This window comes from Streptomyces sp. NBC_00250 (genome assembly GCF_036192275.1).
Classification (GTDB): Bacteria; Actinomycetota; Actinomycetes; order Streptomycetales; family Streptomycetaceae; genus Streptomyces.
In genome coordinates, this window is sequence record NZ_CP108089.1 from 55,915 (window position 1) to 111,822 (window position 55,908).

At 72.0% G+C, this 55,908-nt stretch carries 33 protein-coding genes and 3 pseudogenes (1 of these 36 only partly in view); 14 read left to right on the forward strand and 22 right to left on the reverse strand.

From position 1 onward, the window contains the following. Positions 1-658: the 5' portion of a sensor histidine kinase gene (locus tag OG259_RS41500; RefSeq protein WP_328947385.1), read on the reverse strand. 506 nt of this gene lie to the left of the window's left edge; only the first 658 of its 1,164 coding nucleotides appear in the window; the start codon lies at positions 656-658; its stop codon lies off the left edge, out of view. Next, the gene (locus OG259_RS41505; protein ID WP_328947386.1) at positions 655-1,191 is read right to left on the reverse strand and encodes a flavin reductase family protein; all 537 of its coding nucleotides are present in this window, start codon (positions 1,189-1,191) and stop codon (positions 655-657) included. Before OG259_RS41505 ends, OG259_RS41500 begins: the two co-directional genes overlap by 4 nt. A 199-nt stretch (positions 1,192-1,390) precedes the next feature. Here OG259_RS41505 and OG259_RS41510 point away from each other — a divergent pair, with 199 nt between their 5' ends. Further along, positions 1,391-2,980: an aspartate aminotransferase family protein gene (locus tag OG259_RS41510; RefSeq protein ID WP_328947387.1), complete on the forward strand. Its 1,590-nt coding sequence runs from the start codon at positions 1,391-1,393 to the stop codon at positions 2,978-2,980. 170 nt (positions 2,981-3,150) lie between these two features. Here the strand turns inward: OG259_RS41510 and OG259_RS41515 are convergent, their stop codons facing one another. From OG259_RS41515 to OG259_RS41545, 7 genes and pseudogenes are all read right to left on the reverse strand, one after another. After that, a complete protein-coding gene (locus OG259_RS41515) occupies positions 3,151-3,291 on the reverse strand; it encodes a hypothetical protein (RefSeq protein ID WP_328947388.1) in 141 nt (46 codons plus the stop codon). Beyond that, positions 3,291-4,028 (reverse strand): 4'-phosphopantetheinyl transferase family protein, encoded by a 738-nt coding sequence (locus OG259_RS41520; RefSeq protein WP_328947389.1) that lies wholly within the window; start codon positions 4,026-4,028, stop codon positions 3,291-3,293. Before OG259_RS41520 ends, OG259_RS41515 begins: the two co-directional genes overlap by 1 nt. Before the next feature lie 227 nt (positions 4,029-4,255). Further along, positions 4,256-5,062, reverse strand: a pseudogene (locus tag OG259_RS41525) (metallophosphoesterase family protein); the annotation flags it as partial. A 108-nt stretch (positions 5,063-5,170) separates the two neighbouring features. Continuing rightward, positions 5,171-5,920, reverse strand: a complete 750-nt coding sequence (locus tag OG259_RS41530) for a thioesterase II family protein (RefSeq protein WP_328947390.1) — start codon at positions 5,918-5,920, stop codon at positions 5,171-5,173. Further along, complete coding sequence (locus tag OG259_RS41535; RefSeq protein ID WP_443052168.1) at positions 5,920-6,507, reverse strand: TetR family transcriptional regulator; 588 nt, start codon at positions 6,505-6,507, stop codon at positions 5,920-5,922. Before OG259_RS41535 ends, OG259_RS41530 begins: the two co-directional genes overlap by 1 nt. A 233-nt stretch (positions 6,508-6,740) precedes the next feature. Next, positions 6,741-7,166 (reverse strand): YybH family protein, encoded by a 426-nt coding sequence (locus OG259_RS41540; RefSeq protein ID WP_266903185.1) that lies wholly within the window; start codon positions 7,164-7,166, stop codon positions 6,741-6,743. An 86-nt stretch (positions 7,167-7,252) separates the two neighbouring features. Next, positions 7,253-7,633, reverse strand: coding sequence for a YybH family protein (locus tag OG259_RS41545; protein WP_266903183.1), 381 nt, complete (start codon positions 7,631-7,633; stop codon positions 7,253-7,255). A gap of 271 nt (positions 7,634-7,904) precedes the next feature. Here OG259_RS41545 and OG259_RS41550 point away from each other — a divergent pair, with 271 nt between their 5' ends. The 4 genes and pseudogenes from OG259_RS41550 (at position 7,905) to OG259_RS41565 (ending at position 35,043) form a co-directional block, all read left to right on the forward strand. Then, positions 7,905-21,842, forward strand: a complete 13,938-nt coding sequence (locus OG259_RS41550) for a type I polyketide synthase (RefSeq protein WP_328947391.1) — start codon at positions 7,905-7,907, stop codon at positions 21,840-21,842. Positions 21,843-21,932: 90 nt separating this feature from the next. After that, positions 21,933-27,407, forward strand: a pseudogene (locus OG259_RS41555) (SDR family NAD(P)-dependent oxidoreductase); the annotation flags it as partial. Positions 27,408-27,681: 274 nt separating this feature from the next. Next, the gene (locus tag OG259_RS41560) at positions 27,682-34,104 is read left to right on the forward strand and encodes a thioester reductase domain-containing protein (protein ID WP_443052169.1); all 6,423 of its coding nucleotides are present in this window, start codon (positions 27,682-27,684) and stop codon (positions 34,102-34,104) included. A gap of 168 nt (positions 34,105-34,272) precedes the next feature. After that, positions 34,273-35,043 carry an SDR family NAD(P)-dependent oxidoreductase gene (locus OG259_RS41565; RefSeq protein WP_328947394.1) on the forward strand — a complete coding sequence of 257 codons (771 nt, stop codon included), beginning with the start codon at positions 34,273-34,275 and terminating at the stop codon, positions 35,041-35,043. A 71-nt stretch (positions 35,044-35,114) separates the two neighbouring features. Here the strand turns inward: OG259_RS41565 and OG259_RS41570 are convergent, their stop codons facing one another. Next, the gene (locus OG259_RS41570) at positions 35,115-36,023 is read right to left on the reverse strand and encodes a ScbA/BarX family gamma-butyrolactone biosynthesis protein (protein WP_328947395.1); all 909 of its coding nucleotides are present in this window, start codon (positions 36,021-36,023) and stop codon (positions 35,115-35,117) included. Between the two features lie 117 nt (positions 36,024-36,140). Here OG259_RS41570 and OG259_RS41575 point away from each other — a divergent pair, with 117 nt between their 5' ends. Next, complete coding sequence (locus tag OG259_RS41575; RefSeq protein WP_328947396.1) at positions 36,141-36,806, forward strand: ScbR family autoregulator-binding transcription factor; 666 nt, start codon at positions 36,141-36,143, stop codon at positions 36,804-36,806. 23 nt (positions 36,807-36,829) lie between these two features. On the opposite strand, the gene OG259_RS41580 is transcribed toward OG259_RS41575, so the two are convergent. Continuing rightward, entirely contained in the window at positions 36,830-37,657 is an 828-nt protein-coding gene (locus tag OG259_RS41580; protein WP_328947397.1) for an AfsR/SARP family transcriptional regulator, read from the reverse strand. Positions 37,658-37,731: 74 nt separating this feature from the next. Next, positions 37,732-38,901, reverse strand: coding sequence for an IS701 family transposase (locus OG259_RS41585; protein WP_328947398.1), 1,170 nt, complete (start codon positions 38,899-38,901; stop codon positions 37,732-37,734). Between the two features lie 283 nt (positions 38,902-39,184). Between OG259_RS41585 and tap the strand changes: the two genes are divergently transcribed. Together tap and tpg are read left to right on the forward strand one after the other, a co-directional pair. After that, a complete protein-coding gene (gene tap / locus OG259_RS41590; protein ID WP_328947399.1) occupies positions 39,185-41,437 on the forward strand; it encodes a telomere-associated protein Tap in 2,253 nt (750 codons plus the stop codon). Positions 41,438-41,443: 6 nt separating this feature from the next. Further along, complete coding sequence (gene tpg, locus OG259_RS41595) at positions 41,444-42,001, forward strand: telomere-protecting terminal protein Tpg (protein WP_266903163.1); 558 nt, start codon at positions 41,444-41,446, stop codon at positions 41,999-42,001. A gap of 110 nt (positions 42,002-42,111) precedes the next feature. On the opposite strand, the gene OG259_RS41600 is transcribed toward tpg, so the two are convergent. Then, a complete protein-coding gene (locus tag OG259_RS41600) occupies positions 42,112-42,798 on the reverse strand; it encodes a DUF998 domain-containing protein (protein WP_328947400.1) in 687 nt (228 codons plus the stop codon). 196 nt (positions 42,799-42,994) lie between these two features. Between OG259_RS41600 and OG259_RS41605 the strand changes: the two genes are divergently transcribed. The 3 genes from OG259_RS41605 to OG259_RS41615 all read left to right on the forward strand — a co-directional run bounded on the left by OG259_RS41605 (position 42,995) and on the right by OG259_RS41615 (position 46,061). Then, positions 42,995-43,318: a YciI family protein gene (locus OG259_RS41605; RefSeq protein WP_266903155.1), complete on the forward strand. Its 324-nt coding sequence runs from the start codon at positions 42,995-42,997 to the stop codon at positions 43,316-43,318. A gap of 197 nt (positions 43,319-43,515) precedes the next feature. Further along, complete coding sequence (locus OG259_RS41610) at positions 43,516-45,495, forward strand: sigma-70 family RNA polymerase sigma factor (RefSeq protein ID WP_328947418.1); 1,980 nt, start codon at positions 43,516-43,518, stop codon at positions 45,493-45,495. A 41-nt stretch (positions 45,496-45,536) separates the two neighbouring features. Further along, positions 45,537-46,061, forward strand: a complete 525-nt coding sequence (locus tag OG259_RS41615) for an AAA family ATPase (protein WP_328947401.1) — start codon at positions 45,537-45,539, stop codon at positions 46,059-46,061. A gap of 124 nt (positions 46,062-46,185) precedes the next feature. Here the strand turns inward: OG259_RS41615 and OG259_RS41620 are convergent, their stop codons facing one another. The 4 genes from OG259_RS41620 to OG259_RS41635 form a co-directional block, all read right to left on the reverse strand. Then, a complete protein-coding gene (locus OG259_RS41620) occupies positions 46,186-46,908 on the reverse strand; it encodes a dienelactone hydrolase family protein (protein ID WP_328947402.1) in 723 nt (240 codons plus the stop codon). A 203-nt stretch (positions 46,909-47,111) separates the two neighbouring features. After that, a complete protein-coding gene (locus OG259_RS41625) occupies positions 47,112-47,762 on the reverse strand; it encodes a hypothetical protein (RefSeq protein ID WP_328947403.1) in 651 nt (216 codons plus the stop codon). A 117-nt stretch (positions 47,763-47,879) separates the two neighbouring features. Further along, complete coding sequence (locus tag OG259_RS41630; protein WP_328947404.1) at positions 47,880-48,257, reverse strand: fic family toxin-antitoxin system, toxin component; 378 nt, start codon at positions 48,255-48,257, stop codon at positions 47,880-47,882. Next, complete coding sequence (locus tag OG259_RS41635; protein WP_328947405.1) at positions 48,257-48,496, reverse strand: hypothetical protein; 240 nt, start codon at positions 48,494-48,496, stop codon at positions 48,257-48,259. Before OG259_RS41635 ends, OG259_RS41630 begins: the two co-directional genes overlap by 1 nt. Positions 48,497-49,007: 511 nt before the next feature. Between OG259_RS41635 and OG259_RS41640 the strand changes: the two genes are divergently transcribed. Further along, positions 49,008-49,475, forward strand: a complete 468-nt coding sequence (locus tag OG259_RS41640) for a lamin tail domain-containing protein (protein WP_328947406.1) — start codon at positions 49,008-49,010, stop codon at positions 49,473-49,475. A gap of 248 nt (positions 49,476-49,723) precedes the next feature. Beyond that, positions 49,724-50,233, forward strand: a complete 510-nt coding sequence (locus tag OG259_RS41645) for a hypothetical protein (protein WP_328947407.1) — start codon at positions 49,724-49,726, stop codon at positions 50,231-50,233. 72 nt (positions 50,234-50,305) lie between these two features. Here OG259_RS41645 and OG259_RS41650 read toward each other — a convergent pair whose 3' ends face one another. Both OG259_RS41650 and OG259_RS41655 read right to left on the reverse strand, forming a co-directional pair. Further along, the gene (locus OG259_RS41650) at positions 50,306-51,154 is read right to left on the reverse strand and encodes an FG-GAP repeat domain-containing protein (RefSeq protein ID WP_328947408.1); all 849 of its coding nucleotides are present in this window, start codon (positions 51,152-51,154) and stop codon (positions 50,306-50,308) included. A gap of 359 nt (positions 51,155-51,513) precedes the next feature. After that, the gene (locus tag OG259_RS41655; RefSeq protein ID WP_328947409.1) at positions 51,514-51,735 is read right to left on the reverse strand and encodes a hypothetical protein; all 222 of its coding nucleotides are present in this window, start codon (positions 51,733-51,735) and stop codon (positions 51,514-51,516) included. 208 nt (positions 51,736-51,943) lie between these two features. Between OG259_RS41655 and OG259_RS41660 the strand changes: the two genes are divergently transcribed. Beyond that, the gene (locus tag OG259_RS41660) at positions 51,944-53,083 is read left to right on the forward strand and encodes a hypothetical protein (protein ID WP_328947410.1); all 1,140 of its coding nucleotides are present in this window, start codon (positions 51,944-51,946) and stop codon (positions 53,081-53,083) included. A gap of 88 nt (positions 53,084-53,171) precedes the next feature. Here the strand turns inward: OG259_RS41660 and OG259_RS41665 are convergent. The 3 genes and pseudogenes from OG259_RS41665 to OG259_RS41675 all read right to left on the reverse strand — a co-directional run. Then, a pseudogene (locus OG259_RS41665) lies at positions 53,172-53,255 on the reverse strand (IS5/IS1182 family transposase); the annotation flags it as partial. A gap of 46 nt (positions 53,256-53,301) precedes the next feature. After that, complete coding sequence (locus OG259_RS41670; RefSeq protein ID WP_328947411.1) at positions 53,302-53,721, reverse strand: helix-turn-helix domain-containing protein; 420 nt, start codon at positions 53,719-53,721, stop codon at positions 53,302-53,304. Next, entirely contained in the window at positions 53,718-54,398 is a 681-nt protein-coding gene (locus tag OG259_RS41675; protein ID WP_328947412.1) for a hypothetical protein, read from the reverse strand. The genes OG259_RS41670 and OG259_RS41675 overlap by 4 nt, the downstream gene beginning before the upstream one ends. Between the last annotated feature and the right edge of the window lie 1,510 nt (positions 54,399-55,908).

The window sequence follows — 55,908 nt, forward strand, 5'->3', positions numbered from 1 at the left end:
CGGCCGCGATCCGGTCGGCGGTGACCGGATCCAGCGGCTCGTCGCAGTCCTCCAGGGCCTCCCGGGCCGCGGTGACGCCGTCGGCGACATCGTCGTGGAGCTCGCGGGAGATCCGGCGCTGCTCATGCCAGCAGCACTCGGACTGGTCCGCCGAGCCGGTGCTTTCGCCCGCCCGCCGGGCCGCCTCGCCGAGGACCCGCACAGATCCCTCGTCGAGGCGGCCGCTCTCCATCATCTGCAGCATGGCGCACTCCATGAGCAGGACGGCCGCCGCCGCGTTGTGGTGGGGTGCCAACGTCACCGGCGGGGTGGGGGGTGGCCCGGGGTCGGCCGCGAGGTCGGTGCCGAACGCGGCGGCCAGGACGGCACGGGCCCGGTCGTTCAGGGCCTGCCGTACGGAACTGTCCCAGCGGACAGCCTTGTTCAGCGTCGCCGGGAGCGCCGACTCGAACCGGCGCAGCACCGCGTCCAGGCATTCGGAACCCGGCCCCTCCGCGGAGCGCGCCGGCTTCCGGGGCACGAACTGCCGCGCGACGTGGGGCCCGGCCGGCCCGGGGGCCGCCTGCTGTGCCACACGGACGAGTCCTTCCTGCAGGGCCTCGGCGAAACCGGGGCCGATGACGGACTCCCAGCCGCCGACCGCGACCTCGGCGGTCATCGGGTCGGGGCGTCCGCGCGGTGGAACGCGCCGCCGAAGAACAGCAGCCCGTCCGCGCCGTCGCCACGGCTCGAACCGACCACGTCGCCGATGAACACGGTGTGGTCGCCTATCTCGTAGGCGGCGGAGACCTCGCACTCCAGCCAGGCCAGCGACCCGTTCAGGAGGGGGGCTCCCGTGGCGGGGCCGGGGACCCAGTCGACGCCGGTGAACTGGCTGGGTCCCAGGGGGCGCTTCTTGTCGGCGAAGAAGCGGGCCAGACCCTCCTGGCCGGCCCCCATGATCGAGACGCCGAAGTGCCCGGCGGAGGTGATCGCCTTGTACATGACCGCGCTGTGCGCGATGGAGCACAGGACGGACGGCGGATCGAGAGAGATCGACGTGAAGGCGTTCGCCGTCATGCCGTGGATGTTCTCACCGCCGACCGACAGCACGGTGACACCGGTCGCGAACAGCGACATGACCTCCCGCAGCGGGGCGGGATGCGTCGCGGGCCCCGGGGAAACGGCGACGCCAGTGGATACGGAATTCATGCCGCGCCTTTCATGTAATCCATGGGGATAAATGTACGAGGGGAATCCGGCGGTCGAGGAACCGTCGAGTAACTGGCCGCTCAGCCGTGTGCGGGGGAGTGTCGGATTACCGTTCCATGAGCGCCCGTTCACGAGGGGATGAGCGCTCCGTGGTTAGGATCTGGGCGTTTCGGTCAGGGCACCGTCAAAAAGGGGTGACATGAATAGCGTCTCTGCTGATCCGCAGCTCGCTGAACCGTATCTGCTCGGTTGGCTGGCCTCGCTCGGTCTCGACGTCGATTACGTACGGGCCGAAGGAAATACTCTGTATTACCTCGGTGCGAACGGCGCGGAGATTCCCGTACTCGATTTCGCGGGCGGGTACGGTTCCCTGATCCTGGGCCACAACCATCCGGAGATCACGGCGTACGCGCAGCGGCTCCTCGCGTCCCAGACGCCGGTGCACGCGCAGTTCTCCCGCCACCCGTACGCGAACGACGTCGCCGTCGCGCTCAACCGGATCCTCCAGCGCGAGCTGGGCACGGAGGAGAACTACTCCGCGATCTTCGCCAACACCGGTGCCGAGGCGGTGGAGGCGGCCGTCAAGCATGCCGAGCTCGACCGCGGGCTCCGGCTCGCCGAGCTCCGCGAGCAGCTCGACGCGAACCTGGCCGCCGCCCGCGCGGCGGTCGCGGACGGGGCGGTCGTCGCGGCGGAGGCGTACCGCCTCGTCGGTGTGGACGCGCAGGCCGGAACGGCCGGATTCGAGGCGCTGGCGGCGGCGGTCGCAGGGCACAACGCCGAGCAGACCGGCCGGCCGCCGGTGCTCCTGACCCTGGAGGGCGGGTTCCACGGCAAGCTGGTCGGCAGTGTCCAGCTCACCCACAACGAGGGCTACCGGGCCCCCTTCGCCGCCCTGGCGACGCCCGCCCGGTTCATCCCCGCGGACAGCCCGCAGGCCCTCAAGGCCGTCCTGGAGAGCGAGCGGGCGACCGTGTTCGACCTGGTCGTCGAGGGCGGCACGGTGTCGGTGGCCGAGCGGAACTCCCCGGTGTTCTGCGCCTTCGTCCTGGAGCCCATCCAGGGCGAAGGCGGGATCCGCGTCCTCTCCGAGGAGTTCGCCCAGGAGATCCAGCGGGCCTGCGCCGAGGTCGACTGCCCGGTCATCGTCGACGAGGTGCAGAGCGGAATGGGCCGGAGCGGCGACTTCCTGGCGAGTTCGGCGCTGGGCCTGCGCGGCGACTACTACGCGCTCGCCAAGAGCCTGGGCGGCGGCATAGCGAAGACGTCCGTCATGCTCACCCGCCAGTCCCGCTACCGCTCCGAGTTCGAGCTCGTGCACAGCTCCACCTTCGCGAAGGACGCACTCTCGTGCTTCATCTCGCAGAAGGTCCTGGAGATCCTGGAAGCCGATGACGGGGCCGCGTACCGCACGGTCCGGGAGCGCGGCGCGAAGCTGCTCGGGATGCTGGAGGGCGTGCGCGCCGACTTCCCCGACGTGGTGAAGGACGTGCGGGGGCGGGGCCTGATGCTCGGCCTGGAGTTCCACGACCAGTCCGGCTCCGGCTCCGAGGCCATCCGCGAGAGCGCCCCGCTGCTGGGGTACACGGTCGCCGGGTATCTGATGCGCGAGCACCGGATCCGTACGTTCCCGACCGCGAGCGCCGTGAACACGCTCCGGTTCGAGCCCTCGCTGTACCTGACCGACGCCGAGATCGACCAGCTGGAGCGGGGCCTGCGGGGCGCCGCCCAGCTCTTCCGCACCCACGACGGGGCCGGTCTCACCGGCACGGCGGCGGACGCGGCCTGACGCGCGACGGTCCCCGGGCCGGCCGGTACGCGATGCACCGGCGACCCGGGGACCGGCATGTCGGCGGGGTCGGCGGGGTCGGCGGGGTCGGCGGGGTCGGTGGGACGCGCCGGGCGCCCGGGTTCTGGGCGCGTCGACGCAACGCGCCGGCCGCCCGGGAGACCCGTACGTCAGTCCATGCCCCGCACGATGTGGGGCTCGCCGGGCTCCTCGTCCGCGCCGGCGAGCTGGAGCGGCGGGTAGCGCAGGACGTGCGCAAGGCCCTTGGGGAAGGCGTGGCCGAGGTCGGCGTCGTACGTGTCGTCGCGCATCATGTCCTCCGGTCGTCGAATGGAACGGCCCCGCCGCTCGCCGGCCCGGTCCGGGCGGACGTCGTGGACCGCACGGGCGGCCGCAGACCGATGGCGGTCACCACCAGCCCGTTGCCCGTACGCCACCGTCCGTCGAAGGCGGTGATCCGTACGCCGTCCACCACCGGTCCGGGGACCAGGAGTTCGGCGCGGAACGTGCCCGCCACGGGATCGGGTGTGATCACGGCCTCGTCGAAGTCCAGAGGCCGCCCGGTGAGCGGGAACCAGGTCTTGTAGACGCTCTCCTTGGCGCTGAACAGCAGCCGGTCCCAGGAGACGGCCGGCCGCCGCGCGGTGAACTCGCGCAGCCAGACCCGCTCCTGGGGGAGCGATATCAGCTCCAGGATGTCCGGCGAGGGCAGTGGCGCGTTCGGCTCGGCGTCGCAGCCGACCGCCAGCAGATCCGTGGCCCGGGCCACGGCCGCCGCGCGGTAGCCCTGACAGTGCGTCATGCTGCCGACGACGCCCTCCGGCCACCGGGGCGCTCCGCGCGCGCCGGGCAGCAGCGGCGCCGGCGGCAGCCCGAGCCGGGCCAAAGCCTGCCGGGCACAGGCCCGGACCGAGGCGAACTCCCTGCGGCGCCCGGCGACGGCTCCCGCCACCACGCGCTCCTCCTCGGGGAACAGGCCGGGCGGCCCGGGAGGGTCGTGGAAGAGCTCGGCGGTGACGACCGGCGCGGGGAGCAGCGCGGCGATCACGGCCGTTCTCCGGTGGGAGCGTCGGTGGGAGCGTCGGTGGGAGCGTCGGTGGGTGCGTCGGTGGGTGCGTCGGTGGGAGCGTCGGTGGGAGCGTCGGTGGGAGCGTCGGTGGGAGCGTCGGCGGGTGCCTCGGCGGCGAGGTCTGTCGGGGCCTCGGCCGGGGCCCCGGCGGGTGCTTCGGCGGGCGCTTCGGGCGGGATCCCTGTCGGGGCCGGGGCCGAGAAGCCCGGCAGGACCCGTGGAGCGTGGCCGGGGTCGGCTCGACGGCGCCATTCGCGCGGGTAGCCGAGGGACACCTCGTAGTGCGGTATCCCCTGCTTCCGTATCAGCCGGGGGATGTGCAGATGCCCGTAGACGACGGCGGCGGCCCGGTACCGGACCGGCCAGTCGGCGGTGGCCTCCGTACCGCACCACAGGGCGAAGTCGGGGAAGCGCAGCACCTCCGTGGGCTCGCGCACCAGGGGGAAGTGGTTGACGAGGACGGTCGGCAGGTCGGCGGGGAGCGCGTCGAGGCGCTCGGCGGTCCGCCGGAGGCGGGCCCGGCACCAGTCGGCGATGCCGGCGTACGGGTCGGGGTGGAGCAGGATCTCGTCGGTCGCGACGACCCCCGCTTCGTCCGCGAGCCGCAGCGCCTCCTCGGCGTTGCGGACGCCGGGGCGCCGGAAGCTGTAGTCGTACAGGAGGAACAGCGGCACGATCACCGCGGGGCCGCCCGCCCCGTGCCACACCGGGTAGGGGTCCTCGGGGGTGGTGACGCCCAGGCTCCGGCAGAGCTGGACCAGGGCGTCGTACCGGGCGGCGCCGCGTGTCTGGACCGGGTCGTCCGGAGGGGTCCACAGTTCGTGGTTGCCCGGCGCCCAGATGACCTTCCGGAACCGGCCGGCCAGCGTGGACAGCGCCCATTCGATGTCGGCCATGTGCTCCCCGACGTCGCCCGCGACGAGCAGCCAGTCCTCGTCCGAGGAGGGCCGCAGCGCCTCGACGACCGCCCGGTTCTCGTCGTAGCGCACATGGAGGTCGCTGAGGGCCAGCAGACTGCCGGGGGAGGAGTGGCCGTGGGGGTGGGCTTCGGCGCGACCCTCGGGGTGGCCCTTGGGATGACCTTCGGGATGGCCCTCAGGAGGTGGCGGTAGCACGCCCGATCACGCCGTGGAGCCCGCGACGAGCAGGCCGTCCGTGATGATGTCGCGGACCTCGTCCGTACGGTCGTCCAGGTAGAAGTGGCCACCGGGCAGGATCCGCAGTTCGAAGTCGCCGCTGGTGTGGTCGTGCCAGGCCGCGGCCTCGTCGACGGCCACCACCGGGTCCGCGTCGCCGATCAGCACGGTGACGGGGGCGGCCAGCGGGACGCCGCCGCTCCAGCGGTACGCGCCGAGGGCGCCGTAGTCCGCGCGCAGCGCCGGCATCACCATGGCGAGCAGCTCGGGGTCGTCGAGCACCGCGTGGCCGGTCCCGCCGAGACCGCGCACCGCCCTGAGGATCTCCGTGTCGCTGCCGAGCCGGTCGTGCGGGCTGGGCAGCGGCGAGGGCGCGCCGCGTCCGGAGAGGAACACCCGGCAGGGGCCCGGCCGCCCGGCGGCGACCAGACGACGGGCCGTCTCGTACGCGAGGACCGCCCCCATGCTGTGGCCGAAGAAGGCGTAGGGCTCGTCCGTCAGCGGAACCATGGCCTCGGCGAGGGCGTCGGCGTGGGCGTCGACGCTGCGGTACGGCTCCTCCCGCCGCCGGTCCTGACGGCCGGGGTACTGCACGGCGAGCACGTCGACGTGCTCGCCGAGCGCCCGCGACAGGGGAATGAACGCGCTGGCCGCGCCGCCCGCGTGCGGGAAGCACACCAACCGCACCGCGCCCTCACGGGCCGCTCCGAAGCGCCTGAACCACGTGCTATCCACTACGTCCCTTTCAGCGGGCCGGTACCCGGTGGCACCAGACGGGGGAGCATGAACTGCCAGAACCGGCCGAGCCGTTGCCGGGAGAGCCAGGTGGGATCCTTGCGGCCGAGGGCCTCGAAGCCGACGGTCGACGCCGCGACGACGGTCACGACGTCCTCCGGCTCGGTCCCGTCGGCGAGCGCGCCGATCTTCGCCGCGTGCCGCAGCGTGCCGTCGATCCAGTCCCGCCACTGGCCGTGCAGGTCGACCGGGCTCGCCCAGGACGGTTCGCAGCCGAGCGTGAACCCGGCGCGCAGGATGACGTCGCTGTTCAGCCCGTCGAAGAGCTGGTGGGAGGTCTCGACGAGGTTCTGGATCAGGTCGACGTCACCATGGGATCCACGGCCCTCGGATCCGTCCGGCGCCGGACCGGTGATACACCACAGCCGCTGGACGGCCGCCTGCTCGATGGCCTCCGCGAGGGCGCTCTTGTTGGCGAAGTGGAAGTGCAGGGCACCGCTGCTCACTCCGGCCCGGTGCGAGATGGCGGAGAGGGAGGCCGATACGAAACCGTCGGTGTCGAAGATCTCCGCCGCGGATCGGAGCACCGTCGCTCGTGTACGGACAGCGCGTTCCTGTTTAGCCATGTGCACTCCGTGGATGCCTGGGGGCGCTGCTGACGGCCCCTCAAGAACGTCCAGCGTAATGAACCGCAACGGCGGTTTTCTATCGGCCCGGATCGAGTTCGTCTTGAAAAGGCCACCCGTCGGACGGCCCGGAATCCGGAGCCTGGCCTGCCCGAGCGGGGGGAAGGATCGGACAGGCCAGGAGAAGGGGGGACCTACTCCGGGAGCAGGGTGCCGGCGACCGGACGGTCGATGGACATGAGCCAGCGGCCGTCCTCGCCACGACGCAGTACGTCGGTGCAGTTGCCTTCGATACGGACGGGCTCGCCCTCGGGCCCCGTGCTGTCGACGCTGAACTTCACGCCGATCAGGGCCACGTCGCCGGCCACGTACGCGTGCGTGATCTCGGCCTTGAGGAACGGCTTCGGCGCGAGGAACTCCTTGAAGAACTCCAGGCGCTCCTTCCCGGTGAGCGGGGAGCCGGAGAAGTTCGATATCGCGTCCTCGCGGTAGAGGAGGTCGAACAGGGCTCCGTCACCGGAATTGAAGAGCTGGATGAAGATCTCGTTCTGAGTATCCGCGTCCGCGGTCAGATCGGGGTTGTCGACGTCGAAGTCGACCGTGATACCGGGAATGCTCATGGTCTGCGACACCACTTTCTTGGGTCTGGGGGTGCCTCCGCGCCGGGCACGGAGACGCGCGGGTTACTGCTGCTCGCCGTACGGGGTTACTTCTTCTCGCCGTACGGCTCGTCGATGGCGTAGCGCCAGTTGCCGTCCGCACCCTTGCGCAGCACGTCGACCCCGACGCCCGTCAGCAGCTCGGGGATGCCCGCGTCGTCCACGGTGGCGATGGACCAGTCCACGATCAGGAGCGCGGTGTCTCCGGTCTCGAAGACCTGGCGCGGCTTGGCGCTCATCTTCGGCGAGCGGGCCAGGAACTCCTTGACGGCGTCCTTGCGGGCCTGGCCCGTGAGCGGCTTGCCCGGTTCCCAGACCGCGACGGCCTCGTCGGTGTACATCTCGTTCACGGCGTCGGCGTCGCCCGCGTTGAAGGCCGCCTCGTACAGCGCGGTGTGCTGGGCGACATCGCTGGTCAGATTACTCATGGTGAGACCGTTCCTGCTTTCTTCCGGCATGACACCCGGGAATTCGAGGAGTTTCACGCAGATCTGTCCAGAACGTAACCGGCCAACCTCACCGGCCGCCCACCGACAAGTAACGGACCGTCCACCCCGTTGCCGAATCGGGCGGTTACCCGTGCATGACCGGGTGTTGAGAAGAAACAGGTCGGCCGGTCTTAGGGTCGAAAATGCGGGGTTCCATATCCGGGATACTCAGGCCGCTTCGATATCAGTCAGGAAAGGGCAGTCGAGCGCCATGACGACTAATCGCATTTCTGTGGAGAGCCGCGCGCCGCGAGGCGACGAGGGGGCCATCGCCGTCATCGGCATGGCCTGCCGGCTCCCCATGGCCCTCGGCCCGGCCGACTTCTGGCAGATGCTGCGCAGCGGCACCGACGCGATCACCGACGCACCGCCCGGACGCTGGAACACCGCGGAACCACAGGCCGGGGCAGGAGTCCGCCGTGGCGGATTCCTCGACGGCATCGCCGACTTCGACGCGGGCTTCTTCGCGATCTCGCCCCGCGAGGCCGCCGCCATGGACCCGCAGCAGCGACTCGTCCTCGAACTGGCCTGGGAGGCCCTGGAGGACGCCGGGACCGTCCCCGCCCACCTGCGGGACTCCCGTACCGCCGTCTTCGTCGGCACCCTCCGCGACGACTACACCAGCCTCGCCAACCAGTACGGCGAGCAGGTCATCACCCAGCACTCCATGACGGGCCTCAACCGAGGCGTCATCGCCAACCGCGTCTCCTACTACCTGGGCCTGCGCGGACCGAGCCTCACCGTCGACGCCGCCCAGTCCTCCTCCCTGGTCGCCGTGCACCTTGCGTGCGAGTCGCTGCGTTCGGGGGAGTCCACCACGGCGATAGCCGCGGGCATCAACCTCAACATCCTCGGCGAGAGCGCCGTGACCGAGGAGCGGTTCGGCGGTCTCTCGCCGGACGGCACCGCCTACACCTTCGACGCCCGCGCCAACGGATTCGTGCGGGGCGAGGGAGGCGGGGCGGTCATCCTCAAGCCGCTGGCCCAGGCGGAGGCGGACGGCGACCGGATCTACGGTGTCATCCGCGGCAGCGCCGTCAACAACGACGGTGCCACGCCCGGACTGACCGTGCCCAGCCGCGAGGCTCAGCGCCAGGTTCTCCGCGAGGCCTACGAAAAGGCCGGAATCAGCCCCTCCGATGTTCAGTATGTCGAGCTGCACGGCACCGGGACCCCCGTCGGCGACCCCATCGAGGCCGCCGCGCTCGGAGACGTCTTCAGCTCCCACCGCGCACCCGGCGACCCCCTGATCGTCGGCTCGGCCAAGACCAACGTCGGGCACCTGGAGGGGGCCGCCGGCATGGTCGGCCTGCTCAAGGCCCTGCTGAGCCTGACGCACCGCGAGATCCCCGCGAGCCTCAACTTCGAGACCCCGAACCCGGCCATCGACCTCGCCGGCCTCGGCCTCTCCGTACCGCGCGCACTCACTCCCTGGCCGCACCCCGACCGCCCCCTGGTCGCGGGTGTGTCCTCCTTCGGCATGGGCGGCACCAACTGCCACGTCGTACTGACCGAGGCGCCGGTCTCCGGGCAGGTCCCGGCCGCCGAGACTTCGGCTGCGGAATCCTCTGCCGTGGAGTCTTCGGCTGCGGACGCTCCGGTTGCGGACGCTTCCGCCGTGGACGCTCCCGCCGTACTGCCCTGGGTCCTCTCCGGCCGCGACGCCGACGCTCTGCGTGCCCAGGCCGGGAAGCTGCGCGCCTTCGCCGACGCGAGCGAGGCGGGGACCGCCGACATCGGCTGGTCCCTGCTGACCACCCGCACCACCTTCGACGCCCGCGCGGTCGTCCTCGCGGACAGTGAGGAAACGTTCCTCGCCGGACTCGACTCCCTCGTCGAGGGCGCACCCGGCACCGGCGTCGTGACCGGCCACGTCCAGGACGGCCGTACGGGCTTCCTGTTCACCGGCCAGGGGGCTCAGCGTGCCGGAATGGCGCAGGAGCTGTACGCCTCCTTCCCGGTGTTCGCGGCGGCGTTCGACGAGGTCTGCGGCCTTTTCGATGCGGCGCTGGGCGGTTCTCTGCGTGAGGTGATCGTCTCGGGCGAGAGCCTGGACGAGACGGGCTGGACGCAGCCGGCGCTGTTCGCGGTCGAGGTGGCGTTGTTCCGTCTGGTGGAGTCGTGGGGTGTGCGTCCGGACTTCGTCGCGGGGCATTCGATCGGTGAGATCGCGGCCGCGCACGTGGCGGGCGTGTTCTCCCTTGAGGACGCGGTGCGTCTGGTGGTGGCGCGTGCCGGTCTGATGCAGGCGTTGCCGCGTGGTGGTGCGATGGTCGCCGTGGAGGCGACGGAGGCCGAGGTCGTCGGGCTTCTGGAGGGCCGGGTCGCGATCGCGGCGGTCAACGGTCCCCGCTCGGTCGTCGTATCCGGCGAGGAGACGGCCGTTCTCGAAGTCGGCCGCAAGGTCGAGGAGCTGGGCGGGCGCATACGCCGCCTGACGGTGAGCCACGCCTTCCACTCTCCGCTCATGGATCCGATGCTGGCCGAGTTCAAGGCCGTCGCCGCTCAGCTGACGTACGAGGCTCCCCGTATCGCGGTGGTCTCCACGGTCACCGGCAAGGTCGCCACCGGCGACGACCTCCGTAGCGCCGAGTACTGGGCCGACCAGGTCCGTGGCACGGTCCGCTTCGCCGACGCCGTCGAGACGATGGCCGCCGAGGGCGTCACCTCGTACCTGGAGGTGGGTCCCGACGGTGTGCTGTCGGCACTGGCCGAGGGTGCCGTTCCGGCGCTCCGCCGGGGCCGCGACGAGGTCGTGACCCTGCTGTCCGCCGTCGCCACCCTGTTCACCCGGGGCACCGCCGTCGACTGGCAGGCGCTCTACGAGGGAACCGGCGCCCGCCGGGTACCCCTGCCCACGTACGCCTTCCAGCGCAGCCGCCACTGGCTCGAACCCGGCTCCGCCGGCCGGACCGCCCCCGCCCTGCCGGAGCTCTCCGCGAGCACGCCCGGCGAGGCCCCCGTCCCCCGTGGCGAACTCGGCCACCGGCTCGCCGCGATGTCCCCGGCCGAACGCTCCCGCACCGTCACCGACCTGACGGCCACGCACATCGCCACCGTCCTCGGATACGACAAGGGCCGCCGCGCCGATGCCCGGCAGTCCTTCAAGGACCTCGGCTTCGACTCCCTGATGTCCGTCGAGCTCCGCGACCGGCTCGCGACCGCCACCGGTCTGCGCCTCTCCGGCGGCCTCCTCTTCGACCACCCGACCCCCACCGCGCTCGCCGCTTACATCGAGGCCGAACTGACCGGCTCGGCCATCGCCGACGAGCAGCACCTCGCCGTGCCGCTCCAGGACGACGAGCCGATCGCCATCGTCGCCATGGCCTGCCGCTACCCCGGCGGCGTCTCCTCACCCGAGGACCTGTGGCGGCTCGTGGCCGACGGCGCCGACGCCATCTCCGGCTTCCCCGCCGACCGGGGCTGGGACGCCGACCTGTACGACCAGGACGCCGAGCGCTCCGGGAAGAGCTCCGTGCGCGAGGGAGGCTTCCTGCACGACGCCGCCCTCTTCGACGCCGGGTTCTTCGGGATCTCGCCCCGCGAGGCCCTCGCCATGGACCCGCAGCAGCGCCTCCTCCTGGAGACCGCCTGGGAGGTCGTCGAGCGCGCCGGCCTCGACCCCGACACCCTCAAGGGCAGCCGCACCGGCGTCTTCGTCGGAGCCACCGCGCTCGACTACGGCCCGCGTCTGCACGACGCCCCGAAGAGCGTCGAGGGCCACCTGCTCACCGGCTCCACCAGCAGCGTCATGTCCGGCCGCATCGCCTACCAGCTCGGACTCGTCGGCCCCGCCCTCACCGTCGACACCGCCTGCTCCTCCTCGCTCGTCGCCCTGCACATGGCCGTACGGTCGCTGCGCCTCGGCGAGACGACCCTCGCGATCGCGGGCGGCGCGACGATCATGTCCGCCCCCGGCATGTTCGTGGAGTTCTCCCGGCAGCGCGGCCTCGCCGCGAACGGTCGCAGCAAGTCCTTCTCCGCCGACGCGGACGGCACCTCGTGGGCCGAGGGCGTCGGCATGCTCCTCGTCGAGAAGCTCTCCGACGCCCGCCGCAACGGCCACCAGGTCCTCGCCGTCATCCGCGGCACCGCCGTCAACCAGGACGGCGCGTCGAACGGTCTGACCGCTCCCAACGGCCCCTCGCAGGAGCGGGTCATCCGCCAGGCCCTCGCGGACGCCCGCCTCACCACCGCCGACGTCGACGTCGTCGAGGCCCACGGCACCGGGACCCGGCTCGGCGACCCGATCGAGGCCGCCGCGATCCTCGCCACCTACGGCAGCGACCGAAGCGACCGAACCCCGGTGTATCTGGGATCGCTCAAGTCGAACATCGGGCACGCCCAGGCCGCGGCCGGTGTCGGCGGCGTCATCAAGATGGTCCAGGCGATCCGCCACGGCGTCCTGCCGCGCACCCTGCACGTCACCGAGCCCACCCCCCACGTCGACTGGACGGCCGGCGGGCTCGAACTGCTCACCGAGGCCCGCGACTGGCCGGAGACCGAGCGCGCCCGCCGGGCCGCCGTCTCCTCGTTCGGCATCAGCGGCACCAACGCCCACGTCATCGTCGAGCAGGCGGACGACGAGCACCAGGACGCCCGCCCCGAGCCCGGGACCACCCCCGGACTGCCCACCCCCTGGGCCCTCTCCGCCCCCGACCGCGCCGCCCTCACCGCCCAGGCCGAGGCTCTCCACACCCGCCTGGAGAACGACCCCGAACTCGGCGCCGCCGACATCGCCGACATCGGCTTCTCCCTCGCCACCACCCGCGCCACCTGGACCGAGCGGGCCGTCGTCACCGGCACCGGAGCGACCGAGCTCCTCGCCGGTCTCGACGCGCTGCGCCGCAACGCCGACGCACCCCAGCTGGTCACCGGCTCCGCCGCCCGCGCGGGCCGTACCGCGTTCCTGTTCACCGGCCAGGGCGCCCAGTACCCGGGCATGGGCCGTGAACTGTACGAGACGCATCCGGCGTTCGCCGCCGCCCTCGACGAGGTGTGCGCCGCCCTCGACCCGCACCTCGACCTGGGCCGCCCGCTGCGCGACGTGATGTTCGAGGACGCGGACGGCGACACCACCCTGGACGGCGACACGGCCCCGGGCGACGACACCGCCCTGCTGAACGAGACCCGCGCCACCCAGCCCGCCCTCTTCGCCCTCGAAGTCGCCCTCCACCGCACCCTCCAGGCCCACGGGCTCACCCCCGACGCCGTCGCCGGGCACTCCATCGGCGAACTCGCCGCCGCCCATGCCGCCGGGGTCCTCTCCCTGGAGGACGCCGCAGCCCTGGTCGCCGCCCGCGGCCGGCTGATGCAGGCGGCGGTCCCCGGCGGCGCGATGCTCGCCGTCCAGGCCACGGAGGACGAGGTCGCCGAGACCCTCACCCCCTACGCCGACCGCCTCGCCGTCGCCGCCGTCAACGGTCCGGACGCCGTCGTGGTCTCCGGTGACGCCGACGCCGCCGACGCGCTCGCCGCGCTCTGGCGCGAGCGCGGCCGCAAGACCCGCCGCCTCACGGTCAGCCACGCCTTCCACTCGCCGCACATGGACACGATCCTCGACGAGTTCCGTACCGTCGCCGAGGGCCTGACGTACCACGCGCCGCTCCTCCAGGTCGTCTCCACCGTCACGGGCCTGCCCGCCACCGGCGACGACCTCGTCACCCCCGACTACTGGGTGCGGCAGATCCGCGAGGCCGTACGGTTCCTCGACGCCACCCGCAGCCTGGAGGACGAGGGCGTCACCGTCTTCGTCGAGATCGGCCCCGACGCCGTCCTCACCGCGATGGCCGCCGGTTCGTTCCTGGCCGACACCTCCCAGGCCGTCGCCCTCCAGCGGTCCGGCCGCCCCCAGCCCGCCACCCTCGCCGCCGGACTCGCCCGCGCCCACACCCTCGGCGCCCCGCTGGACCTGGCGTCGTTCTTCCCCGGCGCCTCGCGCGTCGAGCTGCCCACGTACGCGTTCCAGCGCAGCCACTACTGGCTCCGGCCCGAGGCCCGCACCGACGCCCGCGGTCTCGGACTCGACCCGGCGGGCCACCCCCTGCTGGCCACCAGCGTCGACCTCGCCGACCGTGAGGGCCTGGTCCTCACCAGCAGGCTGTCGCTGAACGACCACCCGTGGCTCGCCGACCACCGCATCCACGGCACCGTCCTCGTACCCGCCACCGCATTCATCGAACTCGCCACGGCGGCGGGCCGGACCGCCGGCGCCGAGCACCTCGTCGAACTGACCCTGGAAGCCCCGCTCGCCCTTCCCGAGCAGCGGGCCGTCCGCGTCCAGGTCACCGTCTCCGCCCCCGACACCACGGGCAGCCGCACCTTCGCCGTGCACTCCCGGCCCGAGACCGACACCGAACACGACGAGCCGGCCGCCTGGACCCGCCACGTCTCCGGCGTCCTCGCCGGCACACCCCCCACCACCGGCCCGGCCTTCGACGAACTGCTCACCTGGCCGCCGCAGCACGCGGAGACCGTGCCGCTGGACGACACGTACGAACGGCTCACCGCCCTCGGATACGAGTACGGCGCCACCTTCCAGGGACTGCGCGCCCTCTGGCGCGGCGCGCACGGCACCACCTACGCCGAGGTCGCCCTCCCCGCGGACCAGCACGAGGCCGCCGCCGGCTACGGCATCCACCCCGCACTCCTCGACGCCGTCCTCCACCCCGTCGTCCTCGACGCCGCGGACGCCGCCGACCCGGACACCATCCGGCTGCCGTTCGCCTGGAGCGGGATCACCACCCACGCCGTCGGCGCCACCACCCTGCGCGTCCGCATCGAGCGCACCGGCACCGACACCGTCGGCCTGCACCTCGCCGACGCCACCGGCGCCCCCGTGGCCACCGTCGACTCGCTGATGCTGCGCCCCGTCGCCAAGGACAAGCTCGCCCCGGCGGCCACCACGGACGGCCTGTTCACCGTCGCCTGGACCACCCTCACCCCGGCGGGCGGCCCCGCGCCGCGCATCACCGAACTCCCCGCCGGCACGGACACCCTCCCGGACGCGGACGCGGGAGACCACACGGCCGACGTCCTCCTCGTCCGCGTCGACGCCGGCAGTCCCCCCACCCCCGCCGCCGCCCACGAGAACGCCGCCCGCGCCCTCGCCCTGACCCAGCGGTGGCTCGCCGACGAGCGTTTCGACGGCACCCGCCTCGCGTTCGCCACCACCGGCGCCGTCGCCACCACCCCCGGCGAAGCCGTCGACGGCCTCTCCGCGGCCCCCGTATGGGGCCTGCTGCGCGCCGTCCAGAGCGAACACCCCGACCGGATCGTCGTCCTGGACGTCGACGGCACCTCCGAGGCCGAGGAACGACTGCCCGCCGCCCTGGCCACCGGAGAACCGCAGCTCGCCCTGCGCGGCACCCGGTTGCACGCCCCGAGGCTCAGCCGCGACCGCGCCCCGGCACCCGCCGACGCGCCCCGCCTCGACCCCGAGGGCACCGTCCTCATCACCGGCGGCACCGGCGGCCTCGGCGGACTCCTCGCCCGCCACCTCGTGACCGGGCACGGCGTACGCCACCTGCTGCTCACCAGCCGACGCGGACCCGACACCCCCGGAGCCGACCGGCTCACCGCCGAACTCACCGGACTCGGCGCCCGGGTGACCACCGTCGCCGCCGACGCCGCCGACCCGGACGCCGTCGCCACCCTCCTGACGGCCGTCGACCCCGCGCACCCGCTCACCGCGATCGTGCACACCGCCGGCGTCCTCGACGACGCCACCGTCGAATCGCTCACCCCCGAGCAGCTGGCCAAGGTCCTGCGGCCCAAGGTCGACGCCGCCTGGAACCTGCACGAGCAGACCCGCGACCTGGACCTGGCCGCGTTCGTCCTCTTCTCCTCCGTCTCCGGCATCACCGGCACCGCCGGACAGTCCAACTACGCCGCCGCCAACACCTACCTCGACGCGCTCGCGGCCCACCGCCAGGCCCAGGGCCGGGCCGCCACCTCGCTGGCCTGGGGCCTGTGGGACGCCAGCCACGGCATGGGCGCCCAGCTCGGAGAGGCCGACCTCGCCCGCTGGAGCCGGGCGGGCGTCGACCCGCTCGACCCCGACACCGGCCTCGCCCTCTTCGACGCCGCCCTCACCGGCGGCGACGCCCTGGTCGTACCGGCCCTGCTCGACCTGGCCCGGCTGCGCGCCGCCGCGGCCGGCAACCCGCCCGCCCTGCTGCGCGGGCTGATCCGCCCCCGCGCCACCACCCGGGCCGCGCAGGGCGCGACGGCCGCGGGAGCGGACGGCGGCACCGAATGGGCCCGCCGCATCGCCGGCCTCCCCGAGGAGGAGAGCCGGGCCGCCGCGGCCGACCTCGTCCGCGGCATCGTCGCCGGCGTCCTCGGCCACGCGAGCCCGGAGGGCATCGACCCGGAGCGCGCCTTCAAGGACATCGGGTTCGACTCGCTGGCCGCCGTGGAACTGCGCAACCGGCTCAACACCGCCACCGGACTGCGGATGCCCGCCACCGCCGTCTTCGACCACCCCTCGCCCGCCGCCCTCGCCGCCTATCTGCACCAGCAGGCGGCGGGGCGCAAGCCCGCCCCGAGCAGCGCACCCGCCCGCCGGGCCGCCGCGGCGGCCGACGAGCCCATCGCCATCGTCGGCATGGCCTGCCGCTTCCCCGGCGGCGTCTCCTCGCCCGAGGACCTGTGGCGGCTCGTCGCCGAAGGCACCGACGCCATCAGCGAGTTCCCCGACAACCGGGGCTGGGACCTGGACTCCCTCTACCACCCGGACCCGGAGAAGACCGGCACCTCCTACACCCGGCACGGCGGATTCCTCCACGACGCCGACCGGTTCGACCCGGCGTTCTTCGGGATGTCCCCGCGCGAGGCCATCGCCACCGACCCGCAGCAGCGCCTCCTCCTGGAGACCGCCTGGGAGACCTTCGAGAGCGCCGGCATCGACCCGGCCGTCGTACGCGGCACCAGCACCGGCGTCTTCACCGGCGCCATGTACGACGACTACGCCTCGCGGCTCGCCAAGAGCCCCGAGGAGTTCGAGGGCTTCCTGCTCGCCGGAAACCTCTCCAGCGTCGTCTCCGGCCGCCTCTCCTACACGTACGGCCTCGAAGGCCCCGCCGTCACCGTCGACACCGCCTGCTCCTCCTCCCTGGTCGCCCTCCACCTCGCGGCCAACGCCCTGCGCCAGGGCGAATGCGACCTCGCCCTCGCCGGCGGCGTCACCGTGATGTCCGGCCCCAGCACCTTCGTCGAGTTCTCCCGGCAGCGCGGCCTCTCCGAGGACGGCCGCTGCCGCTCCTTCTCCGCCGACGCCTCCGGCACCGGCTGGGCCGAGGGCGTCGGCCTCCTCCTCGTGGAGAAGCTGTCCGACGCCCGCCGCAACGGCCACCGGGTCCTCGCCGTGATGCGCGGCTCGGCCGTCAACCAGGACGGCGCCTCCAACGGCCTGACCGCCCCCAACGGTCCGGCGCAGGAACGCGTCATCCGCCAGGCCCTCGCCGTCGCCGGCCTCACCCCCGCCGACGTCGACGCGGTCGAGGCGCACGGCACCGGCACCAGCCTCGGCGACCCGATCGAGGCCCAGGCACTGCTCGCCACCTACGGCCAGGACCGGCCCGAGGGCCGCCCGCTGTACCTCGGCTCCCTCAAGTCGAACATCGGGCACGCCCAGGCCGCGGCCGGTGTCGGCGGCGTCATCAAGATGATCCAGGCCATGCGGCACGGCACCCTGCCGAAGACCCTGCACGCCGAGAACCCCTCCCCCCACATCGACTGGGACACCGGCGCGGTCCAGCTGCTCACCGAGGCGACCCCGTGGCCCGCCACCGGCCGCCCCGCCCGCGCCGCCGTGTCGTCCTTCGGCATCAGCGGCACCAACGCCCACGTGGTCCTGGAACTGGCCGGCGACACCCCGGCACCGGCCGCTCCGGACACCCCGTCCGGTGGCGACACCGACGCCGTCGTCCTCCCCTGGATCCTGACCGCGAAGGACGAGAACGCCCTGCGCCGCCAAGCCGACCGGCTCCACCGCCACCTCACCGACCACCCCGGGCTCACCGTCGGCGACGTCGGCCTCACCCTGGCCACCACCCGCGCCACCCTGGAGCACCGCGCCGCCGTCCTCGGCACCGACCGCGGCACGCTCCTGACCGGACTGGCCGCCCTCGCCGGCGGCGAGCCGACACCCTCGGTCGTACGGGCCACCACCGGCCGCCGCGGCAAGACGGCGTTCCTCTTCACCGGACAGGGCAGCCAGCGGCTCGGCATGGGACGCGAGCTCTACGAGACGTCCCCCGTCTTCCGTCACGCCCTCGACGAGGTGTGCAGGCACCTCGACACCGAACTGTTCCGGCCCGTCAAGGACGTCCTCTTCGCCCCCGAAGGCTCCGCCGACTCGGCCCTGATCGACCAGACCGCCTTCACCCAGGCCGCCCTCTTCGCCACCGAGGTCGCCCTCTTCCGGCTCGCCGAACACCACGGCATCACACCGGACTACCTCCTCGGCCACTCCATCGGCGAGGTCACCGCCGCCCACCTGTCCGGGGTCCTGGACCTCGCCGACGCGTGCGCCCTCGTCGCCGAGCGCGGCCGGCTCATGCAGGCGGCCCGCGAAGGCGGCGCGATGGCCGCGCTCCAGGCCTCCGAGGAAGAGGTCCGGTCCGTCCTCGCCGACTACGAAGACGTCGCCGTCGCCGGGATCAACGGCCCCCGGGCCACCGTCATCTCCGGCGACCAGGACCTCGTCGAGGAGATCAGCACCCTCTGGCGCACCCGGGGCCGCAAGACCAAGCGACTGCCGGTCAGCCACGCCTTCCACTCACCGCACATGGACGAGGTGCTCGACGAGTTCCGTTCCGTCGCCGAGTGCCTGACGTACCACGAGCCCCGCATCCCCGTCGTCTCCAACGTCACCGGCGTCCTCGCCACCACCGAGCAGCTCACCTCGCCCGACTACTGGGTCACCCACATCCGCGAGGCGGTCCGCTTCCACGACGGCGTCCGCCACCTCGAAGAGCTGGGCGTCACCGAGTACCTGGAGATGGGCCCCGACGGCGTCCTGACCGCCATGGCCCAGGAATGCCTGACCCGCGAGGCAGGCTTCCTCGCCCCGCTGCTCCGCTCGGGCAGGCCCGAGGCCGACACCGTCGCCGCCGCCCTCACCGGCGCCGTACTGCGCGGCGCCCGACCGGACTGGCAGTCGTACTTCCCCGGCGCCCGCCGCGTCGACCTGCCCACCTACTCCTTCGACCACGCCCGCTACTGGCTGGAGGGCGCCGCCACCCCCGGCGACGCCGAGGGCTTCGGCCTCGCCGCCGTCGGCCACCCCCTGCTCAGCGCGGCCGTACGGGTCGCGGACCGGGACGCGTACCTCCTCACCGGCCGTGTCTCCCGCCGCACCCACCCCTGGCTGGAGGGCCACGCCGTGGCCGGAACGGTCCTGCTGCCGGCCACCGCCCTCCTCGACCTGGCCTTCCGCGCCGCCGAGCAGGTCGACTGCGACCTGGTCGACGAACTGACGCTCGCCGCACCGCTGGTCCTGCCCGAGCGCGGAGCCGTCCAGCTCCAGCTCGTCGTCGGCGAACCCGACGGGACCGGAGGCCGCAGCCTCGCCGTCTACGCCCGGCCCGACCAGGACGACGACCCGGACCAGCCGTGGACCCTGCACGCCGAGGGCCGCCTCGGCACCGGCACCGCCACCCCCGAGGGACTCCTCGCCTGGCCCCCCGCCGGGGCCACCGAGGTCGACCTCGACGGCGTGTACGACCGGCTCGCCGACGCCGGATACGGCTACGAGAACGCCTTCCAGGGCCTCAGCCGCCTCTGGAAGACACAGGACGAGCTCTTCGCCGAGGTCGTCCTCGGCGAGGAACACCGCACCGACGCCCCCCGGTTCGGCCTCCACCCCGCCCTCCTCGACGCCGCCCTGCACCCGCTGCTCCCCGGCGTCGCCGAGCCCGAAGGCACCTCCTGGCTGCCGTTCTCCTGGTCCGGAGTGAACCTGTACGCCACCGGGGCGACCGTCCTGCGCGTACGGCTCACCCTCGACCGGCCCGGCGACGACTCGCTGAGGGTCGCGCTCACCGTCGCCGACGGCGCGGGCGCAGCCGTCGCCTCCGCCGCATCGCTCCTGCTGCGCCCACTGTCCGAGGAGGCGCTCCGCGGGGCGGGCACCGCCGCACGCGACGGACTGTTCGGCCTCGGCTGGACGACCCTGCCCGCCACCGGCACCGCACCGGCGCGCACCGGCTGGGCCCTGCTCGCCGACGGCGCCGGCCAGGGAAGCGTGCGGGCCCTCGGCGCCGCACTCGACGCGGGCGCCGCGACGCCCGCCGTACTCCTGCTGCGGACGCCCGGCCACACGGCCGACGCGACCGGCGCCCACGACGCCGACGTGACCGGCGAGCACACCACCGACGCGACCGGCGCCCACCACGCCGACCTGCCCGAGCGGGCCCGCACCGCCGTACGGCGGGTCCTCGACACCGTGCAGGACTGGCTAGCCGACGACCGGCTCGCCGAGACCCGGCTCGTCGTCACCACCCGGGGTGCCGTCGCCGCAGGACCCGAGGACGTCACCGACCTGGCCCACGCCGGAGTCTGGGGCCTCCTCAGGTCCGCACAGACCGAGAACCCCGGCCGGATCGTCCTCGTCGACCTCGACCCCGCCACCACCGGAGACCACACCGCAGGCGACCAGGACCGCACGGCAGGCCACCAGGACCGTACGGCCGCCGAGGACCGGCTCCTCGACCTCGCCGTAGCCACCGGCGAAGCCCAGATCGCCGTCCGCGGCGACACCCTCACCGTCCCCCGGCTGACCCGCGCCACCCCCGTGGCCGAACCCCCCACCACCCCCCACTGGGACCGCGGCACCGTCCTCGTCACCGGCGCGACCGGCGCCCTCGGCGCCGTCCTCGCCCGGCACCTCGTCACCGAACACGGAGCCCGCCGACTGCTGCTCCTCAGCCGCCGCGGCCCCGACGCCCCCGGCGCCGACGAACTCCGCACCGAACTCGAAGCACTCGGCGCCCACGCCGAGACCGTCGCCTGCGACGTGACCGACCGCGACTCCCTCGCCGCCGTCCTCGCCGCCGTCCCCGACGAGCACCCGCTCACCGCCGTCGTCCACACCGCCGGCGTCCTCGACGACGGCGTCGCCGCCCAACTCACCCCCGACCAGCTCGACAAGGTCCTCCGCCCCAAGATCGACGCCGCCTGGCACCTCCACGAACTCACCCGGGACCTCGACCTCACCGCCTTCGTCCTCTACTCCTCCGTCGCCGGCCTCATCGGCACCGCCGGCCAGGCCAACTACGCGGCGGGCAACACCTTCCTCGACGCCCTCGCCGCCCACCGCCGCGCCCACGGCCTGCCCGGCCTGTCCCTCGCCTGGGGCCTCTGGGCCCAGGCCAGCACCATCTCCGGCAGCCTCGACGAGACCGACCTGCGCCGCCTGGCCCGCGTCGGCCTGCGCCCCCTCGCCTCCCAGGAGGCGATGGCCCTCTTCGACGCGGCACCCGCCACCGGCGAGGCCGTCCTCGCCGTCACCCGCCTCGACGCGGCGGCCCTGCGCGGCGGCGGCGAACTGCCGCCCGTCCTGCGCGCCCTCGCCGGACCGGCCAAGCGCCGCGCCACCACCGTCGCGACCGGCGGAACCTCCGAGGAGGCCCCGCTCGCCCAGCGGCTCGCCTCCCTCGGCACCGCCGAACGGGAACGCGCCCTCACCGACCTCGTACGCGCCCAGGTCGCCGGCGTCCTCGGACACGGAGACCCCGGCCGCATCGAGGCCGACCGGGCCTTCCAGGAGCTCGGCTTCGACTCCCTCACCGCCGTCGAACTCCGCAACCAGCTGGGCCGGGCGACCGGACTGCGCCTGCCGACCACCCTCGTCTTCGACCACCCGTCGCCGCAGGCCCTCGCCACCCACCTCCTCGGCGAACTCGCCGTGGAGGAGGCCTCGCCCGCCGAACCGGTCCTCACCCCCCTCGCGGGCCTGGAGACGGCCATCGCCGCCGCACCCGACCAGGAGACGCGCGACCTGATCACCGCACGCCTCAAGGAACTCCTCAAGGCCGCCGAGATCGCCGACGGCCTCGGACGCCCGGCGGACACCGAGGACGAGCAGGACCTCGAAACGGCGAGCGACGAGGAGCTCTTCGCGCTCCTCGACGAACTCGAATGACCCCCAGGGCACGCGCCGCCCACGGCGCGCACACGGCAATCGGACACACCACCACACGGGAGCTGAATTCACGTGGCTGACGAGGTACAACTCCGCGAATACCTCAAGAGGGCCATCGCCGACGCCCGAGACGCACGCAAGCGTCTGCGCGAGGTCGAGGACAAGGAACAGGAGCCGATCGCCATCGTCTCCATGGCCTGCCGGTACCCGGGAGGCGTCGCCTCGCCCGAGGACCTGTGGCAGCTGGTCGCCGACGGCGTCGACGCGGTCTCCTACTTCCCCACCGACCGCGGCTGGGACCTGGAGCGCCTCTACGACCCCGACCCGGAGAAGACCGGCACCTCCTACTCCCGCGAGGGCGGATTCCTCTACGACGCCGACCTCTTCGACCCCGAACTGTTCGGGATGTCCCCGCGCGAGGCGCTGGCGGCCGACCCGCAGCAGCGGCTCCTCCTGGAGACCGCCTGGGAGACCTTCGAGCGCGCCGGCATCGACCCGGTGTCGCTCAAGGGCACCCGGACCGGTGTGTTCGCCGGCGTCATGTACAACGACTACGGCTCGCGCCCCCACCTCCCCCCGGAGGACTTCGAGGGCTACCTCTTCAGCGGCAGCGCGGGCTCGATCGCCTCCGGCCGCGTCGCCTACACGTACGGCCTCGAAGGCCCGGCCGTCACCGTCGACACCGCCTGCTCCTCCTCCCTGGTCGCCCTGCACCTCGCGGCCAACGCCCTGCGCCGCGGCGAGTGCGACCTCGCCCTGGCCGGCGGTGTCACCGTGATGTCGACACCGGTCGCCTTCGTGGAGTTCTCCCGGCTGCGCGGGCTCGCCGCCGACGGCCGCAGCAAGTCCTTCTCCGCGGCCGCGGACGGCACCGGCTGGGCCGAGGGCGTCGGCCTCCTCCTCGTGGAGAAGCTGTCGGATGCCCGTCGCAACGGCCATCGGGTCCTCGCCGTGATGCGCGGTTCGGCCGTCAACCAGGACGGTGCGTCGAACGGTCTGACCGCCCCCAACGGTCCGGCGCAGGAACGCGTCATCCGCCAGGCCCTCGCCGGCGCGGGCCTCACCACCGCCGACGTCGACGTCGTGGAGGCCCACGGCACCGGAACGCGGCTCGGCGACCCGATCGAGGCCCAGGCACTCCTCGCCACCTACGGCCAGGACCGCCCCGAGGGCCGCCCGCTGTACCTCGGCTCCCTCAAGTCGAACATCGCCCACGCCCAGGCCGCGGCAGGAGTCGGCGGCGTCATCAAGATGATCCAGGCCATGGAGCACGGCGTGATGCCTCGCACCCTGCACAGCGATCAGCCGACCACCCACGTCGAATGGGACGAGGGCGCCGTCTCCCTGCTCAACGAGGCCAGGCCCTGGCCCGAGACCGGGGCCCCGCGCCGCGCGGCCGTCTCCTCCTTCGGCTTCGGCGGCACGAACGCCCACGTCATCATCGAGGAACCGCCCGCGGCGGCCGAGGAGACCACGGAGAAGCCCCGGGAGGCGTCGGCGGCGCTCCCCGTCGTGCCGTGGATCATCTCCGGCAAGACGGCCACCGCCCTCCGCGACCAGGCACGACGGCTGAACGCCCGCCTCACGGCGGACCTCGCCGTGTCCCCCCTGGACATCGGTTTCTCCCTGGCGACGGGGCGGGCGTCTTTGGACCATCGTGCGGTGGTGACGGGCCGGGACCGTGGCGAGCTCCTCGCCGGGGTGCGAGCACTGGCCGAGGGTGGGACGGCTCCGGGCCTGGTGCACGGTGAGCGGGCCGGGGGCCGTACGGGCTTCCTGTTCACGGGTCAGGGGGCTCAGCGTGCCGGAATGGCGCAGGAGCTGTACGCCTCCTTCCCGGTGTTCGCGGCGGCGTTCGACGAGGTCTGCGGCCTTTTCGATGCGGCGGTGGGCGGTTCTCTGCGTGAGGTGATCGTCTCGGGCGAGGGCCTGGACGAGACGGGCTGGACGCAGCCGGCGCTGTTCGCGGTCGAGGTCGCACTGTTCCGTCTGGTGGAGTCGTGGGGCGTACGCCCGGACTTCGTGACAGGACATTCGATCGGTGAGATCGCGGCCGCGCACGTGGCGGGCGTGTTCTCCCTTGAGGACGCGGTACGTCTGGTGGTGGCACGTGCCGGTCTGATGCAGGCGCTCCCGCGTGGTGGTGCGATGGTCGCCGTGGAGGCGACGGAGGCCGAGGTCGTCGGGCTTCTGGAGGGCCGGGTCGCGATCGCGGCGGTCAACGGTCCCCGCTCGGTCGTCGTATCCGGTGAAGAGGAAGCGGTCCACGAGGTCGCGCGGAAGGTCGGTGAGCTGGGCGGCAGGACCCGTCGTCTGACGGTGAGCCACGCCTTCCACTCGCCGCTGATGGATCCGATGCTGGCCGAGTTCAAGGCCGTCGCCGCCCAGCTGACGTACGAGGCACCCCGTATCGCGGTGGTCTCCACCGTCACCGGCAAGGTCGCCACCGGCGACGACCTCCGTAGCGCCGAGTACTGGGCCGACCAGGTCCGTGGCACGGTCCGCTTCGCCGACGCCGTCGAGACGATGGCCGCCGAGGGCGTCACCTCGTACCTGGAGGTGGGTCCCGACGGTGTGCTGTCGGCACTGGCCGAGGGTGCCGTTCCGGCGCTCCGCCGGGGCCGCGACGAGACCGCGACCCTGCTGTCGGCCGTGGGAACGCTCTTCACCCGGGGCGTCACGGTCGACTGGCGGACGCTGTACGAGGGAACCGGCGCCCGCCAGGTGCCGCTGCCCACGTACGCCTTCCAGCGCCGCCGCTACTGGCTCGAATCCCGCCCCGCCCCCGAGATCCACGGCCACGACGCCCCCACCACCGGCCACCCGGTCCTCGGCTCGCCCATCACGGTGGCCGGCTTCAACCAGATCCTGTTCACCAGCCGCCTCTCCCTGGAGAGCCACCCGTGGCTCGCCGACCACGTCGTCCTCGGCTCGCCCGTCCTCCCGGCGTCCGCACTCGTCGAACTCGCCATCCACGCGGGCGACCTGATCGGCCACCCGGCGCTCGACGAGCTCAACCTCCAGGTGCCGCTGGTGCTCCCGGAGGAGGGCAACATCCAGCTCCAGGTCAGGGCCGGCACTCCGGACGACACCGGACGGCACTGCTTGTGCCTGTACTCCCGCCCCGACGACTTCGACGCGCCGTGGACCATGCACGCCGAGGGCTGGTACCTCACGGAGGAGCCCGAGGTCGCCGCCTCCCTCGCCTGGGACGACGACGCGACGGGCCGGACCACCGAGATCCAGCTCCCCGACGGCCTCCAGACCGACGCCGGACGGTACGGGCTGCACCCGGTCCTGCTGCAGGCGGCCCTGCCCGTCCGCCCCGAGGACCCGGCCGCCGGTACGGTCCCGGTCCCCGCCGACTGGTACGGGGTACGGCTCCACGCCACCGGGGCGACCGCCGTCAAGGCGCGGGTCACGGAGATCGACGAGGGCGCCTTCTCGCTCCAGCTGGCCGACGCGGCCGGCGACCTGGTCGTCTCGGTGGAGTCCATCGTCTTCCGCGACATGCCCAACGAGCAGTTCAGGGCCGCCGTGGGCGGCGACAGCACGGGACGCGAATCGCTCTTCCACGTCGACTGGACGCCCACCACCCTGCCGGAGCCGGCCGAACCGCTCACGTGGGCCGTCCTGGACCCGGACGGCACCGGCGGGCAGAACGGCACCGGCGAGAACAGGTACGCGCACCCCACCGAGGTGGCCGCGGCCGTCGCCGCCGGCACCCGCGTCGATGCCGTCCTGCTGCCCTGGCCCCCCGCGGATCCCGGCGCCGACCAGGCCGCCGCCACGCACACGGCCACGCGGAAGACCCTCGCGCTGGTACGGGAGTGGCTGGCCGACGAGCGCCTTGAAGGGACCCGGCTCGTGGTGGTCACCTCGGGCGCGGTCGCCACCGACGACGGGGAGGACGTCACCGACCTGGCGGGCGCCGCCGTCTGGGGCCTGCTCCGCTCGGCCCAGTCGGAAGCCCCCGACCGCATCGTCCTCATCGACACGGACACGGACACGGACACGGACACGGGCACGGGCACGGGCAGCGGTACGGGTACGGGTACGGGCGCCGGCACCGAGGGGACGCTCTCCCTCCTCGCCGCCGGTGAACCCCAAGCCGCCCTGCGCGACGGCAAGACGCTCCTGCCCCGCCTGCGACGAGTCCCCGTCACCGACAAGCCCGCCGGCCGACCCCCCGTCTGGAAGCACGGCACCGTCCTCGTCACCGGCGGCACCGGCACCCTCGGCGCCGAGTTCGCCCGCCACCTCGTCGCCGAGCACGGCGCCACCCGTCTCCTCCTGCTCTCCCGTACCGGGGAACAGGCCGACGGCACGGCAGGGCTCCTGGACGACCTGCGGGGCATCGGCGCCCACGTCACCGTCGCCACCTGCGACGTCGCCGATCGCGACGCGCTCGCCCGGGTGCTCGCGGGCATCCCGGAGGAGCACCCGCTGACCGCGGTCGTGCACACCGCCGGCGTACTCGACAACGGACTGCTCCCCGCGCTCACCGACGACCGGCTCACCGACGTGCTGCGGCCCAAGGCGGACGCGGCCTGGCACCTGCACGAGCTGACCCGTCACCTGGAACTGGAGGCGTTCGTGACGTTCTCCTCCACCGTGGGCGTCCTCGGCGGCCCCGGCCAGGCCAACTACGCGGCGGCCAACGCCTTCCTGGACGCCCTCGCCGCCCACCGGCGCGCCCAGGGCCTGCCGGCGACCTCCATCGCCTGGGGCCTGTGGCAGCTCGGCGGCATCAACGCCCACCTCGCCGAGAGCGACCTCAACCGCTTCGCCCGCGACGGCTTCCGGCCGATCGCCCGCGTCGAAGGCCTCTCCCTGTTCGACCGGGCCACCGCCGACGGCCGGGCCGCCCTCGTCGCGACCCCGGTGGGCGTGACCGCCGTACGGGCCCAGGCCCGGATCCCCGCCCTCCTGAGCGAGCTCGCGGCCCTGCCGGGCCGCCGCGTCGCCCGGTCCGGGCCCGCCGACCACGCCGCCGACCCGGCGGCCGGCCTCGCCGCACGACTGGGCGAGCTGAGCGAGGTGGAGCAGGAGCAGTTCCTCCTCACCCTCGTGCGCACCGACGTCGCCGCGGTCCTCGGCCGTACCGACGCCGAGTCCATCGCCCCGGAACGCGCCTTCCAGGACCTCGGCTTCGACTCGCTCACCGCGGTCGACCTGCGCAACCGGATCGGCACCGCCACCGGCGTCAAACTTCCCGCCACCCTCGTGTTCGACCACCCCACCCCGGCGGCCCTCGTCGCGTTCCTGCGGGACCGCCTCACCCCCCAGGCACCCGACGCCCGCCAGGCGCTCCTCGACGAACTGGACGAGGTGGAACGGAAGCTGGCCGCCGTGTCCCAGGGCGACCAGGACCGGTCCGCCGTCTCCGCCCGCCTCCGTGCCCTGCTGTCCCGGGTCGAGGGGGCCGACGGTACGGCCGCGGTGCCCGGCGCCGGCACGTACGACCCGTCCGACGCGGCCGACGATTCCGACGCCATCGAGTCGGCCTCCGTCGACGAGCTTCTCAGCTTCATCGACAACGAACTCGGCAGCTCCACCCCCTAGGTCGCGCCCGGTATGCCCCACCCGGAAAGCCCCACCCGGCCCGCGATGCCTGGCCGGCGATGCCGGCTCGCGAAGCCCGGCTCGCGATGCCCGGCCCTTCGATGCCCGGCATGACCTAGTGCCCGCTCCGCCGTCGCCCCCGGCGGCGGACGGGTCCCAGAGCCGGTCCGGCGGCCCCCTTCCGCCGGACCGGCCCCCTGCCACTCAGCCTTCGCCCGAGGAGAGCACGAACCCGATGTCCAACCCGTCGAACGAAGAGAAGCTGGTCGAGTACCTGAAGCGGGTCACGGTCGACCTGCAGAAGGCGCATCGCAAGATCGCCGCACTGGAGGCCGCCGACTCCGAGCCGATCGCCGTCGTCGGCATGGCCTGCCGCTTCCCCGGAGGAGTGGCCTCCCCCGACGACCTGTGGCGACTTGTCGACTCCGGCACCGACGCCATCACCGACTTCCCCACCGACCGCGGCTGGGACCTGGAGCGCCTCTACGACCCCGACCCGGGCCGCGCGGGCACCTCCTACACCCGCAAGGCCGGCTTCCTGCACGACGCCGCCCTCTTCGACGCCGGGTTCTTCGGGATCTCGCCCCGCGAGGCCCTCGCCATGGACCCGCAGCAGCGCCTCCTCCTGGAGACCTCGTGGGAGGCGTTCGAGCAGGCGGGCATCGACCCCGACACCCTGCGCGGAAGCCGTACGGGCGTCTTCGCGGGCATCATCGAGCAGAGCTACCTCGGCCTGGACGGACCCGAGGAGTTCGAGGGCTATCTGCTGACGAGCAAGCTCAGCAGCGTCGCCTCCGGCCGGGTCGCCTACAGCCTCGGTCTCGAAGGCCCCGCCCTCTCCGTCGACACCGCCTGCTCCTCCTCGCTCGTCGCCCTCCACCTGGCGATCCAGTCGCTGCGCTCCGGCGAGTCCGACCTGGCCCTGGCCGGCGGTGTCACGGTGACCGCGACGCCGGGCGGATTCGTCGACTTCTCCCGGCAGAGCGGCCTGGCGCCCGACGGCCGGATCAAGTCCTTCTCCGCCGACGCGGACGGCACCTCGTGGTCGGAGGGCGTCGGCATGCTCCTCGTCGAGAAGCTGTCCGACGCCCGCCGCAACGGCCACCAGGTCCTGGCCGTCATCCGGGGCTCGGCCGTCAACCAGGACGGTGCGTCGAACGGTCTGACCGCCCCCAACGGCCCCTCGCAGGAGCGGGTCATCCGCCAGGCCCTCGCGGACGCGGGCCTCACCACCGCGGACGTCGACGTCGTCGAGGCGCACGGCACCGGGACCCGGCTCGGCGACCCGATCGAGGCACAGGCCCTGCTCGCCACCTACGGCCAGGGCCGCCCGGAGGGCCGCCCGCTCTACCTCGGCTCCCTCAAGTCGAACATCGGCCACACCGTCGCCGCCGCCGGTGTCGGCGGCGTCATCAAGATGATCCAGGCCATGGAACACGGCGTGCTGCCCCGCACCCTGCACGTGGAGAGCCCCACGCCGATGGCGGACTGGGACTCCGGCGCCGTCGAGCTGCTCACCGAGGCCCGGGACTGGCCGGCCACCGAGCGCGCCCGTAGGGCCGCCGTCTCCGCCTTCGGCGTCAGCGGCACGAACGCGCACGTGATCATCGAGCAGCCGCCCGTGGAGGAACCCGCGCAGGCCGAGACGGCCGAACTGCCCGTGGTTCCCTGGCTGCTGTCGGGCCGGACGCCGGACGCCCTGCGCGAGCAGGCCCGCCGCTTCCACGACCACGTCTCGGCCGACGCCACCCACTCCCCCCTGGACATCGGTTTCTCCCTGGCGACGGGGCGGGCGTCCCTGGACCACCGAGCGGTGGTGACGGGCCGGGACCGTGGCGAGCTCCTCGCCGGGGTGCGAGCGCTGGCCGAGGGTGGGACGGCTCCGGGCCTGGTGCACGGTGAGCGGGCCGGGGGCCGTACGGGCTTCCTGTTCACGGGTCAGGGGGCTCAGCGTGCCGGAATGGCGCAGGAGCTGTACGCGTCGTTCCCGGTGTTCGCGGCGGCGTTCGACGAGGTCTGCGGCCTTTTCGATGCGGCGGTGGGTGGTTCTCTGCGTGAGGTGATCGTCTCGGGCGAGGGCCTGGACGAGACGGGCTGGACGCAGCCGGCGCTGTTCGCGGTCGAGGTCGCACTGTTCCGTCTGGTGGAGTCGTGGGGTGTGCGTCCGGACTTCGTGGCGGGGCATTCGATCGGTGAGATCGCGGCCGCGCACGTGGCGGGCGTGTTCTCCCTTGAGGACGCGGTGCGTCTGGTGGTGGCGCGTGCCGGTCTGATGCAGGCGTTGCCGCGTGGTGGTGCGATGGTCGCCGTGGAGGCGACGGAGGCCGAGGTCGTCGGGCTTCTGGAGGGCCGGGTCGCGATCGCGGCGGTCAACGGTCCCCGCTCGGTCGTCGTATCCGGCGAGGAGACGGCCGTTCTCGAAGTCGGCCGCAAGGTCGAGGAGCTGGGCGGTCGCATACGCCGCCTGACGGTGAGCCACGCCTTCCACTCTCCGCTCATGGACCCGATGCTGGCCGAGTTCAAGGCCGTCGCCGCCCAGCTGACGTACGAGGCTCCCCGTATCGCGGTGGTCTCCACGGTCACCGGCAAGGTCGCGACGGGCAAGGAGCTCCGTTCGGCCGACTACTGGGCCGACCAGGTCCGCGGTACGGTCCGCTTCGCCGACGCCGTCGAGACGATGGTCTCCCAGGGCGTCACCGCGACCCTGGAACTCGGCCCCGACGGCGTCCTGTCCGCCCTCGCGGCCGAGCTCGTCCCCTCCGCCGTCGCCCTGCTGCGCCGCGACCGGCCCGAGGCCGACACGGCCGTCGGCGCGCTCGGCCGCCTCCACCGGCACGGCGTCCCCGTCGACTGGGCGGGGTTCTTCGCCGGCACCGGTGCCCGCCGGGTCCCCCTGCCCACGTACGCCTTCCAGCACCAGCGCTACTGGGTGGAGTCGGCGGCCGTCGCCCCCGACGCCGCCGGGCTCGGCATGCGGTCGACCGGCCACCCGCTGCTCGGCGCCGCCGTCGTCCTCGCGGGCGCCGACCGGACCGTGTTCACCAGCACCTTCTCCCCCCGAACCCTTCCGTGGCTCGCCGACCACACCGTCTCCGGTTCCGTGGTGCTGCCGCCCGCCGCGCTCGTGGAGCTCGTCGTCCGGGCCGGGGACGAGTCGGGGGCGACCACCCTCGACGAACTCGTCCTGGACACCCCGCTCGTCCTCGGCAAGGGCGGCACCCACCAGCTCCAGGTCGCCGTGGGCGCCCCCGACGCCACCGGCCGCCGCCCGGTCACCGTGCACGGCCGCCCCGACGACCCCGACGCGACGTGGACCGCGCACGCCCACGGCACGTTGAGCGTCACCGCCCAGGGCCCCGGGTTCGAGCCGGTCGAGTGGCCGCCCGCCGACGCCGAGGAGACCGCCCTCGAAGAGCTGTACGCCGGTCTCGCCGACGCGGGCCTCGCGTACGGCCCGGCGTTCCAGGGCCTCACCGCCGCCTGGCGCCGTGGCGACGAGCTCTTCGCCGAGGTCGCGCTGCCCGAGCAGGCGACCGGCGCCGAGGACTTCACCCTGCACCCCGCGCTCCTCGACGCGGCGGTACGGCCCCTCCTGCCCGCCGTACCGGAGGGTGCTCCGCTCGCCGGGCACTGGCGCGGCGTACGGCTGCACGCGACCGGCGCCACCGCGCTCCGGGTCCGTATCGCCCCGGGGGCCGGTGGCGGCGCGCGCGTCGAACTCGCCGACCCGTCGGGGCAGCCCGTCGCCGTCGTCGCCGAGACGGCGGTGCGCGGTGTCGACGACGGCGCGTTCGCGACGGCCGCCGGTCGGCACGACGACGCGCTGTTCCACATGGGCTGGACGCCGCTGGGCGTGCGGCCGGCGGGGGAGACCCGTCCGGCCACGCTCGGCGACGAGGGCGACTTCACGAGCCCCGGCGAGGTGGCCGCGGCCGTCGCCGCCGGACGGGAGGTACCCGTCGTCGTCCTCCGTGTCCGGCCGGAACCGGCGGGCTCGCTGCCCGGTTCGGTCCACGCCACGACGGAGAAGGCACTCGGCCTGGTGGGTGAGTGGTTGGCCGACGAGCGTCTTGAAGGGACCCGGCTCGTGGTGGTCACCTCGGGTGCGGTCGCCACCGCCGACGGGGAGGACGTCACCGACCTGGCGGGCGCCGCCGTCTGGGGCCTGCTCCGCTCGGCCCAGTCCGAGCACACCGGCCGCATCGTCCTCGTCGACGCCGACCCCGACGCCGACCCCGATGCCGATCCGGACACCGGCCACGTCACCGGCCTGGTCACGGCCCTCGCCGTCTCCGGCGAACCCCAGGCAGCCCTGCGCGCCGGACAGGTGTACGTCCCCCGGCTCGCGAGGGCCGTCGTACCCGCTCCCGGCACCGCCCCGGCCTGGAACCCCGACGGCACGGTCCTGATCACCGGCGGCACCGGCAGCCTCGGCGCCCTCTTCGCCCGCCACCTCGTCACCGCGCACGGGGTGCGTCACCTCCTGCTCACCAGCCGCAGCGGCCCGGCCGCCGCCGGTGCGAAGGAGCTGTCGGCCGAACTGACCGCCCTGGGCGCCCGGGTCACCGTCGCCGCCTGCGACACGGCCGACCACACGGCGCTCGCCGAGCTCCTCGACACGATCCCCGCCGACCTCCCGCTCACCGGCGTCGTACACGCCGCCGGCATCCTGGACGACGGCCTCCTCACCACCCTCACCCCCGAGCGGCTGCACGCCGTACTGCGGCCCAAGGTCGACGCCGCCTGGAACCTGCACCGCCTCACCCAGGACAAGGACCTCACCGCCTTCGTCCTCTTCTCCTCGATCGCCGCGGTCGTCGGCGGCCCCGGCCAGTCCAACTACGCCGCCGCCAACCAGTTCCTCGACGCCCTCGCCCAGCACCGGCACGCGCGCGCCCTGCCCGCCACCTCGGTCGCCTGGGGCCTCTGGGAGCAGTCCGGCGGCATGAGCGGCCACCTCAGCGAGACCGACCTCGGCCGCATCGCCCGCAGCGGCTTCCGCCCCGTCCCCCAGGCCCAGGGGCCCGCGCTGCTCGACCGGGCGATCGCCCTCGGACACCCGGCCGTCGTCGCGACCCCGCTGGACATCGCGGTCCTGCGCGAACAGCCCGGCCGCATCCCGGCGGTCCTCACCGGGCTCGCCCCCGCCCCGCTGCGCCGGGCCGCCGCCGGGGAGGGCGCGGCCGCGACCGCCTCGCTCGCCGACCTGGTCGCCGGGCTCGACGGGCCCGAGCGCGAACAGGCCGTCCTGGACGCGGTGCTCGAACTCAGCGCGGCCGTACTCGGCCATGCCGACACCTCCGGCATCCAGCCCGGACAGCCGCTGACCAAACTCGGCTTCGACTCGCTGACCTCGGTCGAGCTCCGCAACCGGCTGAGCGCCCTGGTCGACTCCAAGCTGCCCGCGACGCTGGTCTTCGACCACCCCACGCCCGCCGCCCTCGCCGCCTTCGTCTCAGGCCAGCTCGCCGGCGGGCCGGGTGCGGACGCCGCCCCGGCGCTCCCCGCCGTGGACTACGCGGTCGAGGTGCGCCTCGCCGACGACATCCGCCCGGCGGTCGAGGTCGTCACGTCGGCGGCGGAGCCGCGGTCGATCCTGCTGACCGGAGCCACCGGCTTCCTCGGCGCGTTCCTGCTGCGCGACCTGATGCGGACGACCACGGCGACGATCCACTGCCTGGTCCGCGGCGCCGACCAGGACGAGGCGATGAAGCGGCTGCGGACCAACATGGAGTGGTACCGGCTGTGGGACGAGGTCGACGAGAGCCGGCTCTCGCCCGTCCTCGGCGACCTGGCCGAGGAGCGGCTCGGCCTCACGGAGGAGCACTTCGACGACCTGGCGCGGACGGTGGACGCCGTCTACCACAACGGCGCCCGGGTCCACTGGCTGCACCCGTACACGGCGCTGCGCGACGCCAACGTCCGCGGCACCGAGGAGGTGCTGCGCCTGGCAGCCCGTCACCGCACCGTCCCCGTCCACTACGTGTCCACCGTCGGCGTCTTCGACGGGGTACGGGAGGAGGGCGTCCCGCTCAAGGTGACCGACCCGACCGGCCCCGCCGAGGCCCTGCCCAGCGGCTACCTCCAGAGCAAGTGGGTCGCCGAGCAGCTCATCGGCACCGCCCGCGACCGGGGGCTGCCCGTCTCCGTCTACCGCGTCGACGTGATCTCCGGCGACACCCGGACCGGCGCCTGCCAGACCCGCGACTTCGTCTGGCTCAGCCTCAAGGGCATCCTGCAGTCGGCGGCGGTGCCCGCCGGTACCAGCGGCCGGTTCCACCTGCTGCCCGTCGACTACGTCAGCGCCGCCATCACCACCCTCTCCCGGCAGCGGGACACCGCCGGCCGTACCTTCCACCTGTTCAACCAGAGCTCCCTCAGCCTCGCCCAGTGCGTGGAGAACCTGCGGGCGTACGGGTACGCGCTGGACGAGCGGGACCGGCGGAGCTGGCACGAGGAGGTCGGCGCGAGCAGCGACAACGCGCTGCGCCCGCTGCTCCACGCCTTCGAGATGATGACCTCCGACACCGACGGCTTCTACCCGCCGATCGACACCTCGGAGACCCTCGCGGCCCTCGCGGGGACCGGCGTCGACTGCCCGCCGCTGACCGCCGAGCTCTTCGCCCGGTACGTCGACTTCTTCGTCGAGGTGGGCCACTTCCCGCCCGTGCCGGACCGCGAGCCGGCGCGCGTGTGACGGGACGTCAGGGCCGGGATCCGACGCGCACATGACGGGAGGTCAGGGCCGGGGCCCGACGAAGTGCCCCGGCCCGGACCTCTTGACCCACCCTTGACCTGACATACCTTCCCTTTACCTCGGGGGAAGACGGCAGGTGACGGACTGCCAGATGGCAGCATCGGCGCCATGAGCGATACGGGTGGGTTACTGCAGGACAAGGTCATTCTGGTCACGGGGGCGAGCAGCGGAATCGGTGCGGCGGCCGCGTACCTCTTCGCCCGCGAAGGCGCGTCGGTGGTCCTCGCCGCGCGCCGGGAGGAGAGGCTCACCGCCTTCGTGGCGGAGCTGACGGCCAAGGGGTTCGAAGCCTCGTCGGTGGTGTGCGACGTGACGCGCGCCGAGGACGCGCGGCGGGCGGTCGCACACGCGACGGAACGTTTCGGCAGGCTTGACGGCGCTTTCAACAACGCGGGCATCGGCGGGGACCAGGCCCCCCTCCACGAGATGGGGGACGAGGTCTACGACACCATCCTCGACACCAATGTGCGGGGACTGTGGAACTGCCTGCGCGCCGAGGTCGGCGCGATGCTCGCGAGCGGCGGCGGCGCCATCGTCAACAACAGCAGCGTGGGCGGCCTGGTGGCGATAGCCACCGCCGCCCCTTACGTGGCGTCCAAGCACGCGGTGGTCGGCTTCACCCGCGCCGCGGCCGACGAGTACGCGAGGCAGGGCATCCGCGTGAACGCGGTGGCACCCGGTCCGACCCGCAGCGAGATCACGGTCGGCTGGTTCGCGCGCAACCCCGGTCTGGAGCAGACGGTCGAGGCGGCCACCTCCCAGCGGCGCACCGCCGCACCCGAGGAGGTGGCCGAGGCCGCGGCCTGGCTGCTCAGCGACAGGTCCTCGTACGTCACCGGTGTCGTCATGCCGGTGGACGGCGGCTACCTCAACCACTGAGCGCGGCCGGGCCGGTAAGGAACAGGGGCGGTGCCGGTCCACGGACCGCACCGCCCCGCACGCCGGCATCGCTACCGTGCGCAGTCCATGGAGACGGAGAAGGCGCGTCCGCCGTTCTGCACCCCGGTGATCTCGACGTGCAGGACACCCTCGTCGGGTGCGGGGACGACGGAAGCGTCGATCCACAACGGGGCGTCGAACTCGACGTAGCGGTTGAAGGTGCTCATCACACGGATGGGATGGCAGTCCGGTGCGGTGACCGCGTGCGCGGCCTGGTAGGCGGCCTCGACCAGCACCAGGCCGGGCACGTGGTCGACCCGGTGGTCGTACAGCGCGAGGTTGGACACGTCCGTGCGCAGCTGCCAGCGGTTCGGGAGGCCGCTCGGGGCGAGGAGGACCTCGCGCTCATGGGTGCGCCCGACCGTGTGCGCGAGGACCGGAGCGGGTGAGGTCACGTCTTCCCAGGCGACCTCGGCGTGCGCGCCGCGCAGCCTGCGGTAGGCCGCGGGGGCGATCCCGCTGTAGTCGAGACGTGCCTCCACGACCAGCCGTCCTTCGGACAGGATCGACTGCTCGATGCGCAGGGAGCGCGGATTGTTGCGCTTGGCTGTCACCAGAATGAACAGGTTGTCCGGTTTGTTTTTTGGATCGTAAAAATCGCCGGAGACGCTGAAGTCCATCAGCTCCATGAGCGTCTGGTGCGACAGCGGGACCGATAACTCCGCGTGCCCTATGAGCAGGGCGCACTGACGGACCGTCTGGGCGAGCAGCAGTGGCACGGAGCCGCCGTAGACCCCGGCCTCGGGCCAGTGTGCGGTCACGGCGAAGCGGTCCGACCCCAATGAGGACCACTTCGTGAGGAGGACGGCGTCCTCGTCGTGCAGATGCACGTACTCCTTGGGAACGTTCCGGACGGGCGCGGCGATCCGATGGACGACGTTGGTGTGTCGTCGGCGATCGGAGAGCAGGGCTTTGGGCATGATCCCCCCCTGGGTCAGGCCTAGATTGAGGTGCCGGGTTCCGACACGGGATAAGATACCGGCTAAGCGGTCCTTTTCAAGGAACAGTTTCAAAGCACAAGTACTGAGAGGTGGCCTGTGGCGCAGCAGGAACGTGCGATCCGTACCCGGCGGATCATCCTGGAGGCCGCTGCCGAGATGTTCGACGAGCGCGGCTACGAGTCGACGACCATCGCCGAGATCCTGGAGCGGGCGGATGTGACCAAGGGAGCCCTGTACTTCCACTTCCCCTCCAAGAGCGATCTGGCGCGCGGCGTCCTCGCCGCCGCCGTGACCACCGACGGCGTCCGCCCGCAGGAGCTCAAGCTCCAGGAGATGGTCGACACCCTGCTGCTGCTGGCCTACCGGCTACCCCGCGAGCCGATGCTCAGCGCGGCGCTGCGGATGGCGGTCGATCTCCAGTCCCGTCGGCAGTTCGGCACGGCCTGGCCGGACTGGACCGAGCTGCTCGCCGGATTCCTCAAGGACGCCAAGGCCCGGGGAGAGGTCCTTCCGTACATCGACGAGGCGGACATCGCCCGCATGATCGTGAGCACCTGGACCGGCGTCCGGGTGGTGTCCGAGGGACTTCCGGGTACCTACGACCTGGCCGCCGAGATCGCTCTGCTCCTCCAGCTCCTGCTGCACGCGATCACGACCCCCGCCGTCCTGCCCCGCCTGGAGATCTCGGCCGCCCGGGCCGCCCACCTCTACGACGACATGCCGGCCTGGCGCGCCACGTCCGAGGCCGTCGGCGCCGGCTGAGGCCCTCCCGGGCCGACCGGCGCTCACCCCGTGCGGGTCGACTCCCACAGGGGTACCACCACACCACCGCGCGGGACGGGGGGTGCCGCCGGGCCCCGGGGCGGGCTGAGCACCCTCTCGTGCAACCACTGGATGTCGGGCGACGGTTCGAGCCCCAGCTCCTCCCGCAGGATGCGCCGGACCTTCTGGTAGGCGTCCAGCGCCTCGGCGCGCCGGCCCGCCTGGTGCAGGGCGGCGATCAGCTGGCCGTGGAACCACTCGTTGAGCGGGTAGTCGTGCACGAGCGTCCGCAGCTCGGGGACGAGTTCACGAAGCCGCCCGAGCAGCCGCATGGCCTCGATCCGCAGTTCGAGCGCCCTGATCCGCAACTCCTCCAGATGGACGATCCGGCCGGCGAGCACATCGCCGGTCGGCACGTTGGACAGCACGGGGCCGCGCCACAGGTCGAGCGCCATGCCGAGGGCGTCGGCCGCAGCCTCGTACCGGCCCGCCCGGAGCTCGTCCTTCCCCCGGGCGACGAGCCGTTCGAAGGTCTTGATGTCGATCGCGGCGTCGTCGACGTGCATCGTGTACCCGCCGAAGCGCGTGGTCAGCAGGGAGTGCTCGGTGTCCGGACGGGCGTCGTCCGTGAGCAGTCTCCGCGCGTGGTGCACATAGGTCTGCACCGTGTTGAGGGCCGAGCGCGGCGGGCTGTGCTGCCACAGCTCCTGGATGAAGGTGTCCGGCGTCACGAGGTCGTTGGCATGGGTGAGGAGTACGGCCAGGATCTGGGAGACCTTGGGGGTACCCACCGGAAGGACCGCACCGCTGTCGGCGACGATCTGGAACGGTCCGATGAGGTTGAAACGCATGACGCACTCTCCTTCGGGGCGAACGTCTCGGGTGGTGCGGGACGGCTGGTCGGCTGCCGGCGAGGCAGGGCGGCTCAGCCGGCCCCGAGGAGCAGCGGCCTCATGGCCGTTCGGTGCGGTACGGCGTCTCCGATGACCGCCCGCACGCAGGCGAGGTGGGCCACCGAGGCCAGCGTGATGTGACGGTGCCAGCCCTGGAAGGACCGTCCGGCGAAGTCCCGCAGCCCCACGCGCGTGGCCACCAGACCGTCGTCGCGGTCCACGACCTCCGCGAGCCCGGCCAGCGACAGCACGGGGCCGTGGCGCATCCGGCCGTCCGCCAGCCACAACCGCGCCGCGGACAGGTCGGATTCGGGCCACTCGGCCACCAGGAGCCGCGGTCCGCCGGCGGGTGCCCCCGGCAGCATCACGGGAACGGCCATGGACAGGCCCCTGCCTCCCGTGACGAGCCGGGCACGGGGCCGCCAGAGGTGGCGCATCGAGCCGATGAGCCCCGCCGCGGTGAGCGGCAGATCGCCGTGGCCGGGCAACACCAAGGGGTCCACCCGCAGCCGGAGCCGCCGCTCGACGCGCTGGATCAGCGGGATCCCGGCCTCCCCGAAGAGCCGCCCCATCCGCAGCGGATCGAGTCCCGGCGCGTCGAGGACCACGGGAAGGGGAGCCCCGGAGAGGGAGCGCGCGGCACGCAGGGCGACGTCGCCCGCGTTCTCCTCCGGACTCAGTGCCCGGCTGGTCGCCGGGATGTGGGCCCGTAACCGCCGGGAGCGGTCCTCGATCCAGTCGGCCGGCAGGACGAGCTGCCAGTTCACCGGCACGCCCGCGGCCGGCGAGGCCAGCCAGGCGCCGAACGACTGCTGCCCGGTGACGGTCCGTCCGAGCTGCGGCGCGTAGTACTCCGCCACGCCGACCGAGTGCCCGCCGGCCTTGGGCACGACGGTGGGGCGCACCACCACGGCCCGGGACCCGAGCAGTTCGTCCGTACGGCGGGCGAGGCCGCGGCGTACGGGCTCCCACTCCCACGAGGACGCGCTGATGAAGTGGTGGACGCTCTGCTTGCGCGCCGCCTGCCCGCCCAACTGGTCGGCCACGTTGCGCAGGGTCTTGCGCCCGTGCGCGCCCAGCAGCCCCACCACGTACTCGCCGGCCTTCAGCCGCTGGTCGTTCCTCGGCAGGGAGTCGAACAGGTCGAGGGGTATCCCGGCGAGCGTCTCGTGGAACGTCGGACCGATCGAGGGCGAGTGCATGTCCAGTTACTCCCTGCGAAACCGTGGTGTCCTGTGTGTCGGTCGTGGCACGCCGGAGGAGAGCCGCGCCGAGCGAGGAGCTGTGTGGCGAGCCGCAAGTAAATGAAACCACACAGCCGGTTTGTTGTGTGGTTCCCGTGTGCACCAAACCGCGAGTGCGCGAAGGGGAGGCGCCGGGAAGGGAATTCGTACGCGATTCGTACGCGACATGCCCGACCGATGCGCGCCATGAGCACGCGAAGCGTGCGGTTCATGGGATAGGTTGCCAGGTAGGAGGTATGGCATGTCCGAGTTGTTCGACGCGGTCGACGCACTGCTCGCGTCCCGCGCCACGCTGCCGTCGCCGGAAGAGCGCAAGCGGCTGCGCAGGGCCCACGGGCTGACGGTCGACGAGGTCGCGACGGCGCTGAAGGTACGTCGTGCCACGGTCAGCTACTGGGAGTCCGGCAGGACCGAGCCGAGGCCGCCGGAGCGCGACGCGTACGCGCGTCTCCTCGAAGGTCTCGCGAAGCTCTACCCCGCAGACGCGGCCGCGCCCGAACTGCCCGAGCCGCAGGAGCCGTCGGAGGCACCGCTGCCCGAGCCGCCCGCGGACACCACCGCCACCGCTGCGGCCACCGTCCCACCCGCCGCTCAAGCCACCTCCGCAACCACCGCACCGCCCCCGCCCCGGACCACCAGGCCGCCACTGAGCCCGACGCCGGCTCCGACGTCGGCGTCGGCGACGCGCCGCGCGCCCACCAGGAAGCCCGCCCCGGCGGGCACCCGGGCCGCATCCCCCGCGAGCACCCCCACCGACGCCGACCCGCGCTTCGCGAACGGCCCGCTCGCCGTGGTCGACGTAGCCGCCGACGGCCAGGTCTTCGCGTACTGCACCGGTGGCCTGGTCCTGGACGTACCGGCGAAGTCGCTGCCGGCCCTCGTCGAGTGGACCCTGACGGAGGGAAGGCTCGGGCAGCCGAAGCTCGCCGGGCCCGGCAGGAGCGCGGACCCGCTGATCGTGCTCACCGAAGCCGCGCTGGAGCGCTACGGCCTGCCGACCACCCTCACCGAGCAGGAGCGGGTCGCCGGACGGATTCCGGAGGGCCACAAGGTCATCAAGCAGCTGACCCGGCAGGACTGGCAGCTGACGAAGCGCGGCTTCGGCCCATGGGCGCGGATCTACCGCCCCGCCACCGGCTCGGAGCGGGCCTGCGTCCAGCTGTGCATCCCGTCGTGGGACGCGCTCGACACCCGCCACTGGGGCGACGCCGCCGGCCTCGCCCCGGCGGAGCTCGCCCGACTCCTCGGCACGTACGCGGAACGGGTGATGACACCGCGCGGGTCGACCGCGGTGACGGGCCTGGAACTGATGACCGCGCTGCACCCGCCGACCCGCGCCTCCGAGCCCGACGCCGACGGCAAGCGCCACTCCGAGCACAACCCCGGGAGCCTGGGCAAGGACCCGGTCGACCCGGCGCCGTGCGAGGCCCCCGACGGCCACCCGCTGCTGGCGGACCTGCCGCGGTTCCACGTCCGCGGCCCGGCGGAGAAGCTGTTCGAGGAGGCGTACGACTGGGCGCGGCCGATGACGGACGCCGAGTGCACCCGCCGGCACCTGGTCGGCATCGACGTGAACATGGCCTTCGCCGCCGGTGCCAACGGCCTGATCGTCGGCACCGGCGCGCCGACACACGTCAAGGAGCCGGTGTTCGACCCGAAGCTGCCCGGCTCGTGGCTGGTCGACCTCTCCCACGTCGACCTCTCCCGGGTGAAGGTCGCCAAGGACAAGTGGGTGCGACTGGACGGCAGCCGGCTGCCGAGCCCGTTCACGCCGAAGGGCGAGCACCCGCAGGGCCCGGCCTGGTACGCGACGCCGACCGTGGCGTACGCGGTGGAGCTCGGCTACGACGTCGCGCCGACCGAGGCGTACGTACGGCACGAGAACGGCCGCTACCTGGACGGCTGGTACAACCGGCTCCGCGACGCCTACCTCGCCACGATGGCCGACCTCGGCGTGGCCGCGGACCTGCCGCCCGAGGACTTCCTGACGGCGATGGACAGCCACAAGAGCCGCGACCCCGAACTGGCGATCGTCGTCTCGGCGATCAAGGCGACGGTCAAGGGCGGCCTGGGCAAGCTGCGCGAGCGCCCCCGCGGGGAGGGCTGGCGGCCGGGCGAGCCGTGGCGGGCCCTGGCCCGGCCCACCTGGCGGCCGGACATCCGCGCGGCGGTCATCTCCCGCACCCGGATCAACCTGCACCGCAAGATCGTCAAGCACGCCGCCTTCACCGACGACTACCCGATCGCGGTCCTGTCCGACTGCGTCGTGTACGCCGCCGACGGCACCTCGCCGCTGGACTTCCTGCCCTACCGCGAGGGCAAGCCGCTGCCCGGCGGCTTCAAGCTCGGCATCAACCCCGGCCTGGTCAAGCACGAGGGCACCCAGACCGTCCTGTGGGGCGAAGAGGTCCGCGAGCGGTTCGACGCACCGGAACTCAACCTCGCCCGGTACATCAAGGACGGCACCGTCACCGATGCCGACAACGGGGAGTAGCAGCCGATGAGCATGTTCGGGGACGGCCTCGAAAAGGCGGTGCAGAAGGCGTTCACCCGCCCGGCGCCCAAGAGCGCCGGCGCGCAGATGAGGTACCTGGTCAAGCAGCTCAAGGGCACCAAGGCGGTCGCCCAGATGCTGCGGATCTCCCAGCGCACCGTCGAGCGGTACGTGAAGGACCAGATCAAGAAGCCCCGCGCGGAACTCGCCGCCCGCCTGGAGGCCGAGGTCAAGAAGCGGTGGCAGCCGCAGATCCGGGCGAAGGCCAAGGAGAAGGCGTCGAGCACCGGCGGCATCATCATCGACACCCAGGCCCGGCTCGGCTACACCGCCCCGATCGGCTCGACCGACCAGGACCGCATCCGCCACCTGACCGTGGCCCTGCCCCCGCAGTACGCCGCACGCCTCTTCCGGGCCCAGGACGCCGGCGCCACCGACACCGAGCTCCAGCAGATCGCGGCCGAAGGCCTCAAGGAGATCTACTTCCAGGACGGCGGCCGCCGAGCCGGCTCGCTGGAAGAAGTCCGCTTCACGGACATCGAGCACCTGGAATTCGACCTGTAGACCCCGCACTTCGCACGACCGGCGAGCCCCGGACCAGTCGGTCCGGGGCTCGCTGACGTATCGCGGGTGTCGGCGTCCGTATCGGGGAGCGCGCTGTCGGGGGAAGGCGTTCAGTGGCTTCGGCGGTAGTGGCCGGCGATCAGGGAGATCGAGAACATCGCGGTCATGACGCCCACGGCCAGGGTCAGCGTGCCCGCCGTGCCGCCGCCCATCGACCAGCCGTTGCCGAGCAGGAGGGCGGTGCCGCCGATGCGGGCGAGGACGGCGTACCCACGGTTGCCGACGCGGCTGAAGTGACGGGCCAGGACGTAGCACGCGGCGATCATCGAGAGGAAGGTGATCGAACCGGCGGCGAAGTGGGCGTAGCTGTGCCAGGTGAGTTCGGCGGGCATTCCGTAAGGGGTGCCGACCGGGAAACCGTCGGCCGGGTCCATGACGAACACGCCCGCCGCGATCATGCCGAGGCCGGAGACCCGTACCAGCCGCGGCGCCCAGGTGCCCCCCGGAGTGCCGTGCAGGGCCCGGCGCAGGCCGGTCGCCCCGAGGGCGAACAGGGCACCGACGGCCAGGAAGTTGGCGATCTGGAGCCAGCCGAGGGAGCCGTTGCTCAGCGCGCTCAGCGGGTGGCGGGTGATGTCGAAGCCGTCCCGGGTGGCGGCCTGGGTCAGGGCGACGACCGTCCACAGCGGAGACGCCAGGACCGCACAGGTGAGCAGGGAGCGGGTGGCGCCCCGGGTGGCCGGGGTGCCGGTGGCAGCGGCGGCGGAAAGGGTGCTGCGGTGGTCGACGGTGGTCATGGCGGGTGTCCTCCGGGGTGCGTCGTGTTCGGTTCTCGATGACACGTCGATCCAGCGATGTGACAGGGAATGGAACCCATTCCCTGTCACATGAGGTCGTTCGACGTGTAGGCAGACGGCGACCACCGCACCGCACGGTCACCGCACCGAAGTCACCGCACGACGAAGTCACCGCACGACGAGAAGAGAGAACCCCATGCGCTACCTGATGACGACCAGGCCTTCCGACACCGCCCCCGACGAGCAGCTGTACGCCGAGATGGGCAAGTTCGTCGAGGAGCTGACGGCCGCCGGTGTGCTGCTGGCCACCGGCGGCCTCGCGCCGGGCGGCATCCTGGTGAGCTCCGCCGGCGACGAGATCACGGTGACGGACGGACCGTTCGCCGAGGCCAAGGAAGCCGTGGCCGGCTTCGCGCTGATCGAGGTCCGGTCCAAGGAGGAGGCGATCGAACTGGCCCGCCGCTTCCGCAGGATCGTCGGCGACGGCGAGAGCGTGGTCCAGGAGGTCTTCGGCCCCTGAACCGCCGACACCCCTGAACCGACCAACCCCAGGACCTGCCGGCCCCTGAACCGCCGACACCCGGACCTGCCGCCCCCTGTAACCACCGGCCCCCGGACGACCTGCCGGCCACCAGCCCCGGCCCCCGGCTCCGACCAGCGATGACAGCACCCGCCCCGGCTTGCGAGCGAGCCGGGGCAGGTGCTGTCATCGTGCCTGTGCTCGATGCCCATCGCACCATTGACGCGGTCTGGAAACTCGAATCGGCCAAGATCATCGCCGGGCTCACCCGGATGGTGCGCGACGTCGGACTCGCCGAGGAACTGGCCCAGGACGCGCTCGTCGCCGCGCTCGAACAGTGGCCCGGCTCCGGCATCCCGGACAACCCCGCGGCATGGCTGATGACCACCGCCAAAAGACGCGCCGTCGACCACATCCGGCGCTCCGAGCGCCTGACGCGCAAACAGCAGCAGCTCGCCCACGAGCTCGAACAGCAGCAGGACACCGAGGAGCGGGAGACCCCCGAACAGGACGACGTCCTGCGACTGATGCTCCTCTCCTGCCACCCGGTCCTACCGACCGAGGCCCGCGCCGCACTGACACTCCGACTGCTCGGCGGACTGACCGCCGAGGAGATCGCGCGGGCCTTCCTCGTCACCGGGACGGTGATCACCCAACGCATCGCCGCGGCCAAGCGGACGCTGGCCGAGCAACGCGTACCGTTCGACCTGCCGGACGAAGCGGAGCTGGCCGAACGCCTCTCGTCCGTCCTCGAGGTCATCTACCTGATCTTCAACGAGGGGTACTCGGCGACCTCCGGCGACGACCTGATGAGGCCCGGCCTCTGCCTCGAAGCACTACGACTGGGCCGCCTGCTGGCCGAGTCGGCACCCCAGGAAGCCGAAGTGCACGCGCTCGTCGCTCTGATGGAGATCCAGGCCTCGCGCTCGGCCGCACGCACCGGCCCGTCCGGCGAGCCCGTCCAACTGCACGAACAGAACCGGGGACGCTGGGACCAACTCCTCATCCGCCGCGGCTTCACCGCGATGCTGCGCGCCCGAGAAGCCGGTGGAACACCCGGCCCGTACCTGCTGCAGGCGGCGATCGCCGTGACCCACGCCCAGGCGCGTACCGCCGAGGACACCGACTGGGCGCGGATCGCCGACCTGTACGGGGCGCTGGCGCGGCTGCTGCCGACACCGATCGTCCAGCTCAACCGGGCGGTCGCACTCGGAATGGCGCACGGACCACAGGCGGGCCTCGACCTGGTCGACTCCCTGACCACCGACCCCGCGCTGCGCGACTACCACCTCCTGCCCAGCGTCAGAGGAGATCTGCTCCTCCGCCTGGACCGGCGCCAGGAAGCGCGGCTGGAGTTCCTCCGGGCCGTGGCACTCACCGGGAACGCCTCCGAACGCGCCTTCCTGCGTCGGCGCGCGGAGCAGATCACCGTCACCGGACCCTCCCTCCCGACCCTCGGACAGGCCGCGCACGACTTCCTGAGCCGCGACGCCCTGAACGCCGCGACCGTCCACTCGTACGGACAGACCCTCCGGCGCCTGTGCCGCGCCCTCGGCGAACACACCCCTCTGGCCGCCCTGACGGCCGACCAGGTGGCGCAGACGTTCGCGACGGCCTGGGGAGGCACCGAGGCCAGCACCTGGAACCGCCACCGCTCGGCCGTCCGCTCCTTCAGCACCTGGACGTCGGCGAACGACCTCGCGGCACAGCTGGACCGCCGCACCGAGACCCGCCCCCGCGCCCGGGCACTGACAGCGGAACAACTCGACGAGCTGTGGAGCCACCCGGACCTGCCCTTGCGCGAACGGACGCTGTGGCGCCTCCTCCACGAGTCCGCGGCCGGAGTGAAGGCCGTCCTGTCCCTCGACATCGAGAACCTGGACCTGGACGACCGCCGGGCCCGCACGAGCCGCGGCTGGGTGAACTGGCGCGCCGGAACCGCCCGTCTCCTGCCCCGGCTGCTGGCCGACCGGACCCGCGGCCCGGTCTTCCTCTCCGACCGACGCCCCGGCCCTGCCCGGACGCCCGAGCCCGCGGATCTCTGCCCGGACACAGGCCGCAGGCGCCTGTCCTACGAGCGGGCCGAGTACCTGTTCAAGGAGCGGACGAAATCCCTCGACCCGACACACCACGGCTACACCCTCCGCCGGCTCAAGCCCCCACCGGAACCGCACTGAACCGGCTCTGCGCGACCTCGTACTCCGTTAGCGTCGAACCCATGATCGTATGGCTCAACGGCACCCACGGCGCGGGCAAGACGACGACCAGCGCACTCGTACAGCAGCTGATCCCGGACTCACGGGTGCTCGACGCCGAGAAGGTCGGCGAGACCCTCATGGACATCACCCCGGGGCTGCCGAGAACGGACAACTTCCAGCACTGGCCGCCGTGGCGCCCCCTCGTGGTCGAGACCGCCCGCCGCGTACTCGACTACACCGGCGGCACTCTGGTGATGCCCATGACGGTCCTGGTCGAGCGGTACTGGCGCGAGATCAGCGAGGGCCTCGCCCACCACACGATCCCGGTACGCCACTTCGTCCTCCACGCCGACCGGAAAACCCTCCGCGAGCGCATCGCGAACGACACCGTGGTCGGCCCCGACTCCCCGTTCCGCCTCACCTACCTGGAGCCCTACGCCGAGGCGGCGCGCACATGGCTGCACCGCGAGGCCGAGGTCGTCGACACCACGCACCTCACACCCGCGCAGACCGCCCGGCGGATCGCCGAGGCGGTCAAGGGCTGATGGACCGAGCCCCACGCGCAGGATGTCGTTGCAGCGGGCGTCATCTGCGGTGCGGAGGCCGAGATCACCGTCTTCGGACACCGCGGGCCCCTGCCGACCCGGCAGGGGCCCTGACGGCCCGGCGTTACCTCAGGTGCCGGTCGTAGAACCGGTTCCCGTCCTCCACCTCGAACCAAGGGGTGCCGACGTGCCCGCCCAGATTGGCGTGCAGCGTCTTCTCCTTGCTGCCGAAGGCGTCGAACAGGTCCAGAGCCCGCTGCCGGGGGTTCCCTTCGTCGTCCCACTGCAGAAGGAACAGCAGCGGAACGGTGACCTGCCGCGCCTCCTCGCGCTGGGCGAGGGGAACGTACCCCCCGGCGAAGAGCCCGGCGGCCGCGATACGCGGCTCGGCCACCGCCAGCCGAATGCCGACGGCCGCCCACCCCGAATACCCGACGGGACCGCCGATCTCGGGCAGCGCAAGGAGGCCGTCCAGGGTGGTCCGCCATTCCGGGACCGCCTTTTCGACCAGCGGGCCGATGAAGGACTCGAAGATCTCGTCGACCGGCTCACCGGCCTGCATCGCCCGCCAGAGGTCGGCGCGGGCCTGCTCGTCGGCGGCGGAACGGGGCCGGTCACCGCACCCGGGAGCGTCGATCGAGGCCACCGCGTAGCCGCAAGCCGCAGAATGCCGGGCCCGGGCCACCAACCGGGATGCCGCCCTGGGCAGGCCGTTGTTGTGGGCCATCAGGATCAGCGGGGCCGGTGCGGCGGATTCAGGCGTCCACAGGGTGCCGGGAATCTCGCCGAGGGTGAATTCGCGCTCAAGGACGCCGTCGTCGAGACGCTGTTCGGAAATGAACTGCATGGTCGTGCCTTTCGGGAGGGCTCAGAGACGGCGCTCCCGGACGACCTATCGCCCGACCGTGACCCCGGAGGAGAGCACCCATGTGAATACTGTGTTCACGGGTACCACCTCCTCGTTCGATCGCACGGCCTCGGAAAAAATAGCAGTGCCCGCAGCGGTCCACCAACGGGTTTTACGCCCCCTCCGGGACGCACCACGCGGTTCTACCAACTCGCCGGTACGGCCGCCGCGGGCAGATCGAGAACGCGCGCGAGGGCGGCAACGACGGGGACGGAGTGGTCGGCCAGGTGCCTGGAGCTCCAGTCGGATGCCAGCGCGAGGAAGTCGGCCAGGTCGCGCTCGACCCCTCCCAAGAGCCGGCGAAGCGCGGTGGCCGACAACTCGATCAACGGGCTGTCACTCTGCTCGATGTCGACGATCAGACGGACGGTGTCACCGAAGCGCTCGGCCACCGGGTCAGGGGCATGGCCGAAGGAGACCGGCCCGCTGCCGCTGACGACCGTGTGCCAGTCACGCCACTCCTCCAGCCCGTTGCAGCATCCGGGAAGGAACGTGATGCCTGCGGAGCTGTCCGTGACTCTCAGGCCACCGGCCGCGAAAAGGCTGTCGAAGGTGAGCAGTCCGTGCAGGAACGACCCGAGCGGGTCAGCGGGCCGGGGCGGGCGGTCGTCCCCCGCGTTCGGATCGGGGTCGATGTCGTTGCATGCGGCGATGCTCATCACCGCTGTCCCGACCTCGGCAGCGGTGAGCTCACCGCTGAGTGCCATGTACGAGAACGGCTCCCCGTCGGCAACGGGCCAGAAGGGGAAGCCCTCGGGACGGCGTATCTCCACGACGGGTTGCATCACGATCACCCGGCAGAGTGTCGCCCATCCCCTCCCGTACGCGCCTCCCGATTGCCCGGGGCCGGGCGCAGACGGGGCCCTTCGGCCGGAGGCGTGGCGGAGGTGTCAGGTGGTGCTGCCCGGGGGTCAGCTGGCCGTGGGCCAGCTCCGCAGCAAGCCGGCGATTCTCCCGGCACTGCAGGCGGGGTCGAGGAGCAGGTCCTTCAGGGCGACGGCGTCCTCGCGGGCGGGCTTGACGGAGATTCCGGCGGCTTCGAGGTACATGACGCCGGTCGCCGCGGCGACGGCAAGGTTGGAGCGCTCCAGCCAGCGGCACCGTCCCAGGGTGTGTATCAGGGCGGCGGCTTTGGCGTAGGGGCCGTCGTAGACGGGCTGCTCGAACAGCTCAGCCCTGTGACGGGCGACGGCCGCGACCGGGACGCCGTAGTCGTCGGGGGCCGGGTCATCGGCTCCGGCCGCCTCGGCGACCTGCAGGATCCAGGGAACGTCGATGTTCAGTTCCATCAGGCAGCGCGCGCTCCCCGACGAGTCTGCTGGGAGTGCTCGGCCTCGTCGAAGACCGCCTGGTGCTCGGCCAGGAAACGGGCGGCCGCGTCCACCGCTCGGGCGCGCAGGCCGCTGGCATCGTCCTGAACCAGCCGGGCCAGGTAGTCCCCGACGCTCAGCCCCAGGTCGGCGGCGCGCTTCCTCGCGAGTTCCGCGACGTCCTCATCCACACGCGCACCCAGCTGTGTCTTCGCCATAGCAGGATGGTAACACCTGTTACCGCTCTGGCCCATGCTCCGAGCCCACCCTGGATGCCGCCCCGGACGTGGACATCGCTCCGGTACACGGCCGGCGCCACTGGCAAGACCTGGGCGGCGGGCCACTTGGCGGACTGGTGTGCGAGTGATGGTCTGGTCGTGCGAAGAAAGGTGCAGAACGTCTGTTACCTACCCTGATCACGTATTTGGCGCAATGCGGCGGTAGGTGCTGCCAGTAGTGCGGCAGAGTATGTAAGGGCTTGTGGTTGATCGCTCAAGGGATGGGTGTAGCGGTCAGTGAATGTCAGGGTCGCGTCTGCGGCATATGCGTGCCCCACGCAGGCGACAGTTACGGAAATGTCCGCACTTGGCAACGGACCCCGTCGGGGATTCCGGCGCGGTCGACGGGACGGCAGAGTTCGGGTCCTCGGCCAGTACCGGACCGGGACCCGCACCGCTCTCACCAGCAGTAATCGGCTGGTGGAGCACCGTTTTTGAGGAGACATCACCCATGTCTGCTTCTTCGACCGCCCGTCGTATCGCCGCGACCGTCCTCGCGGCCGGCGCCATGGTGTCCGTCGCCGCCCTGCCGGCCTCCGCCCATGACGGCGACCGTCACCGGACGCCGAAGGTGGAGATCAGCCGTGTCCAGGCCGACAGCCCCGGACGTGACAACCGCAGTGTGCGGTCGCTGAACGCCGAGTGGGTCGAGATCACCAACAACTCCCGCCACGCGATCAACCTCGACGGCTGGACCCTGAAGGACGAGGACGGCCACCGCTACAAGTTCGACGACTTCCGTCTCGCCGGCCGCTCCACGGTCCGCGTCCACACGGGTGAGGGCCGCGACACCCGCACGGACCTGTTCCAGGACCGCCGCAACTACGTGTGGGACAACCACTCCGACACCGCGATCCTCCGCGACGACCGCGGCCGCACCGTAGACACCGAGTCCTGGGGCCACCGCCACCACCGCTGACCCTCCCGTTGCTGCCCCGTCTCCCGCCAAGTCCACAGCGGAAGGCGGGGCAGCGGCATGTCTGGATCTGCGTGAACCATCGATCTCGATTCGCGATGGACCCGAGTGGGCGCGACGGTGCGGGTCCTCCCTCCTGCGGAAAGGGTTCACGCTCTCCGGATCACCGAACCACGCAGGAGGAACTCGATGGCAGCATCGTCCGCGGATATGCGAGCCTCCTGCTCCCGGATACCGATCGAGAGACTGTGATGACCTACGACGACGCCCTCGAACAGCTCAGCCACATCGCACGCGAGAGGGCGTTCGGCAGGCACGTCGGGTCTCACCGGCTCATCGAGGCAGGGCTGAACGCGCTGATGGCCGGGGTCGAGAGCCCTTCCCTGGCCATGCTGGCCGGCCTCCTCCGAAGCGAAGAGCCCGAAGCTCCCGCACTCTTCGACCAGGTGCTGGAGGAGTTGGGACTGCTCTTCCACCCGCCTGCCGACCCTCGGGCTGCGAAGTGGGAGCTGGCCTACTGGGTCGCCGGTCAGATCGCCGGCGGATCCCTGGATCCCGCCACCGGCACCCACCTCATCTGGGCAGACGTCGCCTATGACCTCGGCTACCCCGAAGCGCTGAAACCGCTCGTCCGTTGCGCGCACAACCTGGACGGCTGGGAGGAGAGCTGGGGAGTCTCCATCGAGGAACTCCAGGGGGAAGCGGTCGAGGCAGCGAAGCAGTTCCTGAGCAAGCGGCCGGCAGCGGAGTCGCGGCAGTGACCACGGGTTCATTCACACCACCGGGATGGGCCACCAGCCACCAGGCCCCGCCACCTCAACCTCTCACCCGGCTTAGAAGAGGTCCCGGTACTGCTGGAAGCCGTGACCGATCTTGACGCGAGTCTTGAACGGGGCGGAAGCCACGCGGGTGCCCTTGTAGAGCCACAGGCCGCCCTGAGGATCGCGAGCGAGGAGGTCGCTTCGCCCGTCTGCGTCGACGTCGCCTGTGGCGATCAGCTTGTTGAACAGGTTCCAGCCGCTGCCGACCCGGCTGCGCGAAGCGAACGGCTTGCTCCCGTCACCCGTGCCCTTGTACAGCCAGAGGATGCCCTCCTTGTCACGGGCGACGATGTCCGGCTTGGTGTCGCCGGAGAGATCGCCGACTCCGGTGATCTGCGAGTACGCGTTCCAGCCGCCGCCGACACGGACGCGCGGGGCCATCGTGCCGTCCGCCTTGAGCTGGAACCGCCACAGGACGCCTTGCTTGTCACGGGCCAGCAGATCGGGGTGGGTGGTGCGGGCCAGAGTGCCGGGCGAGAGGACACTCGTGTACTGCTGCCATCCGGTGGCCACCTGCTTCAGGTGCCCACCGCGCCACTGGTTGACGACCCCGCTGGACATGACGTGGTACGCGCCGTCCTGGCTCCCGGTCAGGTCGGGGTCCACGGATACGGCGCGCGTCAGCCCCGGCCAGACATAGGCACCCGAGCGGGAGTCGAAGCCACCGGCCCCGTCGCGCATGTAGACGTACATCTGACCTGAGGGAAGGATCCCGCTCAGGAAGAAGCTCGGCGCGAGGGGCGTCGGTTGCACGGCCGTGGCTGCGCTCGGGACAGAGGACCGCGTCGCGGCGGACACGGCAGGGGTGCCCGCGACGGCGGTGCCGGCGAAGGTCGACGCCAGGGCGACAGCCGTGGCCACGAAACCCAGGCTCGCGAGCCCACGCCGGTGCCGAGTGGAACGCTGCAAAAGAAGCTCCAGAATCAAAAGGGAGGGAACGGCCGTTTTGTGGCGCCCCACGACAGTCGGCAGCAATCCGGAGCAAGCGCTCTGCAAGATGGCATGCCACCTCCGCGGCGCCCTGGACGGAAATCATAGAAGAGCTTTTGGAACGGATGTTCGGCGGCATCGACTCGGGGCGAACGCGGGTCGGCTCGGGCGGAGTGGCCCGACGTCGCCGGTACAGCCAGGTGCCGGCGCTGGTGGCGACCAGAAGCACGGCGAGCACAAACTGGCCCAAGGCCGTGCCGAGAAGCTGGGCGGGGCATCAACCGCGATGCTCACTCCGGAGGGACGGGTGTCCTCCGAGAGGTGTGGTTCCTCCACAGCTTCACGCCCCAGCGCCAGGCGCCGACGGCCAGGGCTACGAGGATTGCGGCGGCCACGTTGCCGACGACGTCGTGCACGAAGAAGGACGTCATGGCTTCGGTCTGCCGAGGCGTCAGGAAGGTTGTGGCGAGGATCTTCGGGGAGACGTGGGTGGTTGCTTCGAATGGCGTCATGCCTGCAGCAAACTGCCCTCGCCACCTGAACTCCCAGTGTTTCAGATGACCCCGGAAACACTCGGACGCCGCAGTTCGGAGGCCGTATGAACCCGGCCGCTGTCGAACGGCACCGTCGTTCAGAAACGTTCAACCCGTTCCGCGGACGCCCTGGCAGCGCCTCCCCTACGGTGGATGCCGCGCCATGACATGGGACGGGGGAGAAGCTGTGACGCAGGTCGAGATCGGGGCGGATCCGGAGGACGTCGAGGCCATCGCCGCGTATGAGGAAGCGCTCCAGGCCTTCGTCTTCGACCTGAACAAACTGCACATTCAGTTCGGTGCCCCGTCCTACTCCCAGATCGTCGGAGCCTCGGTTCGGCCCAAGCTCACCAAGGCCGGCCTGAACGAGGTGCTGTCCGGCAAGAGGCTTCCCTCGCGTGAGGCGCTGCTGGAGTTCGTACGAGTGGTGAGCAATCCGGTGCCCACTCCGGTGGGGACCCGGGCGGGGCATGTCGCCAACCGGCAGCTCATGGACCACTGGCGCGACAGGTGGGGAGCGGTCAAGCTCCTGCAGCGGCAGGTCCAGGCCCCCTGGAAGCGTCTCAAGAACACGGTCAAGGAAGCCCTGGAGCAAGCCGTGAGCGATGCCGAGAGCGTCCGCAACGCGGCACGTGAGCAAGCTGACCGGGTGCGCAGCGACGCTCTGGCGGAGGCCGATGCCATCCGCGCGGCGGCACGCGAGGAAGCGGCCCGGATCGTGAACACAGCCGCCCAGCGCTCCAGCGGCACCGAGATCGGGCAGGTGGATGTCGCTGCCTTGTTCCGTGCCAAGTGGAAGCCCTTCGAGGCGGCTGAGTCCCTAGTCTCCATCAACACGGAATACGACCCTCCGCCGCCTCCTTTCTGGTTCTCGCTACTGGACTCCCGCCCTCTGCTGCCGGAGGGCGGCGGGGTGGAACCCGTCGCCCAGCTCTCGCCCGGCACCTGGTACTTGGCGCTCGAACGGCAGGGAAAGGGGCTTGTCGCGGAAACTGACGACGGTGCGAGGGGGGTGCTTCATGACGCATCCGGCATCCAGCGAGACTTCGTGATCAGAGATAAGCAGGGCTGGGCGGCCTTGGCGGTCGGCAACGCGCCCAAGTCCCTCTTCCTGAGGAACGAGGAGCGTGTCCCTCGGTCCTTCTGGTTCGCCGTACCTGATTCCCGCCCGCTGATGCCGGAGGATGGCAGCTCGGAGCCCGTTGACCAGCTTTCGCCTGGTACCTGGTACCTGGCGCTCGAACGGCAAGGGCAACACCTTCTGGTGGAGACGGTTGAGGGCACGCGAGGCGTCCTCAGAAGCACGCTCGGTATTCAGCGCGGCTGACCCACGTCGTCCTGCTCCTGAGGGCTGTCCCGTAAACGATCTTCAGGTCGCCCGAACATGCTTGGCTGCAGTGCAGCCCGCTGCTCCATCCGGCGAGGGCGAGGCTGTGCATGCGGGCGATGCAGAGCATGGCGCGGTGGATGCCGTCGTCCTTGAGGCGGCAGTCGCGGAGGGTCGTACCCCGCAAGGCCGTCGCGCGGGGCGGCTATGCGAGGTGTTCAGCCGGCGGTGGTCAGGTTGGCGACCTGGGCGGCGTACCGGGCTCGTCGTTGCTCGGTGAAGCGGGCGGGTTCGGCGGCTTTGATCTCTGGGATCCGCATGACGGGGGAGGAGACCGCGCCGCCGGTGAGCAGTGGGTGGAGTTGGTAGAGGCCGTCCTGAAGGTTCCAGACGAGTCCGGACTCGCGGAGTTCCTTGAAGCCCCGGTTCACGGTCGGCTTGCTGGCGCCCAGTTCGGTACACATCTCGTTCTGGCTGATCTGAGCGGTGCCGGTCTGCGGGTCACTCAGGTACAGGAGCTCGTCGAGGACGCGGCGCCCGGCGGTTGAGATGTCTACGAGGGCCAGAAGGCGCAGGACGTTGCGGGGGATCGTAACGGGGGCATCGGTCGGGGGGCCGGGTGTGTAAGAGCTGCTCACGGAGCCTCACCGCTTCCGATCAGGTCGACGTTGGAACGAGGATATGCCGCTCGTGGTCCTGCGCTCGCCTTGCGTACCGGACGCCGCTGGCGCAACGCGACGACCTTCTCCTTGCGGTGCGCGGTCTCGATCGCCTTCTTCTCTGCAGTCCGCGCTTCGCGCCACTCGGTGGGGTAGTTGGGGTGAGGGATGATGCAGGCGGGGCCCTTGGCGTCGTTCCATAGCTTCTGCCAATTCTCCTGCTCGCCGGAGGTACCGGCCACCGTCAGCCACGGGTTCAGCTGGAGGATGCCGCGCTTGGCGGTACGCATCCACCCGATGTGGGCGAAGAACTGGCTGGCCTCGTTCACGGAGGCAGCCGACAGGTTGCACTGGTCCTGGAGGCCTCGCTGCGTGATACGGACGAAGCCACGGGCGGTGGCCCGGGTCTGGTCGTCGGCTCGGTTGGCATTCTGACTGGCCACCAGCTTGCACCATACCTGGAACCAGGAGCCGGGCATCTTGAGGCTGCCGAGTACGTCCATCAGTAGCCGGGCGTCCAGCACGTAGCCGCTGCACTTCGCGCTTGCGGCGAACTCCCGGCCCTTGATCTTCTCCACACCTAGGACCAGGCCGCCCTTGCCGTCCGACCGTGTGACCACGCGCTCGCCGGGGCGGACGATCGGCAGCTGCTCCATCGGAACGGTCCTCCAGGATGATCACCGCTTTGGACAGCACGGTAGCACTAGGTAAACCGGATTGTTCTGGACACCTAGAACAAGCAGTGGCCCACAGTTGCCTGACGATCCGTCAGGGATGGACTGTGTTTGTTCTAGATTTCCAGAACACTCGGGAGCGGTTTGTTCTGGAAATCTAGAACAAACCGTTTCACATCACTGCAGGTCAGAGCCACTTTCTGCGCGGAGCGCTCTTATCTATTACTAGAGCTCCACCACAGGCAACAGGCCCCAGCACCTCACGGGATGAACAGCGGGCAGTAGCGGGGTACGTCGGCCACCAAAACCACCCGATCGAGGGGCCTACCGCCTTGACTGACCGTTGACCGACCTCGCTTCGCGTGCGGCACCGTGGCTCGGTGCGGGGACGGTAGTGCTGTTCGGCAGGTTCACTGGTGCTGGGCTGGGGTGCGGCGGTCCTGGGGTGCTGTTTGGTGGGTGGGGTGTTTGTCGCCCCTGTGGGCGGGTGTGACGGGCCGTCTGTTGAGCGACACGCTGACTGCCACGGGGCCGGTGGGTCTGTGGCAGTGGTCTTGTTCCTGGTGTCACCGGTCAGTTCCGGGCACGGTTGTGCAGGTTGGTTGAGCGTTGCGCAGTTTCACTGACCGGCAACAGCAAGAGTGAGGGGTTTGGTCCGGTGGGGGTGGTACGCCCGCTCCAGTATCTAGCTTGCCCTAAAAATGAAGCACAGGCTGTGGCTGGCGCGCCTGGGCAGTTGACGGACTGCCGACGGGGGTGTGGTGAGGGTGTTCACTCTTTCGCCGGCAGCCTGGAGAGTTCTGCCGGAAGGATGAATTACGTACTGCCGGGCGTCTGGCCAGCGTTTGTTTTGGAGCACAGATGACTGAGGTTCAGGGCATGGTCAAGCGGTTCAACGCGGAGAAGGGGTACGAGGTTCGTCACTCTGGACGGGGCCGGCCCCTCTTGGGTCGCCAGAGCGCAGCGGAGGGACTGCCTGACTGTGCCTGGGATGGGGTGCATAGCAGCCTAGGGGTTCTTTTCGTTCTTGGGCTGTGCAAGTAGTGCCTCGTGCGCAGCACGGAACTGGGTGCGCAGTGTGGGCGGGTAAGCGCAGCGTCCCGCCCATACAACAGTCCCCTCCTTGAGGCTCGCGCAGCGAGCTTTTCCATTTCGAGGCTCGCGCAGCGAGCCTTTTCGGGGCTTGCGCAGCGAGCCTTTCCATCCATTCCAGGCTCGCGTAGCGAGCCCTCTCCACCAGCGCTCCCGCAGAGCGGGAGCGCAACCACCGCGCGCAGCGCGGTGGTTCGCTGGCACATTGCGCAGCAATGTGGTCCCGCCCTAAACACGCCCCCTCTTTGAGGCTCGCGCAGCGAGCCTTCCCCACCCGCAACCCGGACCGCGCAGCGGGCCGGCCCCTCAGTCCCCGGAGCGCAGCGGAGCGCTCACCGCTACGCGGGGTGCGGTGAGCGCAGCGAACCGCTGCGCTTGCTTAGCGCGCAGCGCTAAGGGA

Bases quoted from the DNA above. Each gene is read 5' to 3' on its own strand.
- OG259_RS41505 (WP_328947386.1), bottom strand. From the start codon at position 1,191: ATGAATTCCGTATCCACTGGCGTCGCCGTTTCCCCGGGGCCCGCGACG.
- OG259_RS41510 (WP_328947387.1), top strand. From the start codon at position 1,391: ATGAATAGCGTCTCTGCTGATCCGCAGCTCGCTGAACCGTATCTGCTC.
- OG259_RS41515 (WP_328947388.1), bottom strand. From the start codon at position 3,291: ATGCGCGACGACACGTACGACGCCGACCTCGGCCACGCCTTCCCCAAG.
- OG259_RS41540 (WP_266903185.1), bottom strand. From the start codon at position 7,166: ATGAGCATTCCCGGTATCACGGTCGACTTCGACGTCGACAACCCCGAT.
- OG259_RS41545 (WP_266903183.1), bottom strand. From the start codon at position 7,633: ATGAGTAATCTGACCAGCGATGTCGCCCAGCACACCGCGCTGTACGAG.
- OG259_RS41550 (WP_328947391.1), top strand. From the start codon at position 7,905: ATGACGACTAATCGCATTTCTGTGGAGAGCCGCGCGCCGCGAGGCGAC.
- OG259_RS41565 (WP_328947394.1), top strand. From the start codon at position 34,273: ATGAGCGATACGGGTGGGTTACTGCAGGACAAGGTCATTCTGGTCACG.
- OG259_RS41570 (WP_328947395.1), bottom strand. From the start codon at position 36,023: ATGCCCAAAGCCCTGCTCTCCGATCGCCGACGACACACCAACGTCGTC.
- OG259_RS41580 (WP_328947397.1), bottom strand. From the start codon at position 37,657: ATGCGTTTCAACCTCATCGGACCGTTCCAGATCGTCGCCGACAGCGGT.
- OG259_RS41585 (WP_328947398.1), bottom strand. From the start codon at position 38,901: ATGCACTCGCCCTCGATCGGTCCGACGTTCCACGAGACGCTCGCCGGG.
- tap (WP_328947399.1), top strand. From the start codon at position 39,185: ATGTCCGAGTTGTTCGACGCGGTCGACGCACTGCTCGCGTCCCGCGCC.
- tpg (WP_266903163.1), top strand. From the start codon at position 41,444: ATGAGCATGTTCGGGGACGGCCTCGAAAAGGCGGTGCAGAAGGCGTTC.
- OG259_RS41600 (WP_328947400.1), bottom strand. From the start codon at position 42,798: ATGACCACCGTCGACCACCGCAGCACCCTTTCCGCCGCCGCTGCCACC.
- OG259_RS41605 (WP_266903155.1), top strand. From the start codon at position 42,995: ATGCGCTACCTGATGACGACCAGGCCTTCCGACACCGCCCCCGACGAG.
- OG259_RS41615 (WP_328947401.1), top strand. From the start codon at position 45,537: ATGATCGTATGGCTCAACGGCACCCACGGCGCGGGCAAGACGACGACC.
- OG259_RS41620 (WP_328947402.1), bottom strand. From the start codon at position 46,908: ATGCAGTTCATTTCCGAACAGCGTCTCGACGACGGCGTCCTTGAGCGC.
- OG259_RS41630 (WP_328947404.1), bottom strand. From the start codon at position 48,257: ATGGAACTGAACATCGACGTTCCCTGGATCCTGCAGGTCGCCGAGGCG.
- OG259_RS41635 (WP_328947405.1), bottom strand. From the start codon at position 48,496: ATGGCGAAGACACAGCTGGGTGCGCGTGTGGATGAGGACGTCGCGGAA.
- OG259_RS41640 (WP_328947406.1), top strand. From the start codon at position 49,008: ATGTCTGCTTCTTCGACCGCCCGTCGTATCGCCGCGACCGTCCTCGCG.
- OG259_RS41645 (WP_328947407.1), top strand. From the start codon at position 49,724: ATGACCTACGACGACGCCCTCGAACAGCTCAGCCACATCGCACGCGAG.
- OG259_RS41655 (WP_328947409.1), bottom strand. From the start codon at position 51,735: ATGACGCCATTCGAAGCAACCACCCACGTCTCCCCGAAGATCCTCGCC.
- OG259_RS41675 (WP_328947412.1), bottom strand. From the start codon at position 54,398: ATGGAGCAGCTGCCGATCGTCCGCCCCGGCGAGCGCGTGGTCACACGG.